Annotated in this window: 59 protein-coding genes, 1 pseudogene, 2 riboswitches and 1 other annotated feature (2 of these 63 only partly in view); of the genes and pseudogenes, 17 read left to right on the top strand and 43 right to left on the bottom strand. The window is 26.5% G+C overall.

From position 1 onward, the window contains the following. From IC173_RS06485 to IC173_RS06475, 3 genes are all read right to left on the bottom strand, one after another. Positions 1-540: the start of a helix-turn-helix domain-containing protein gene (locus tag IC173_RS06485; RefSeq protein WP_227855315.1), read on the bottom strand. The gene continues 1,125 nt to the left of window position 1, outside the view; only the first 540 of its 1,665 coding nucleotides appear in the window; its start codon is at positions 538-540; its stop codon lies off the left edge, out of view. 11 nt (positions 541-551) lie between these two features. After that, on the bottom strand, positions 552-914 hold the full coding sequence (locus IC173_RS06480) for a metal-dependent transcriptional regulator (protein ID WP_227435091.1): 363 nt from the start codon (positions 912-914) through the stop codon (positions 552-554). 472 nt (positions 915-1,386) lie between these two features. Next, the gene (locus IC173_RS06475; RefSeq protein ID WP_227855314.1) at positions 1,387-1,755 is read right to left on the bottom strand and encodes a MerR family transcriptional regulator; all 369 of its coding nucleotides are present in this window, start codon (positions 1,753-1,755) and stop codon (positions 1,387-1,389) included. A gap of 159 nt (positions 1,756-1,914) precedes the next feature. Between IC173_RS06475 and IC173_RS06470 the strand changes: the two genes are divergently transcribed. Beyond that, complete coding sequence (locus IC173_RS06470) at positions 1,915-2,532, top strand: aldolase/citrate lyase family protein (RefSeq protein ID WP_227855313.1); 618 nt, start codon at positions 1,915-1,917, stop codon at positions 2,530-2,532. Positions 2,533-2,724: 192 nt separating this feature from the next. Here the strand turns inward: IC173_RS06470 and IC173_RS06465 are convergent, their stop codons facing one another. The 7 genes from IC173_RS06465 to IC173_RS06440 form a co-directional block, all read right to left on the bottom strand. Next, positions 2,725-3,153, bottom strand: a complete 429-nt coding sequence (locus IC173_RS06465; protein WP_227834316.1) for a flavodoxin — start codon at positions 3,151-3,153, stop codon at positions 2,725-2,727. Positions 3,154-3,377: 224 nt separating this feature from the next. After that, complete coding sequence (locus IC173_RS06460) at positions 3,378-4,316, bottom strand: S8 family peptidase (protein WP_227435084.1); 939 nt, start codon at positions 4,314-4,316, stop codon at positions 3,378-3,380. A 358-nt stretch (positions 4,317-4,674) separates the two neighbouring features. Beyond that, positions 4,675-6,330: a dihydroxy-acid dehydratase gene (gene ilvD / locus IC173_RS06455; RefSeq protein ID WP_227855312.1), complete on the bottom strand. Its 1,656-nt coding sequence runs from the start codon at positions 6,328-6,330 to the stop codon at positions 4,675-4,677. A gap of 156 nt (positions 6,331-6,486) precedes the next feature. Beyond that, positions 6,487-7,140: a TVP38/TMEM64 family protein gene (locus tag IC173_RS06450; RefSeq protein ID WP_227482611.1), complete on the bottom strand. Its 654-nt coding sequence runs from the start codon at positions 7,138-7,140 to the stop codon at positions 6,487-6,489. Positions 7,141-7,891: 751 nt separating this feature from the next. Next, positions 7,892-8,020 carry a hypothetical protein gene (locus IC173_RS20690; protein ID WP_255613320.1) on the bottom strand — a complete coding sequence of 43 codons (129 nt, stop codon included), beginning with the start codon at positions 8,018-8,020 and terminating at the stop codon, positions 7,892-7,894. A gap of 42 nt (positions 8,021-8,062) precedes the next feature. Then, positions 8,063-8,287: a DUF5071 domain-containing protein gene (locus IC173_RS06445; RefSeq protein WP_227845737.1), complete on the bottom strand. Its 225-nt coding sequence runs from the start codon at positions 8,285-8,287 to the stop codon at positions 8,063-8,065. Positions 8,288-8,432: 145 nt separating this feature from the next. Further along, complete coding sequence (locus tag IC173_RS06440; RefSeq protein WP_227830580.1) at positions 8,433-8,732, bottom strand: hypothetical protein; 300 nt, start codon at positions 8,730-8,732, stop codon at positions 8,433-8,435. Between the two features lie 263 nt (positions 8,733-8,995). Here IC173_RS06440 and IC173_RS06435 point away from each other — a divergent pair, with 263 nt between their 5' ends. Further along, a complete protein-coding gene (locus IC173_RS06435; RefSeq protein WP_227855311.1) occupies positions 8,996-9,670 on the top strand; it encodes a VanZ family protein in 675 nt (224 codons plus the stop codon). A gap of 260 nt (positions 9,671-9,930) precedes the next feature. On the opposite strand, the gene IC173_RS06430 is transcribed toward IC173_RS06435, so the two are convergent. Next, positions 9,931-10,188, bottom strand: a complete 258-nt coding sequence (locus IC173_RS06430; protein WP_227435074.1) for a hypothetical protein — start codon at positions 10,186-10,188, stop codon at positions 9,931-9,933. Between the two features lie 637 nt (positions 10,189-10,825). On the opposite strand from IC173_RS06430, the gene IC173_RS06425 reads away from it, so the two are divergent. After that, positions 10,826-11,197 carry a helix-turn-helix domain-containing protein gene (locus tag IC173_RS06425; protein WP_227855310.1) on the top strand — a complete coding sequence of 124 codons (372 nt, stop codon included), beginning with the start codon at positions 10,826-10,828 and terminating at the stop codon, positions 11,195-11,197. On the opposite strand, the gene IC173_RS06420 is transcribed toward IC173_RS06425, so the two are convergent. From IC173_RS06420 to IC173_RS06400, 5 genes are all read right to left on the bottom strand, one after another. After that, positions 11,194-11,334, bottom strand: coding sequence for a hypothetical protein (locus tag IC173_RS06420; RefSeq protein ID WP_227435245.1), 141 nt, complete (start codon positions 11,332-11,334; stop codon positions 11,194-11,196). The genes IC173_RS06425 and IC173_RS06420 overlap by 4 nt on opposite strands. A gap of 660 nt (positions 11,335-11,994) precedes the next feature. Further along, on the bottom strand, positions 11,995-12,465 hold the full coding sequence (locus IC173_RS06415) for a methylated-DNA--[protein]-cysteine S-methyltransferase (protein WP_227435071.1): 471 nt from the start codon (positions 12,463-12,465) through the stop codon (positions 11,995-11,997). Positions 12,466-12,748: 283 nt separating this feature from the next. Beyond that, positions 12,749-15,343, bottom strand: a complete 2,595-nt coding sequence (gene clpB, locus IC173_RS06410) for an ATP-dependent chaperone ClpB (protein ID WP_227435070.1) — start codon at positions 15,341-15,343, stop codon at positions 12,749-12,751. 36 nt (positions 15,344-15,379) lie between these two features. Next, on the bottom strand, positions 15,380-15,976 hold the full coding sequence (locus IC173_RS06405; protein ID WP_227435068.1) for a hypothetical protein: 597 nt from the start codon (positions 15,974-15,976) through the stop codon (positions 15,380-15,382). Positions 15,977-15,992: 16 nt separating this feature from the next. Then, positions 15,993-16,337: a replication/maintenance protein RepL gene (locus IC173_RS06400; protein WP_227435067.1), complete on the bottom strand. Its 345-nt coding sequence runs from the start codon at positions 16,335-16,337 to the stop codon at positions 15,993-15,995. 423 nt (positions 16,338-16,760) lie between these two features. Here IC173_RS06400 and IC173_RS06395 point away from each other — a divergent pair, with 423 nt between their 5' ends. The 4 genes from IC173_RS06395 (at position 16,761) to IC173_RS06380 (ending at position 20,081) form a co-directional block, all read left to right on the top strand. Further along, entirely contained in the window at positions 16,761-17,135 is a 375-nt protein-coding gene (locus IC173_RS06395) for a GntR family transcriptional regulator (protein ID WP_227435065.1), read from the top strand. Beyond that, positions 17,132-17,995, top strand: coding sequence for an ABC transporter ATP-binding protein (locus tag IC173_RS06390; protein ID WP_227435063.1), 864 nt, complete (start codon positions 17,132-17,134; stop codon positions 17,993-17,995). The genes IC173_RS06395 and IC173_RS06390 overlap by 4 nt, the downstream gene beginning before the upstream one ends. Further along, the gene (locus IC173_RS06385) at positions 17,995-18,633 is read left to right on the top strand and encodes an ABC-2 transporter permease (protein WP_227435062.1); all 639 of its coding nucleotides are present in this window, start codon (positions 17,995-17,997) and stop codon (positions 18,631-18,633) included. The genes IC173_RS06390 and IC173_RS06385 overlap by 1 nt, the downstream gene beginning before the upstream one ends. A gap of 230 nt (positions 18,634-18,863) precedes the next feature. After that, positions 18,864-20,081, top strand: a complete 1,218-nt coding sequence (locus IC173_RS06380; RefSeq protein ID WP_227835983.1) for a M20 family metallo-hydrolase — start codon at positions 18,864-18,866, stop codon at positions 20,079-20,081. Between the two features lie 377 nt (positions 20,082-20,458). Here IC173_RS06380 and IC173_RS06375 read toward each other — a convergent pair whose 3' ends face one another. From IC173_RS06375 to IC173_RS06335, 9 genes are all read right to left on the bottom strand, one after another. Continuing rightward, positions 20,459-21,067, bottom strand: coding sequence for a DUF4878 domain-containing protein (locus IC173_RS06375; protein WP_227482605.1), 609 nt, complete (start codon positions 21,065-21,067; stop codon positions 20,459-20,461). Positions 21,068-21,191: 124 nt separating this feature from the next. Then, a complete protein-coding gene (gene argF, locus IC173_RS06370; RefSeq protein ID WP_227435057.1) occupies positions 21,192-22,214 on the bottom strand; it encodes an ornithine carbamoyltransferase in 1,023 nt (340 codons plus the stop codon). A gap of 106 nt (positions 22,215-22,320) precedes the next feature. Continuing rightward, complete coding sequence (locus tag IC173_RS06365; RefSeq protein ID WP_255613184.1) at positions 22,321-23,514, bottom strand: aspartate aminotransferase family protein; 1,194 nt, start codon at positions 23,512-23,514, stop codon at positions 22,321-22,323. 52 nt (positions 23,515-23,566) lie between these two features. Continuing rightward, on the bottom strand, positions 23,567-24,427 hold the full coding sequence (gene argB, locus IC173_RS06360; RefSeq protein WP_227845742.1) for an acetylglutamate kinase: 861 nt from the start codon (positions 24,425-24,427) through the stop codon (positions 23,567-23,569). Between the two features lie 13 nt (positions 24,428-24,440). Then, positions 24,441-25,658, bottom strand: a complete 1,218-nt coding sequence (gene argJ, locus IC173_RS06355; protein WP_227845743.1) for a bifunctional glutamate N-acetyltransferase/amino-acid acetyltransferase ArgJ — start codon at positions 25,656-25,658, stop codon at positions 24,441-24,443. A 41-nt stretch (positions 25,659-25,699) separates the two neighbouring features. Continuing rightward, the gene (argC, locus tag IC173_RS06350) at positions 25,700-26,734 is read right to left on the bottom strand and encodes an N-acetyl-gamma-glutamyl-phosphate reductase (protein WP_227482604.1); all 1,035 of its coding nucleotides are present in this window, start codon (positions 26,732-26,734) and stop codon (positions 25,700-25,702) included. A 262-nt stretch (positions 26,735-26,996) separates the two neighbouring features. After that, positions 26,997-27,210, bottom strand: a binding site (T-box leader). 80 nt (positions 27,211-27,290) lie between these two features. Next, positions 27,291-27,845, bottom strand: coding sequence for a GNAT family N-acetyltransferase (locus IC173_RS06345; protein ID WP_255613319.1), 555 nt, complete (start codon positions 27,843-27,845; stop codon positions 27,291-27,293). A 366-nt stretch (positions 27,846-28,211) separates the two neighbouring features. Further along, positions 28,212-28,613 carry a hypothetical protein gene (locus tag IC173_RS06340; RefSeq protein ID WP_227435051.1) on the bottom strand — a complete coding sequence of 134 codons (402 nt, stop codon included), beginning with the start codon at positions 28,611-28,613 and terminating at the stop codon, positions 28,212-28,214. A gap of 639 nt (positions 28,614-29,252) precedes the next feature. Beyond that, positions 29,253-30,011 (bottom strand): N-acetyltransferase, encoded by a 759-nt coding sequence (locus IC173_RS06335; protein WP_227830586.1) that lies wholly within the window; start codon positions 30,009-30,011, stop codon positions 29,253-29,255. Positions 30,012-30,318: 307 nt separating this feature from the next. Here IC173_RS06335 and IC173_RS06330 point away from each other — a divergent pair, with 307 nt between their 5' ends. After that, the gene (locus tag IC173_RS06330) at positions 30,319-30,798 is read left to right on the top strand and encodes a GNAT family N-acetyltransferase (RefSeq protein ID WP_227435044.1); all 480 of its coding nucleotides are present in this window, start codon (positions 30,319-30,321) and stop codon (positions 30,796-30,798) included. 269 nt (positions 30,799-31,067) lie between these two features. Here the strand turns inward: IC173_RS06330 and IC173_RS06325 are convergent, their stop codons facing one another. Further along, positions 31,068-31,625, bottom strand: coding sequence for a TetR/AcrR family transcriptional regulator (locus tag IC173_RS06325; RefSeq protein ID WP_227435043.1), 558 nt, complete (start codon positions 31,623-31,625; stop codon positions 31,068-31,070). 264 nt (positions 31,626-31,889) lie between these two features. Here IC173_RS06325 and IC173_RS06320 point away from each other — a divergent pair, with 264 nt between their 5' ends. The 3 genes from IC173_RS06320 to IC173_RS06310 all read left to right on the top strand — a co-directional run bounded on the left by IC173_RS06320 (position 31,890) and on the right by IC173_RS06310 (position 33,566). After that, complete coding sequence (locus IC173_RS06320; RefSeq protein ID WP_227435042.1) at positions 31,890-32,588, top strand: alpha/beta hydrolase; 699 nt, start codon at positions 31,890-31,892, stop codon at positions 32,586-32,588. A 290-nt stretch (positions 32,589-32,878) separates the two neighbouring features. After that, positions 32,879-33,346 (top strand): DUF2975 domain-containing protein, encoded by a 468-nt coding sequence (locus IC173_RS06315; RefSeq protein ID WP_227855309.1) that lies wholly within the window; start codon positions 32,879-32,881, stop codon positions 33,344-33,346. Between the two features lie 10 nt (positions 33,347-33,356). Then, entirely contained in the window at positions 33,357-33,566 is a 210-nt protein-coding gene (locus IC173_RS06310) for a helix-turn-helix domain-containing protein (protein ID WP_227482598.1), read from the top strand. A 48-nt stretch (positions 33,567-33,614) separates the two neighbouring features. Here the strand turns inward: IC173_RS06310 and hcp are convergent. Next, a pseudogene (gene hcp, locus IC173_RS06305) lies at positions 33,615-35,273 on the bottom strand (hydroxylamine reductase). Positions 35,274-35,537: 264 nt separating this feature from the next. Next, positions 35,538-35,634: riboswitch (cyclic di-GMP riboswitch) on the top strand. A 149-nt stretch (positions 35,635-35,783) separates the two neighbouring features. Here hcp and IC173_RS06300 point away from each other — a divergent pair. Further along, the gene (locus IC173_RS06300) at positions 35,784-35,984 is read left to right on the top strand and encodes a cold-shock protein (protein ID WP_021384215.1); all 201 of its coding nucleotides are present in this window, start codon (positions 35,784-35,786) and stop codon (positions 35,982-35,984) included. Between the two features lie 185 nt (positions 35,985-36,169). Here the strand turns inward: IC173_RS06300 and IC173_RS06295 are convergent, their stop codons facing one another. The 3 genes from IC173_RS06295 to IC173_RS06285 all read right to left on the bottom strand — a co-directional run bounded on the left by IC173_RS06295 (position 36,170) and on the right by IC173_RS06285 (position 38,761). Next, the gene (locus tag IC173_RS06295) at positions 36,170-37,042 is read right to left on the bottom strand and encodes a MurR/RpiR family transcriptional regulator (RefSeq protein ID WP_227435034.1); all 873 of its coding nucleotides are present in this window, start codon (positions 37,040-37,042) and stop codon (positions 36,170-36,172) included. 378 nt (positions 37,043-37,420) lie between these two features. After that, complete coding sequence (locus tag IC173_RS06290; protein ID WP_227435032.1) at positions 37,421-38,002, bottom strand: tRNA (mnm(5)s(2)U34)-methyltransferase; 582 nt, start codon at positions 38,000-38,002, stop codon at positions 37,421-37,423. Positions 38,003-38,044: 42 nt separating this feature from the next. Beyond that, positions 38,045-38,761 (bottom strand): pseudouridine synthase, encoded by a 717-nt coding sequence (locus tag IC173_RS06285; RefSeq protein ID WP_227435031.1) that lies wholly within the window; start codon positions 38,759-38,761, stop codon positions 38,045-38,047. A gap of 191 nt (positions 38,762-38,952) precedes the next feature. Here IC173_RS06285 and IC173_RS06280 point away from each other — a divergent pair, with 191 nt between their 5' ends. Continuing rightward, a complete protein-coding gene (locus IC173_RS06280) occupies positions 38,953-40,038 on the top strand; it encodes an AI-2E family transporter (RefSeq protein ID WP_413927541.1) in 1,086 nt (361 codons plus the stop codon). A gap of 148 nt (positions 40,039-40,186) precedes the next feature. On the opposite strand, the gene IC173_RS06275 is transcribed toward IC173_RS06280, so the two are convergent. The 7 genes from IC173_RS06275 to IC173_RS06245 all read right to left on the bottom strand — a co-directional run bounded on the left by IC173_RS06275 (position 40,187) and on the right by IC173_RS06245 (position 48,145). Next, positions 40,187-40,852, bottom strand: a complete 666-nt coding sequence (locus tag IC173_RS06275; RefSeq protein WP_227855308.1) for a hypothetical protein — start codon at positions 40,850-40,852, stop codon at positions 40,187-40,189. 204 nt (positions 40,853-41,056) lie between these two features. Continuing rightward, a complete protein-coding gene (gene lysA, locus IC173_RS06270) occupies positions 41,057-42,349 on the bottom strand; it encodes a diaminopimelate decarboxylase (RefSeq protein WP_227482594.1) in 1,293 nt (430 codons plus the stop codon). Between the two features lie 17 nt (positions 42,350-42,366). Then, a complete protein-coding gene (locus tag IC173_RS06265; RefSeq protein WP_227855307.1) occupies positions 42,367-43,560 on the bottom strand; it encodes an aspartate kinase in 1,194 nt (397 codons plus the stop codon). Positions 43,561-43,641: 81 nt separating this feature from the next. Further along, positions 43,642-43,810: riboswitch (Lysine riboswitch) on the bottom strand. Between the two features lie 109 nt (positions 43,811-43,919). Continuing rightward, positions 43,920-44,537, bottom strand: coding sequence for a hypothetical protein (locus IC173_RS06260; RefSeq protein ID WP_227435022.1), 618 nt, complete (start codon positions 44,535-44,537; stop codon positions 43,920-43,922). Between the two features lie 168 nt (positions 44,538-44,705). After that, on the bottom strand, positions 44,706-46,406 hold the full coding sequence (locus IC173_RS06255; RefSeq protein WP_227482592.1) for a hypothetical protein: 1,701 nt from the start codon (positions 46,404-46,406) through the stop codon (positions 44,706-44,708). A gap of 301 nt (positions 46,407-46,707) precedes the next feature. Beyond that, positions 46,708-47,271, bottom strand: coding sequence for a hypothetical protein (locus IC173_RS06250; protein WP_227482591.1), 564 nt, complete (start codon positions 47,269-47,271; stop codon positions 46,708-46,710). A gap of 160 nt (positions 47,272-47,431) precedes the next feature. Continuing rightward, entirely contained in the window at positions 47,432-48,145 is a 714-nt protein-coding gene (locus tag IC173_RS06245) for a DUF2140 domain-containing protein (RefSeq protein WP_227855306.1), read from the bottom strand. A gap of 294 nt (positions 48,146-48,439) precedes the next feature. Here IC173_RS06245 and IC173_RS06240 point away from each other — a divergent pair, with 294 nt between their 5' ends. Then, positions 48,440-50,104, top strand: coding sequence for a glutamine--tRNA ligase/YqeY domain fusion protein (locus IC173_RS06240; RefSeq protein ID WP_227435015.1), 1,665 nt, complete (start codon positions 48,440-48,442; stop codon positions 50,102-50,104). 107 nt (positions 50,105-50,211) lie between these two features. Here the strand turns inward: IC173_RS06240 and IC173_RS06235 are convergent, their stop codons facing one another. The 4 genes from IC173_RS06235 to IC173_RS06220 all read right to left on the bottom strand — a co-directional run bounded on the left by IC173_RS06235 (position 50,212) and on the right by IC173_RS06220 (position 53,800). Then, complete coding sequence (locus IC173_RS06235) at positions 50,212-51,111, bottom strand: YegS/Rv2252/BmrU family lipid kinase (RefSeq protein WP_227435009.1); 900 nt, start codon at positions 51,109-51,111, stop codon at positions 50,212-50,214. A gap of 26 nt (positions 51,112-51,137) precedes the next feature. Further along, positions 51,138-51,776 (bottom strand): lactate utilization protein, encoded by a 639-nt coding sequence (locus IC173_RS06230; RefSeq protein WP_227855305.1) that lies wholly within the window; start codon positions 51,774-51,776, stop codon positions 51,138-51,140. Between the two features lie 351 nt (positions 51,777-52,127). After that, positions 52,128-53,126, bottom strand: coding sequence for a DUF4003 domain-containing protein (locus tag IC173_RS06225; RefSeq protein ID WP_227850997.1), 999 nt, complete (start codon positions 53,124-53,126; stop codon positions 52,128-52,130). Between the two features lie 101 nt (positions 53,127-53,227). After that, the gene (locus IC173_RS06220; RefSeq protein ID WP_227435000.1) at positions 53,228-53,800 is read right to left on the bottom strand and encodes a hypothetical protein; all 573 of its coding nucleotides are present in this window, start codon (positions 53,798-53,800) and stop codon (positions 53,228-53,230) included. 321 nt (positions 53,801-54,121) lie between these two features. Here IC173_RS06220 and IC173_RS06215 point away from each other — a divergent pair, with 321 nt between their 5' ends. Beyond that, complete coding sequence (locus IC173_RS06215; protein ID WP_227434999.1) at positions 54,122-54,385, top strand: hypothetical protein; 264 nt, start codon at positions 54,122-54,124, stop codon at positions 54,383-54,385. A 537-nt stretch (positions 54,386-54,922) separates the two neighbouring features. Here the strand turns inward: IC173_RS06215 and IC173_RS06210 are convergent. Beyond that, a complete protein-coding gene (locus IC173_RS06210; RefSeq protein WP_227434997.1) occupies positions 54,923-55,300 on the bottom strand; it encodes a BlaI/MecI/CopY family transcriptional regulator in 378 nt (125 codons plus the stop codon). A gap of 347 nt (positions 55,301-55,647) precedes the next feature. Here IC173_RS06210 and IC173_RS06205 point away from each other — a divergent pair, with 347 nt between their 5' ends. Together IC173_RS06205 and IC173_RS06200 are read left to right on the top strand one after the other, a co-directional pair. After that, positions 55,648-56,760 carry a tyrosine-type recombinase/integrase gene (locus tag IC173_RS06205; RefSeq protein WP_227482587.1) on the top strand — a complete coding sequence of 371 codons (1,113 nt, stop codon included), beginning with the start codon at positions 55,648-55,650 and terminating at the stop codon, positions 56,758-56,760. Between the two features lie 190 nt (positions 56,761-56,950). Further along, positions 56,951-57,091, top strand: a complete 141-nt coding sequence (locus IC173_RS06200) for a hypothetical protein (RefSeq protein ID WP_227482586.1) — start codon at positions 56,951-56,953, stop codon at positions 57,089-57,091. A gap of 307 nt (positions 57,092-57,398) precedes the next feature. Here IC173_RS06200 and IC173_RS06195 read toward each other — a convergent pair whose 3' ends face one another. Continuing rightward, on the bottom strand, positions 57,399-57,671 hold the end of the coding sequence (locus IC173_RS06195; RefSeq protein ID WP_227434992.1) for an ABC-F family ATP-binding cassette domain-containing protein. Its footprint extends 1,353 nt past the window's final position; the window shows 273 of its 1,626 coding nt (coding positions 1,354-1,626); its start codon lies beyond the right edge, outside the window — the gene reads right to left on this strand; the stop codon is at positions 57,399-57,401.

The following is a 57,671-nucleotide window of genomic DNA, read 5'->3' as shown; positions in this document are numbered from 1 at the left end:
ACAGGTTCTTATATTTTTGCAAGTAACGCAAAATTTAACTTCTCCATTAGTTTCAAATATTTTTTCGTGTTTTGAATCATAAATAGATATTTTAAGCTTCAGTATATTAGATATTTGATTTGCAATATTTTCAATTATATTTATATTAACTAATTCTTGTATATTATTCTCAGAAAACATGATTGGTAATTGTTTTAAACTCGAAAATTTATAGGGAACATAGGCGATTAATATTATCAAATCATTTTTACCAGTATTTATAATTTCATGTTCTGAATATGGTGGGCAATAGATTATTGATGATTTCTTTATATTAATCTTTCTACCATCAATTATTTGTATTCCTTCTCCTTGAATCACGTATAAAAGTTGTTCTTCACTTAAATGAAAATGTTTTTCTTGACAATTTCCTGGAAAAAATTTTACAACTCCAGCACTAAGTCTATTAGATTGTGTTTTTGATGGCTCATGTATCCATGTAACTTCTCCCCAATTAAATTTTTGCACTTCATATTTACTCGACTCACTAAAATACTCCATAAGCTCACCTCTTAGTTTTTGTCTAAATATTTTTTTATTCTTTCAAATGTCTCATTACTTATCACATGCTCTATTCTACATGCATCCTTTTCAGCTATATTGAATGAAACTCCCAATGTATTTATTAGAAATCTAGTAATTAAAATATGTTTTTCATAAATTTCTTCTGCTTTTTTTCTACCATTCTCAGTTAAAATAATTTCACCATCAAGCATCATTATAATAAGACTACTTTCTTTTAAAATCCCTACAGCTCTACTTACACTTGCTTTACTATAATTTAATTCTTTTGCTATATCAATAGACTTTACAACTCCATTTTTCTTCTCCAAAATCAATATTGTCTCTAAATAATTTTCTCTTGATTCATACATTTCTACTTCCCCCAAGCAATAACAATTCAATTCTAATATTTTTATCATACTAATTAAAAAAGTATAACTGTATGTTTTAACATCATAATCTAGATTGTTCATATATAATAAAAAAATACTCACTTTTATACTCATAAGTATTTTTATCACTTACATTAATATATCTTATCATAATTTTCTTTTTTATTACATAGAGAAATATCATATAAAATAAAACCCATTTTAGATTTTGATATATAGTGTAAAAATCATTAAAAACGAGACTTTACATAAATAAATAAATAAATAGACAACATAGTTGAAAAACCTTCATAAAATCAGGTATAAATGACAGGAATACTAATTCATTTTCTACACACTATTTTAATTATTATCAACCCATTAATTCTAAGAAGTTAATATCAAAAACTAGTATCCTTTTTCTATATTTACTTATCCTCAATAGAAATAGTTATAAAAAGAGCACAAAAAATTATTTCTTAACTGCCTTTTTTTCATTTAGATAAGCTACTTTTTCATCTATTTGCTCCATACAATGTTCCAACACATGTATTTTATTTTGAATATTCTGTTTATATTGCTCAAATAGGCAAATTCTTTTATCTATTGTGTCATCTCCCATATCACAGAAATGAAAACATTCATATATATTCTTTATAGATAAACCTGCCATTTTAAGTTCTGTAATAAATATCAAGTGTTCTACATCCTTTTCTGAAAAGTAACGAACACCGCTTGGTTTTCTATTGATAGGAAGTAGTAAACCTTTTTCTTCATAAAAACGGATTGCTGATGGAGAAATTTCAGTTATTTTTGATACCTCAGTCATGGAATATTGCATGTTCTTTACCTCCCTAAACTTTTAAATGAATAATAACATTATAAAAATTCCTTTCATAATAGTCAATCAGTATTCAATAAAAAGTATTGACTTCAAGTTAGGTTGAAGTTGTATAGTTTGAAGTGTAAAAATCAATTTGTAAAAGAAAGGATTATATAAATGGAAAAATATGCAACTATGATTAAAGAAAATTTAAATGCAGGAAAAGTACTTTGTGGGATTGCAGTTTCACTGTCTGATTCAGCTGTAAGTGAATTAGTAGGATTATCTGGATACGATTTTGTATGGATTGAGGGAGAACATGGAGCTTTAGACCATAAAGACATTCAGCAACATATGATAGCAGCACATGCTGGTGGTGCTGCTTCTTTGGTTAGATTGGGAAATAGTGACCCTACTCTTGTTAGAGCTATAATGGATATGGGAACAGATATTATAGGCTTTCCATTTATTAATACAGTACAAGACGCACAAAAAGCAGTATCAGTTACCTATCCACCAAAAGGCATAAGAGGATGCAACCCTCAACGTGCTTCGTATTATGGGCATATGAATTATTTAGACTATATTAAAAATGCAGATAAAGAAACATTGAAAATGATGTTAATTGAACAAAAAGCAGGCTATGACAATCTTGAAAATATAGTACAGGTTGATGGTTATATTTCTTTTACAATAAATGGAGCACATTATTACTCCTTTTCCTTACATTTTTCTACAACACTTATTAAAACTTTCATAAGATTAAATAGCTCAGATTATTCAGTTTATACTTAATAAACATACTGCCAGATAACAAATAAAAAATCGTTATCTGGCAGTACTGAATATATATTGAAGTCAAAATATTAAATATTTTATCTTTTATAAAATATTCATTACATATATCATGCTATTAATATTTTTTAGTGTTATGTATACTAATATTATCATTAGTTTTTAAAAATTAGCTTTTTATAGCATACAAATTTATTCAGCCAACATTTTACCTAATTCAATACAATTAGCCTCTGCCTCTCCATCTGGATCTTCCATTGCTGTGATTCCTTCACCACCTATAATTGTAGCACCAGCATTTTGCATACGTTCTTCCCAATCTCTCATCCATTCACAATTTCCCCAACCATATGAACCAAATAATCCAATCTGTTTACCTGATACCATTGCTTCTAATTCTGATACAAATGGTTCCATATAACCTTCTTCCAATTGTTCTGCTCCCATAGATGGGCAACCTAGTGCAAATTTATTTTCTCCTTTTAAATCGCTTGGTTTCAATAAATTTACATCTAAAACCTCTGCTATTTTACCTTTTGACTTTACACCTTCAGCTACAAAATTTGCCATTTTTTCAGTATTTCCTGTTCCACTCCAATAAACAATATATATTTTATTCATTTTTACCTCCTACGATATTTTTAATCATTCTTTTAGTTAGCTATAGCTAACTAGAATTTAAAAAATAAAAGATTTCTTTATTTGAAATCTCTTTATTTTTTCTAAATATATAATATCATGCACAGTTTTAAAAATCAATACTTATTGATAATATTTCTCATTAAATAATTTTTATCATTTATTTCGTAAATATATAGTCCTTATCTTTCATTAGCAAACAAAGATTATCTTTTAGTATTTCCCTTGTATTTATAAAGATTTAAATATAAGTAACCATTTCCTTGTTCTGTTCTAGGCAAACCAAGTGCTCTTGTACACTTTATCAACTGTGCATACAACTCAGCTTCATCAAAATTTCGTTCAAACTCTTCTCTTGCCCACTCTTTAATCAATGCCATTGAACCTGTTACATAGGGTGCACTCATACTAGTACCACTCATAATAGCAAGTTTATTATCCATATAAGTGGATAAAATATTTCTTCCTGGTGCAACTAAATCTATTGTACTATTTGAATTGCTAAATTTCTCAACTAAATAATTTTCATTTATTGCACCTACTTCTATTACTTCAGGATAACTTGCTGGATAACTATATTCACTTGTACTAGAATCCCCATCTCCATTATTACCAGCTGCACACACTACAGGAATATTATTTTTTACTGCTTGTAAAACAGCATTTTTTAGATTTTTATCATCTTTATTCCCTCCTAGAGACATAGATATAATATCTACCTTGCTACTTACAGCAAAGTTGATAGCATTAATTATACTCTGATATGTCCCAATACCATCTTTATTTAATGCTTTTGCTATTAATAATTTACAATCTGGTGCTACTCCCATAACTTCATTATTATAATTAGATGCTGCTATAATGCCTGCTACATGTGTTCCATGTCCATTAAAATCCTCATATATATTTTTATTTCCATTACTATCATCACTGAAATTTGCACCTCCAATGATTTTTCCTTTTAATAGAGGGTGAGATGTATCACAACCTGTATCTATTATACCAACTACAACATTTTTACCAGTGTAACCCTCTTCCCACATTCCTTTAGCATTCATTTGTTTTATACCATATGGAAATTTATTCTTTGTTCCTCTTAGATTTTCATTTATCTCATATGGAATTAACTTCATTTTTTTATTCATAATGTATCCCCCTAAAAATTTTATTGCATATAAAAAATTATAAACAAGTTAAAGTGATAAACTATAAATTAATAATTTAATTTATAGTTACATGCTTATACTCATCTATTTATATTTATGATATGTTTTTTATTTTTAGGAGTCATATTTTATTGTCTACAAAATAAAATTTATATGTTATATCAAACTAAAGATTTGCTTACATATACAGATTTACTTTTGTAGATAATCTACTTTTTTGTAGGATATAAAATATTTTATACATTTAAAACAATAAAATAGGATATCTTATTTATGGTAAAAACTTTTTAAGATATCCTGTTAGTATTTAATATTCTCTACTTTTTTAATATATTTACTATTTCAAAACTGCCCCTGTATTTGCTGATGTAACCAGCTTAGCATATCTACTTAAATATCCATGCTTTATTTTTGGTTCTAAAGGCTTAAATTTTGATTTTCTATTTTCTATTTCTACTTCACTTACTTTTAGTTCTAATTTTTTATCTGGTATATTTATAGAAATTATATCTCCTTCTTCAACTATTCCTATTAAACCACCTTCCATAGCTTCTGGAGAAATATGCCCTATAGATGCCCCTCTGGTAGCTCCTGAAAAACGCCCATCAGTAAGAAGTGCTACATGCTTATCAAGCCCCATTCCCGCAACTGCTGATGTGGGAGATAACATTTCTTTCATTCCTGGCCCTCCTTTTGGACCTTCATATCTTATAACTATAACATCACCTTTGTTTATTTTTTTGTCAAATATAGCACTAACAGCTTCTTCTTCTGAATTAAAAACTCTTGCTGGACCTTCATGAATCAACATTTCCTCTGCTACTGCTGATTTTTTTACAACTGCTCCATTTACAGCAAGATTACCTCTTAAAATTGATAGGCCACCTTGACTGCTATATGTATTTTCTAATGTATGTATTACTTCTTCATTCTTTATCTCACAATTTTTTATGTTTTCTCCTATAGACTCGCCTGTTACTGTTTTACAATCTAAATTTATTCCTTTTATCTTTGAAAGTTCATTCATTATAGCTGGTATTCCTCCTGCCATATGTAAATCTTCGATATGATGCTTACCACTTGGACTTAATTTTGTTAAACAAGGAGTTTTTTCACTTATTTCATCAAATAAATCTAAATTAAGTTCTATTCCTACTTCATAGGCTATTGCAGGTAAATGAAGCACTGTATTTGTAGAACCAGCCATTGCCATATCTACAGTTATTGCATTTTTAAAAGCGTCTATTGTCAAAATATCTCTAGGCTTTATATTATTCTTAAGAAGTTCCATAACATACATACCTGCATATTTTGCTATTCTTTTTCTTTCTCCTGAATGTGAAGCAGCAGTACCATTATATGGAATACCCATACCTAGTGCCTCTGTTAAACAATTCATACTATTAGCTGTAAAAAGCCCAGAACATGAACCACAACCAGGACAAGAATTCACTGCCAACACTTCTAGTTCTTCTTCACTCATTGTCCCATCCTTACAAGCTCCAACACCTTCCATTGCAGAGTTAAAGTCATATACTTTTCCATTTGCTTTTCCTGGAAGCATAGGACCTCCACTTACAACAACACTTGGTATATTAAGTCTTGCAGCCGCCATTAACATTCCTGGGACTATTTTATCACAATTAGGTATAAGTACTAAAGCATCAAAACCATGTGCCATTGCCATTGCCTCTATAGAATCGGCTATTAATTCTCTTGAAGCAAGTGAATAATTCATTCCAACATGCCCCATAGCTATACCATCACAAACTCCTATAGCTGGAAATTCTAATGGTAATCCACCACTCATTCTCACTCCATTTTTTGCTGCTTCTGCTATTTCATCAAGATGAAGATGACCAGGAATCACTTCATTTTGTGCATTTACTATACCTATTAATGGTCTTTCAATTTCTTCTCTAGTAAGACCCATTCCATACATTAATGCTCTCTTTGGAGCTCCCTCTATTCCTTTTTTTATATCACTTCTCATGTTATTACCTCTTTCTTATATTTTAAAAATTTTCATAATATTATTATAATATATTTTTATATCAATTAATTACAAAAAACCCAAAAAATATTAAAAGATATTAATATAAAAATATTACTATTTTATATTAATATCTTACACAAATAAATTAAATAGTTATTCTCTCTTAGATATGCTAGTTGGAGAAATCTTTTTTGCCAATATTAAAGATGTTATTATTAATAAAAACAACAACACTATAGAAATTATAAAAGAAGGATTAGTGATATCAATAGCTTTATCTCCTATATTTAAGAACACTAATGTTCCTGGTAAAATACCAATAAGTGTTGCAAACATATAGCTACTAAATCTTATATTAGTAAGCCCTGCTCCATAGTTTATCAGATTATATGGAGTAATTGGTATCAATCTTAATACAAATATAATAAAAAATCCTCTCTTCTCATCTGCCTCCATAAAAAGTTTCCATAAAGATGGTGATAATTTATTTTTTAAAAACTTAGTTATGGCATCCTTAGCTAATACCTTTGCCATCATAAACATAATTGCACTATTAACACCTGCACCTATTATCGTATAAAGTGTCCCTTTCCACAATCCAAATGCTAATCCTCCAGCCAATGCTAATACTGGAACTGGAAAAAAAGTAATTGGCAAAATTGAGAAAATCAATATATATACAAAGGGTGCATAGTTTCCATATGATTGCACATATTGACGTATTTGCTCTGCTGTAATACCCCTAAAAAATGCATAATAAATGAGTATAAAAATAACAATGATAAGTGCTGTAACAATTCCTTTCAAATTCCTTTTTATAATAAATATCATCCTTTCTATGTGTATTTATTGTATATCTCTATTATTTATCTTCTTTTTTAAGTTTCAATAAATAACCCTTTATTTATATTCCATCTAAATAACTTCTTCATGACTTTTTAAAATTTCATCAAAGTTAATAATCCTACATCAAAAATTAAAATAAGATTTTTAATATTAATTAATTCAGATTCTATATGATTTAGACTTATTAGATGAAAGTTAATAGTAATCACTTCTTATGATATTATCTCTTTATCAGATTTTCAAGTTTCAATAATATCATTATAATACATTTTTATATTAACTAATTACAAAAAATCTAAAAAATATCAATAAATTACACAATTAAACTAAATAATTATTTTTTATTGTATTCCTTAGAAAATTTTTTTAATAAGATGTAAGATAGTATTATTTATAGAAAATATGAGCTTTATTATTTCATGCATTAATAAATATTGATTTTTTAATAAATAAAAAACATTCCCATTAAGAGAATGTTTTTAGGTATATAAGTATATTAGAAATACACTGCTATTTGTATTCTATCAACAATATTTTTTGAAGAATATAAGTCTAAAATATCTTCATATATTCATATATAAATCCATAAACCTTCATAAAATAATTATTTTCTAAAATCCCATATTTTTAACTGCATATCACATAATAGCATAGTTTTGTAAAGTTGAACTATTATACATATCTTATCTAATAAAGCACACTCCAAAAATACTCATAACCTTAATTGTAATAATTTTCTCGCAACCTCATCTACTTCTGAAATATTTTCCCATTTTGTTGGCTTTTCTGCAATTCTCTTTATAAAAAGTATAATTGGTTCAAGTTTTTTATCTGTGAACATTGGTAATAGACATACGATTATCCAATATTTCCAATCATCATCTTATTCCTCTGGGGTAAGAATATTTATTATCAGTGGAGTAATAATTTCTTGATGTAATACCAATACAGGCAATATATCTTTTGCAACAGGCCAATTGTAATCTTGTATCCATTCTAAAAGCTTAAGGCAAATAGGTTTTATCTCTTCATCAGATAATAATTTTAATTTTTCAATATTACAGTTATCAAACTTATCTTTTGGAAGTAGTTCTTCGACATTTTTCATAATCTATTTCTCCAGTCTAACACACAATAGTTGTCTTATCTTCAAGATAGACAAAAATCGTTTATATTTAGATACTAATATCTACATTTACAAATATAAAACAAATTATAACTTAATATACTTGTATATAAGTACTAATTTTAAGTTAATCAAATATAATATTTGAAACTTTATCCCAGTTAATCGCTCTCGAATTATATTCAGGGTGTGATAATTTTACTACATGAGTTGAATTATTATAATTATAATAAATTGTAGTAGTACCATCAATTTGATTCCTCTTGTATCCTTGATAGGTAGCATTATTTGGCACTTTTTTTTCAATAAAACTATATGCAGATGAAGCATCAAGTATTTTTACTTTATTAGGAAACATTAACATAAAAAAAGTTATAAGAGCAAAAATACATATACATGTAATACTATACCATTTAATCCATTTCATACAATTCCTCCTATTTTACCAATATATACTATTATTATTTCCATATATTTATAATATTTATACATATGATAAAATTTTTAAATACTTACATATTAAGTGTAGAAGATTCAATTTTCTAAGTCTTATAAGGATACATAGTTTATTTTTATAAGTTAATAAATTTTTAAGGTTTTATTAAAGAAAAGTTTATTTTTAAAGATTACAATAAAGATAGTATTTATAAGGTCAAAAATATAAATTTTGGAGGGAGATAAATTAAAATTATGTGTACACTTTATCCGTTATTTTGTGCAATATTACCTTGTTTAATATACCAAATAATTGTTATAAGAAGAGTAAATTTAAAAGAAAAAAGGAATTTAGTAACACATCTAATATGGGTCTATGTTTTTTTGTTTTATATTTACTTAGCACTTAGCAAAGCAGGTATTGGAAGTATATGGGATATAGGTAGATATGGTGAAATTATTAGACTAGATGAAATAAATTTAATTCCATTTAGTTCAAGTGGTGCTTTAACCTACATTCTAAATATCATCATGTTTATGCCTTTAGGATTTTTACTTCCTTTGATTTGGAAAAGATTTAGAAATTTTATTAGCATATTATGTACTGGACTAAGCTTTTCATTGGCAATTGAGATTTGTCAATTATTTAATCATAGAACCACAGATATTGATGATTTGATGATGAATACTCTAGGTGCTATTTTGGGATACTTCATATGGATATGTATAGATAATTTATTTAATTATATAAGTAAAAAGACTATCTTTGCACATCGATATGAACAGATTCTTCAAGATGAAATTGCTGTTGAAGCTGATGATGATACAAATAGAAAAACTATTAACCTCCCTAAAAATGAAGCTATTATGTACTTAATATTAGCTATTTTAGGAGAATTTCTATTGTATAATTTTTATATCACTTATTAGATAATTTAATGTATCTATTAGCTTTACATTTTATCTTAATATTTATGTACAAATAAAATACCCATTCTTACTACCTTAAGAACAGGGTATTTTATTCTTTAATATATTTAACAATAACTTTTTATCTTATTGATAATACCTATTTTCACTTTTCTGCTTGATTATAGCAAAAACAATATTTAAAATAAATTTTAATTATAATCACTTTCAACAAAATTATTAGAATAATTTTCAAATCTGAATAGCCTAATATAATAACCTTACTTAATTGGCATTTGAAATATTCGATTTACATTACATCTAACTTTATTAGCAGTTATATAATCATATTCAGTGCCATTCTCAATAAAATTTTGTATCTTATCTAATACTTGTATTGCTCTCTCTTTACTTTCATAACATCCTATCTTCCTAGTATTATACATATCTTCAAATGTTACATATATTTGATTATCATTTATTTCAATTTTACTAACTTTCATTAAATTAGTTTTATCCTGGCTTCTAATTATTATCATTTCAAATTCTCCAATATATTTAATTTATTTTTAAGTCATTTCCTTGTTATATACTATTTTGACATAATTAAAACTTTTACCATTACATATTTATATACCATCTTTCTCTTTTGAGAGTTTCTTTAATCCTAAAAGCCTTGCTAATTAGTTCTCTTTTTTATTTCCATAATAAATCATTTGTTGATTATTCCAACATCATTATACAATCTATTTCACTTAGTAAAACTTATCCTTACCACCCTTTCTATGTCGATTTATACATTTGGTAATTGTATTAATAAAAATTTTTATTCAAATCATTTGTATATTAAATCATTTATATCAAAACTCAATATTTTACAACATATATATCTCTTTTCTATAAACTTATTTTTATATTTTCTTCAAATAAATGTATTATAGGATTTGTTTTTAATAATTTCATTATTTTTTTATAGCATCATTTTTAATTTTGATTTGTTTCCATTCAACATATCACCTCTCCATAAATTACCATTTGTATAATTTATATTATATATATACAAACGGTAATTATCAATCTTTTTTCTTATCTTTTTTCTTTTTTTATATATTTTTGGTAATTTTATTTTACTTTTCAGCAAAATAACTTATAATTTCGGTAAGGAGTGATGTACATATGGAAAGTTTAGGAGATAGAATAGCAAAGCTAAGAAAAGAGTTGAATATAAATCAAAAGGAACTTGCTACTAACGTTGGTATAACTGAAGCTAGTTTATCACGTTATGAAAATAATCTGCGAGAACCTAAAAGTGAAATAATAGTAAGATTAGCAAAATCACTGAAGACATCTACAGATTATTTATTAGGTATAAATGAAAATACAAAAATAAATAGAGAAGACAAATTAATAATAGAAAGTTTATCAGTTAGTGAAAAAACAAAGCAGCTTTTAGAAAAGATATATTCACTTGAAGAAGAAGATAGAGAGGCTATAGAAAAAATGATTGATAATGCTTATATAAAGAGATTTTTAAAAGAAGAGAATTAGTTCTCTTCTTTTACTTTTTCCAATATTTCTAATAACAGTTCATAAAAATCAATATCTACACTCAATAAAAAATCTAATTTAATTCCTGTGTCTTTAATTTTTTCCTTTCTTATAATAGTAGTATTTGATTTTTCCACATACACCATCCCCCAGCGAACCTATGTTCTTAATTTTATTCAAAGATTCCCAACAAATTTTTAATAAAAATTATGTAATTATGATTTTTTCATTTCATAAAATATTTTTCTCTTATCCAAAATTTTCTTGGATAATTATCTTAACTATATAATAATACTTTTATTCTACAGATGCAATAAAAAACTCGTAATTATAACAATAAAATCTATTATTGTAGAATTTTGTATATTTTTTATGTTTTTATATATTTTTCAAGATAATTTTTATTATAAAACTTTGTATAAATATATAAATTTTTATGTTTATTTAATCTACTTTTTAGTCCTTGATAAAGTATAAAAAATACTGATAATTATAGTTTACTAACTATCATTATCAGTATTTTTTTACCATTTATAAACATAATTAAAATCCACTTTCTAAAGAGGCTATATTTACCTGACTACACTTCAAATTTTTCTCACAAAATACTATTTATCTTTTATTTATGTTATTCACTTTATATTTGTGTAGTAAAATTTATTTAGCTTGAAACTATTTTTATTATTGAGAGTTTAAGTTTTCATGACTTAATTATTGGAACCTAATTATTAATGAAAATAAAGTTAATTTTCATTATAAGTATTATCTTTTCAATATGTACTTACTATATAATTCTATTATTTATTTTCACTTTCCAGTTTTAATAAATAATCCTTTGTTTTTATTCCTCCCAAATAACCTCTTAAACTTCCATTAGAACCAATAAGCCTATGGCAAGGTATAAAAATAGAAATAGGATTTTTACTATTGGCTAACCCCACTGCTCTATATGATTTAGGTCTATTGATTGTATTCGCTAATTCTAGATAAGTTCTTGTTTCTCCATATGGAATTTTACAAAGTTCACTCCACACTTGTTTACTAAACTCACTTCCTGATGGATGTAATGGTAAATCAAATTTTTTTCTATCACCATTTAGATATTCACTTAGTTGTTTATTTGCATCTTTTATAATTTTAGTCTCTTTAACGGTATATTTTTCACAAGATAATTCTTGTATCCCAAAGAATAAATCTGTAATGTAATTATTTTCTTCTGATATTCCTATTTTCCCAATTTTAGTTTCATAGTAAAATATATTTTTCATTGAGCACTATATCCTTCCATATTTATTTTTATCTTCAGTTATGATTAATAGTTTTACTTATTTATATCATATATTTTATCAACTTTTAATAAAAAAACTTTACTCTGTTTAAAAATATTTGTTTTATATAAAATCAATTAATACCCTATATTATATAAATAATAAAACTAATTATATCTTCCTTATTAAAATCATAAATATATAAATTAATTAACATTAATGAACAAGAAAGTCAGTAGAGCATGATGTATCAAACCATACATTTTGCTCTACTGACTTTTTATTACTTAACTAAAACTTCAATATTTTCATCTTGCCCATCTATAACTATAGTACATCCATTATATATATCTCCAGCAATAAGTTTTCTTGCAATTATAGTTTCTAATGTATTTCCTATATATCTCTTAAGAGGTCTTGCACCATACACAGGGTCATAACCTTCTCTCACCATTACATCTTTAGCTGAATCTGTAACCTCAATAGAAATATCTTTTTCTTTTAATCTATTTTTTAAATCTTCCATAAATATGTCTATAATTTTCTTGATATTATCTTGGTCTAAAGGTTTAAACATTATAATATCATCTACTCTATTTAGAAATTCAGGTTTAAATCTATGCTTCATCTCATTCATTACAAGACTGTTAGTGGTATCTGTTATATTTCCACCTGCTTCTAATAAATAATTACTTCCTATATTAGAGGTCATTATTATAAGAGTATTTTTGAAGTCTACAGTCTTACCTTTATTATCAGTAAGTCTACCATCATCTAATATTTGTAAAAACATATTAAATACATCTTCATGTGCTTTTTCTATCTCATCAAATAATATTACAGAATAAGGTGCACGTCTAACTGCTTCTGTAAGTTGTCCGCCCTCTTCATATCCTACATATCCTGGAGGAGGTCCTACTAATCTTGATACAGCATGTTTTTCCATATATTCAGACATGTCAATTCTAATTATATTGTCTTCACTATCAAATAAATTTCTAGCAAGAGTTTTTGCAAGTTCAGTTTTTCCAACTCCTGTAGGCCCTAAGAATATAAATGAACCAATTGGTTTTCTTTCATCTTTTAGGCCAGCTCTTGCACGTATTACTGCATTTGAAACTGCTGTAACAGCTTCATTCTGTCCAATAACTCTCTCATGAAGTTCATCTTCTAGCTTAAGTAGCTTTTCTCTTTCACCTTCGACTAATTTAGTTACTGGTATACCTGTCCACTTTGATACAATATTAGATATTTCTTCTTCTGTAACTTCTTCTTTTAAAAGTGAGTTTTCAGAACCATCATTCATACTTTCTTCATATTTCTTTATTTGCTCTTCTAATTTAGGTATTTCACCATATTTAACCTCTGCTGCTTTGTTAAAATCGTATTCTCTTTCGTACTTTTCAGCTTTTCCTTTAGCTTCATCTAATTGAGATTTTAAATTTTTGATATCTAGTATTTGACTCTTCTCTTTTTCATATTTAGCAGTCATTTCATCATTTTTAGATTTTAACTCTGCTATTTCCTTTTGAATATCTTCTAATCTTGTCTTACTCTTATCATCATTTTCTTTAAGCAAAGCTTCTCTCTCAGTTTCTAGTGTAAATAATTTTCTTCTAACCACATCTAATTCTGTTGGCAATGAATCTATTTCACTACGAATCATAGCTCCAGCTTCATCTATTAAATCTATTGCTTTATCTGGTAAAAATCTATCTTGTATATATCTATGAGAAAGTTTTGCTGCTGCTACAATAGCATTATCATGAATTCTTACTCCATGATGTATCTCAAATCTTTCTTTAAGTCCTCTAAGTATAGATATTGTATCTTCAACAGTAGGTTCTTCTGCAATTACAGGTTGGAAACGTCTTTCAAGGGCTTTATCTTTTTCTATATATTTTCTGTACTCATCAAAAGTAGTTGCACCAATACAATTTAACTCTCCTCTTGCAAGCATAGGCTTAATCAGGTTACCTGCATCCATTGAGCCTTCTGTTTTACCAGCTCCAACTATAGTATGAATCTCATCTATAAATAGAATGATTTTTCCATCAGAACTTTGAACTTCTTTTAAGACAGCCTTTAATCTTTCTTCAAATTCTCCTCTATATTTTGCACCAGCAATCAATGCGCCCATATCAAGAGAAAATACTATTTTATCTTTTAATCCTTCTGGTACATCTCCTCTTACTATTCTCTCTGCTAAGCCTTCAACTATCGCAGTTTTACCTACACCTGGTTCACCAATTAATACAGGGTTATTTTTTGTTCTTCTTGATAAAATTCTTATAATTCTTCTTATTTCTTCATCTCTTCCAATTACAGGATCTAATTTATTTTTTTTAGCTAAATCTACTAAATTTGTTCCATATCTAGCAAGTGCATCATATGTTCCTTCTGGGTCTTGTGTTTCTACCCTTTGACTACCTCTAACTTGTGATAAAACATTTAAAAAATCATTTTTATTTATATTATATTGTTTCAATATTTTACCAACAACTGATTTTGATTCTGTTTCCATCATTGCAAGCATAACATGTTCAACACTTATATATGAATCTTTAAATTCTTTAGAAATACTTTCTGCTTTTATAAGTACTTCATTTATTTTTCTAGTAGCTGACACTCCTTGTGAATCTGCTCCTTCTCCATATACTTTTGGAAGTTTATCCATTTCAAAGTTTACAGTATTTCTTAAAGAATCTATTGATATATTCATCTTTTCTACTATATTTGGTATTAATCCATCTTCTTGATTAATAAGTGCTGAAAAAAGATGAATTACATCTACTTGTTGGTTATGATTTTTTACTGCTTCATTATAAGCCTCATTTAAACTTTTTTGAACTCTTAAAGTCATTTTTTCTACGTCCATATAAATCCCTCCATTTTAATATTATATCCAAATAAATTAAATTCTCTCATTTATGATTATTGATTTTCTAAGCTCTAAAAGACTATCAAGCAAACTTTCATTTTTTTGTATGTCAAAACTTAATGTCAGATTAAAGGTTCCATCTGAATTAAAAAAATCAAACACTTCTTTTGATTTTGCTCTTAGATATAAATCTTCATCTATAAGTCTTTTTTCACCTATTAACAAATATTGGCACTTATCTATAAAACTCTTTCTAAAATCAATAGTATATAGATTTTCTAAAAGATTATATTGGTAAATTGCAATATTATTAAACACTTTTAATAAATTTGAATTTACAAAATTGTAAATTTGATTATCGTTATACAGTGATATTTGTTCATATATATACTCTCTAAATAAAGGATGAATGTTTTGTTTAAGTTTCAAAGTAACTTCAGCTGGTATTTCAAAATACAACTTCCAGTATTCAGAATTATTTTTTTCTAATATAAATGCTACTCTGTTTAAACTAGTGGGGCTAATCTCTTTTAATGTACATTCAAAATTATAATATCTCAAACTAGTTTCTTCATTTTCAAATACATAATCAAACCACTGTAGAACATTTCTATCAAGTTTTAAACTCATATAAAAACCTTCTTCCTTATTTACTAACCTTATTAGGTCTTTTTATCTGATTATATTCTTCTAGTAAACTTTCTTTATCAGCTTTATTTCCTTTATATGCTATATGTGGATTTATCATATACTCACCATTTTTTACTTTCTGTAAAAAATCTAATTTTTTTAGTTCTGTAAACAATGAAGACAAGGAAGTCTTTGGATATTCAAATTCGCAAGATAATTCATGTAGTGTTTTCCTAATCTTATTATTTTTATCCATAGAATTTATCAATTTTATTGGAATTAAATCTCTTTTAGTATACATTCCTTCTGCCACTTTGATATAATTTTTAAAGCAAACATTCATATATTTACTTTTGTTCATAACCAAATTTCTACTTTCTGTGTATTCTTGATTTAAATCTTTTTTTAATGCCTTATCTAAATTAAATATCTCTTCTCACTCTCCTTATCTCTAATTGATAATATAAATATATTACAAAAAAATATGTATGTCAAAAACAAAAATAGCAAAATTTTATCTATAAGCTAAACTTTTATTTATCTATAAGCTAAACTTTATTGTTTTTTAAAATCAGTATTTTCAATTTATTGGTAAGATTTTTGAATAATATTTGTAAATTTTTTTTAAAAATTTTAATATGCTCAGTAAAATAATCTTTTCTACAGAGTAAAACCACTAAACACATAATATTTCCAATTATTTTTTTGTAAGTTTACTTGACATAGTATATATATATTTATATAATGTATATATACTATATATACAATTTAAGGAGGTGTTTAATTGAATATAGTTATTAGTAATTCAAGTGGCAAGCCAATATACGAACAAATTACTACACAAATTAAAAGTATGATTATAAGTGGAGAGTTGCCAGAAGGTACTGCTCTTCCAAGTATGAGATTATTAGCAAAAGAACTTAGAATAAGTGTAATTACTACAAAACGAGCATATAGTGATTTAGAACATGATGGATTTATTGAAACAGTTACTGGTAAAGGTAGTTTCGTATCTGGCAAAAATATGGATTTTGTTAAAGAAGAACAACTTCGTTTAATCGAAGAATACCTACAAAAAGCAGTTGATACAGCTCAAAGTAGTGGCATTACATATAATGAGTTACAAGATATTTTACTTTTATTATATAAGGGAGAATGATAATTATGGACGCAATAACTATAAAAAACCTAAACAAAGTTTACAAAAATTTTGCATTACAAGATGTATCTTTTTCAGTACCAAAAGGCTCTATAATGGGATTTGTAGGTGAAAATGGTGCAGGAAAAACTACTACACTAAAATCAATTTTAAATTTAATATCTTATGATAGTGGAAATATTGAAATCTTTGGCCTTGATAACATAAAAAATGAAAAAGAAATCAAAGAACAAATTGGTGTCGTATTTGAAGGAAGCAACTTTCATGAGAATTTAAATACAAATAATATCTCAAAAATTATGAGCCATATCTATAAAAACTGGGATGATAGACTATTTAAAGAATATTTAAAACAACTAAGAGTTCCAAATAATAAACTAATTAAAGAATTTTCAAAAGGTAATAAAATGAAACTTAGTATTGCTGTAGCTTTATCTCATAAACCAAAGTTATTAATATTAGATGAAGCAACTAGTTCACTTGACCCTATTGTAAGAGAAGAAATATTGGATATATTCTTAGATTTTATACAAGATGAAGAACATTCTATTATTTTATCTTCACATATTACAAGTGATTTAGACAAAATAGCAGATTATATTACATTTATACATAAGGGGAAAATTGTATTTAGCGAAAGCAAAGATGAATTAATCGATACTATGGGTATCTTAAAATGTAATTCTAATGATTTTGCTAAACTTACAAATGAAGATTATTTATATTATCGTAAAAGCCAGTTTGGATATGAAGTACTACTTAAAGATAAGTATAAATTTATTACAAAACATCCAAACCTTATAGTTGATAATACATCAATTGAAGAAATTATGTTATTTTATGTGAGAGGTGATAAATAATGAAGGGACTAATTTTAAAGGACTTACTTAATTTAAAAAGCAATATAAAATTTCTAATTTTATTTATGATTGTATTTGGATATATCTCTTCTGTTGGAGATGGAAATAACAGTAGTTTTATAGGTGTTATTATAGTTTTATGTACAACAATGATTGTTTCAACATTTTCATATGATGATTTAAATAAATGGGATAGCTATGTACTTACAATGCCTATCAAACGTGACACTATTGTATTAAGTAAATATTTAACTATGTTAATATTTAGCTTTATAGGTGTATTTTTTTCACTTATTATTAGCATTGTTAATGGATATTTTAAAAATACACTTGTTTTAGATGATACTTTAGTTATTACAGGATTAATTTTATCAATTTCAGTATGTTTTGCTAGCCTTATTTTACCACTTATTTATAAATTTGGTACAGAAAAAGCTCGTTTATTAATGATTGCATGCTTTTTACTTCCTACTGCTGCAATATTAGGATTTAAAAGTCTTTTGGAAAGATTTAATTCAAGTATTTCTATTGAAATTATACTTAATACTTTAGTTTATTCTCTTCCATTTATTGCGATTTTATTATTTGTAATTTCATATTTTATTTCTACAAAAATTTATTGTAAAAAAGAAGTGTAAAAGATATTAACACTAGTTTTATATTTAAGTGGTTTTATAAAAGATTTTATAAAAATACTATCAGGGTAAAATTTGATAGTATTTTTGTTTTTTATGAATTTATTTCTACTAGGATTTTTGTTTTTTTATTATTTATTTATTCAGTAACATCCTATTATTTTCTAAATATACTGATATAATATAATTATCTGATAAATTTAGTTGACAATTATATTTTTAGGAGGGTACACATGTTAGGACAAAGATGTATGGATTATTTACAAACATTAGGAAAAATAAGTTCAACAACAACAGGTCTTACAAGACTTATATTAACTGATGAGCATAAAAAATCGATTGAATTAATAAGTTCTTGGATGAAAAATTTGAATCTTGATATTGAAATTGACGATATTGGAAATATTATAGGTACATATAAATCTAATTTCTTAAACGCACCTACATTAGTAGTTGCATCTCATCAAGATAGTGTAAAATGTGGAGGTATATTTGATGGAATGCTAGGAATAATTGTTCCTCTAATTGGACTTGAAGAAGCTATAAATAATAATAAGTCTTATCCATTTAATATTAAATTAGTTGCATTTGCTGAGGAAGAAGGAACAAGATTTGAAACATCTCTAATGGGAAGTAAAGTTTTTGCTGGTACTTTTAAAGAGGAACTACTCAAATCTGTTGATGAAAATGGAATTACGCTTGAAGAAGCTGTGACAAAATTTGGATTTGATACTAAAAATTTAATAAATTTACACCCTAGAAAAGATATTGATGCTTATTTAGAATTCCATATCGAACAGGGACCTGTCTTAGAAAACAATGCTCTTCCTGCTGGTATTGTTTCAAGTATTACAGGATTTAAGAGTTTTAAAATATCAGTAAATGGCAAATCTGGCCATGCTGGAACACTCCCAATGGATATGCGATTTGATGCTGGATGTTGTGCTTGTGAATGTGTATTATCAATTGAAAATATAGCTAAGATAACGCCTGATTTAGTTGCTACAGTTGGAAAGATGAATTTCTATCCATCATCATCAAATGTAGTTCCTGAAAGGGTTGATTTTACTCTTGACGTCCGCTCATGTTCACAAGAAACTCTTGATACTTCAGTAATAAAAATATTTGATGAAATAACTCGCATATGTCAAAATAGAAAACTTAATTATACAAGTGAACTCTCTTTTGAAAATGTTCCTGTACCATGTTCTGATAAAATGACAAAAGTTATAGAAAAAAGTTTTGTGGATTTAAATCTCAACCCATTTTATATTTATAGTGGCGCTGGTCATGATGCTCAAGAAATGGATAATATAACTGATATAGGCATGGTATTTATAAGATGTACTGAAGGCATAAGTCATAATCCTAATGAAAATGTTACTGTGAATGATTTAGATATTGCAGTAAAAATATTTTTAAAAATACTAGATAATCTTAATCTAAAATAATTTTACAATAATACTCTTCATTCTGATGTATAAAAAAAGAAAATAAACATGAAAAAGGTAGCAACTAACTCTAATTGCTACCTTCTAATTCTATTTATATAAAAGTTGATTTCTCATCAATAATATCACATCTATCATTTCCATTAGATATATGTCTTACTTATAATTATACATTCTATTCGTAATTATCTCATTTTAAATAATATATATTATACAGTAAATATTTTTCTAATAATGACAATAAATATTCAAATTATTTTTAATATCTCCATTGATTTTTATCTATTTACCTTAAAAATATAAAGGATACCAAAGCTGATATCCCTTATAAATGTTATATATTCATTTTTTATTATAGTTCCAATTTAATATTCAACTTAACTCATAGAGTTAGAAAATTCCTCTCCTGCTGTAACAAGATTAGATAATAATACATCAGCCAGTGCATCATTAGCTGAACTTATTATCCATTTATTATCTTTCTTAGTACATTCAAACTCTACAGTTTTTGTTACAAAAGTTTCTTCAACACTTTTTTGCTTTTCTTTCATAATTGACACTAACATTTCAGTTGTTTTCTCATCTGTTAAATCTTGACCTGAAAAACTCATGCCAAGCATCTTTGTAAATGCTTCAGCCACTATTTCTTTAAGTAATGGTGTTGAATCTACAAACTTACACTCTACTTGAATTTTTGCATTATTATCTTTAATCTCACTGTCTTTTATTGTGTATGTTATTTTAGATGCATTATGTTTTAGATAATCTAAAACATACTGTGTACTTGGGTCTTCTGTTTCTAATTCTTTTAGTATATCCTTATATTTTTCATCATTATTTTCCATAACTTTGTTCATACCTTCAAAGTCAAATTTCTTTGCACTACTAAAAAAATTATTGATTGTATCTTCTGGTTTTGCACTTGAACATGCTGTCAAAGATATTGCTAATAAAAAAGTTGTTAAAAGTAATATGATTTTTTTCATATCTCAAATCCTCCCTCTTAATTTGTTGATACATAAATTATTTTAACATATAATGAGGATTTTTAATAATATATTTAGAATATTTATGACTTTTATCAAAACATAAATCTAGATTAAAAAATATTTATATTAAATTATTATTCATATTTACATCAGTCATAGTAGAAACCATAACAGCCTTTATAGTATGCATTCTATTTTCTGCCTCTTCAAATACTTTTGAATACTTGGAATTAAATACCTCGTCAGTAACCTCTAATTCTGATAATCCAAACTTTTCATAAATTTCTTGACCAACTTTAGTTTCTAAATCATGAAAAGCTGGAAGACAATGTAAAAATATAACATTTTCATTTTCAGTTTTCTTTATCATATCCATATTCACTTGATAATCTTTAAGTTGATTTATTCTCGCTTCATATTGTTCTTCTTCTCCCATAGAAACCCATACATCTGTATATATAACATCAGCACCCTTTACATCATCAATATTTTCAGTTAACAATATATCTCCTTTAGACTTTTTAGCTATTTCTTTCATATCTTCAACTAACTTTTCATTTGGCCAAAGTTCTTTAGGAGCAAGCGCTACAAAATGAATTCCCATTTTAGCACATCCTATCATCAATGAGTTACCCATATTATTTCTAGCATCCCCAACATAAACAAATTTAACTTTATTTAAATCTTTATCTACATTTTCAATTACTGTTAGAAAATCTGCAAGTATTTGAGTTGGGTGATATTCATCTGTAAGGCCATTCCAAACAGGTACTCCAGAGTATTTTGCTAAACTTTCAACTGTTTCCTGTTTAAATCCTCTAAATTCTATACCATCATAAAATCTTCCTAAAACTTTTGCTGTATCGGATACAGATTCTTTTTTACCCATATGGCAGTCATTGGGTCCTAGATAAGTTACATGAGCACCTTCATCATGAGCAGCCACCTCAAACGAACATCTAGTTCTTGTTGATGTCTTCTCAAACAATAATGCTATATTTTTACCTTGCAATAAATCTCCTTTTATACCAACCTTCTTCTTAGTTTTTAAATAACTAGATAAAGTTAATAAATATCTAATTTCCTCTTTTGTAAAATCCTTTAATGTTAAAAAACTCTTTCCTTTTAAACTTATATTATTCATATTGATTTTCCCCTTTTTGTAAATTTATTTAAATGCTATAAAATTTTTAGTTTCATATATTTTTATCTACTCTAATTCTCACCCTAACAATGAATCTTTTAATAACTTAATTATCTTCTAGTAATATATCTTTTAAAATTTCAAGAGCTTCATTTATCTCCTTGTAGCTAATAGTTAAAGGTGGTAAAAATCTAAGTACATTCTTTCCAGCAGTCAAAATAAGTAATCCTTTTTTTCTAGCTTTTTCTTCTATAGTGCTAGATTCAATAGTAGTTTCGATTCCTATCATCAAGCCCATACCTTTTGTCTTTACTACGATTGTACTATTAAAATTTTCAATAGATTTTCTTATATAATCTCCTTTTTCTAACACATCTTCATAAAATCCTTCTTTAGATATTTCATCTAACACAACAGAAGTTGCCACCATAGCTAATAAATTCCCTCCAAATGTTGTACCTTGGTCTCCTTTTCCTAAAACTTTTGAAAATTTTTCATTTACTAATACTCCTCCTATTGGTATCCCTGCGCCTAAACCTTTTGCAATTGTAACAATATCTGGTTTTACATCAAAATATTCATATCCAAAAAGTTTCCCCGTTCTTGCTATGCCACATTGAACTTCATCAAATATTACTGCTATGTCTTTTTCTTTACATATTTTTACAAGTTCTAAAATATAATCTTTTTCAAGAACATTAACTCCACCTTCACCTTGAACTGCTTCAAGAATTACTGCACAAACAGTTGAATCAATATTATTTTTAAAATCTTCAATATCGTTTTTTTCTACATATTTAAATCCTTCGGGAAGTGGATAAAAATATTTATGGTACTTATCCATACCAGTTGCCATCAAAGACATCATTGTTCTACCATGAAAAGAATCCTTTAAACTTATGATTGTCCCTCTTCCTTCACCATATTTATCACTACTGTACTTTCTTGCTATTTTAAAAGCAGTTTCATTTGCTTCTGTTCCAGAGTTACAAAAATATACTTTATCCAATCCACTTATATTAATTATTTTTTCTCCTACAGACAATACTGGACCATTGAAATATAAGTTTGATGTATGTAATAATTTGTCCACTTGCTCCTTTAAAGCAGTTTTTAAATTATTATTACTATATCCAAGAGAAGACACTCCGTATCCGCTTGTAAAATCTATATATTTATTGCCTTTAGTATCAAAAAAGCAACTACCTTCGCCATAATCTATAATAAAATCAGGTTGGCTATATGTATTTATGAAATATTCCTCCCATTTTGAAACTATATTATTGTTATTTATCTTCATTTTTATCATCCTCACTTAAGTTTATAATCTTTTTTATATTTAACTTATTTTCTTATTCATTTTCTTTTCTTATTAATGTGCCTATTCCACTATCAGTAAATAACTCTGTTATTATAGAATGAGGAACTCTTCCATCTAAAATATGAACTCTATTTACCCCATTATTCAAAGCGTCTACACATCCATGTATCTTAGGTATCATGCCACCAGTAATTATACCTTCATCAAATAGCTTATCAACATCATCTAGTATAACTTCTGTTATCAATGACTTTTCTTCATCTGGATCTCTTAAAAGACCTGGCACATCAGTAAGAAGTATCAGCTTATCTGCATTTAATTCTTTAGCTATAGCTGATGCTGCTGTATCTCCATTTATATTATAGGTCTCACCATCTTCTCCTACTCCAATAGTTGCAATTACTGAAATATAGCCTGATTTCAAGCAAGATTCTATAAGTTCAACATTTACTTTCTTTATTTCTCCAACAAATCCTAGTTCATAATTTTTATATGGGTCACATAAAATCATATTATTATCTATCCCACAAAGCCCTACTGCTTTTCCGCCTTTTGTATGTATCTTGTTTACTAAGTCTTTATTTACCTTTCCAGCTAAGACCATTTTTACAATTTCCATAGTTTCTTCATCTGTATATCTAAGCCCATTTACAAATTTACTTTCTATATCTACTTTAGCAAGCATTTTATTGATTTCTGCTCCTCCACCATGTACTAAAACTATATTTATTCCAACATAACTCATAAGTACAAGGTCTTCCATAACAGACTCTTTTAAACCATCTTTTTTCATTGCACTTCCACCATACTTAACTACAATAGTTTTGCCTTGATGCTTTTCTATATATGGTAAAGCTTCTATCAGTGTATTTGCTTTTTCTATATCAATCATTAAGCATTTCCTCCTAGTTTCTATAACTTCCATTTATTCTTACATAATCATAACTTAAATCACATCCCCATGCATTTCCTCTAGCATTTCCCATGTTCAAATCTACTAATATACTTATTTCATCATCTTCAAGAATTTTTTTCGCTTTTTCTTCATTAAAATCCAACCCATTTCCCTGTTTACATACTTCTATATATCCTTTCATGCTTTCAAAAATAATATCTACTTTTTCCATATCTATTTCTTCACCCGCATATCCTAAAGCACACAATATTCTTCCCCAATTTGCATCAGCTCCAAATACAGCTGTCTTTACCAAGGAAGAAGATATAACTGTTTTTGCTAACTTTACTGCATGTTCTTCACTTAGTGCTCCATTTATATAGCATTCAATTAATTTTGTACATCCTTCTCCATCTTTAGCAACAAGTTTAGCAAGTTCTATACAAACATATGTAAGCGCACTTAAAAATACTTGATAATGTTCATCTTTTTTATCCATTCTCTCATTTTTCGCTTTTCCATTTGCCAAAATCATTACCATATCATTAGTACTTGTATCTCCATCTACACTAACTCTATTAAAACTTTTATCAACTGCACTTTTTAGAGCTTCTTTTAAGAGAACGCTATCGATATTTGCATCTGTCGTTATAAATCCCAATGTTGTTGCCATATTAGGATGTATCATTCCTGAACCTTTTGCCATACCTCCAATAGTTATTTTTTTATCTCCATACATTATTGCTACTGCTATTTCTTTCTTTATAATGTCAGTTGTCATAATCGCTTCTCTTGCTCCAATATGACCTTGTTTACTGAGATTACTTACTAACTCATCCATATTTTTTTCTATTAAATCTATATTTAGTGGTTTTCCTATAACACCAGTAGATGCAACCAAAACATCATCTTCTTTAATATTTAATTTTTCACTAGTAAATTTAGCCATTTTATATGCGTTTATAAGACCTTCTTTTCCATTAAATGTGTTAGCATTAGCACTATTGACTATAATCGCTTGTGCTTTTCCATTTTTAATATGCTCCTGTGTTACATAAACTGGATTTCCTTTAACTTTATTTTGAGTAACTACTGCTGCTGCATCACATAAAATATCTGAATAAACTAAAGCTAAGTCCCTCTTTTCTTTATTTTTTCTTAAGCCACAGTGAATTCCTGAAGCAACAAACCCTTCTGGAACTGTAACTCCACCTTTTATAATCTCCATTTTTATCCTCCTAATTATATGAGTTTAGTATTTTTCTATTCCTAAAATGCTGGTGCAATATGCTTTAAGCCTGTAGTCTCCTCAATTCCAAACATTATATTCATATTTTGTACGGCTTGCCCTGCTGCCCCTTTAATCATGTTGTCTATAGTTGAACAGATTATTAATGTATCTTTATTTTCATGTACTGATATTACACATTTATTTGAATATACAACATTTTTTAAAGAGGTTATCTTATCTAATGGGAGTATTTCTACAAATTCTTTATATTCATAATAATCAGTTAATTTTTTATGTATATCACCTATAGATACATTATCTTCTTTTATGCAGTATATAGTTGATAGTATCCCTCTATTTACTGGAATTAGATTTGGTGTAAAAACTACATCTACATCTTCTTTATACGCTTCACTTAGATTTTGTTCTATTTCTGGAGTATGTCTATGTTTTCCTATTTTATATGCAGTTATATTCTCATTAACTTCTGTAAAATGACTACTTGTTGATAACTCTCTACCAGCTCCTGTAAGACCTGATTTAGAGTCAATTATTATATTATTATTTTTTATTAATTTAGAACTTAATAATGGCATCAATGGTAAAGAAATACTAGTAGGATAACATCCTGGATTTGCAACTATATCAGCACTTTTTATATCTTCTTGATATATCTCACTTAATCCATATACAGCTTTTTTGTGTAAAATTGTATCTATAAAAGATACTCCATACCATTTACTATATATTTTTTCATCTTTTATTCTGAAATCAGCACCTAAATCTATGACTTTCTTTTTAGATTCAATTGCTTTTATTGCAAACTTTTCACTTACACCATGTGGAAGAGCAGTAAATACAACATCACACATATCAATTACTTTTTCGTTTTCTATACATGTCATACTGTTTTCATAACCTATACTTGGGTATATATCAACTATGTTTTTGCCAATGTATGAATTTGAACCTATAGCTGTAACTTCTACTCCTTCATGATTTATTAGTAATCTTAGTAATTCTACACCAACATATCCAGTTGCTCCAATAATTCCAGCTTTTATTTTGCTCATTTTATTTCCTCCGCTTTATAATTATTTTAAAAATATTTCGAATTATTTTTTTAAATTAATATTATTATTTAATAATCATTTGATAATATATAACTTTAAAACTATCTAACTAACAATAAAAAGCCCCTTAGCATTATAATGCTAAGAGGCGAATTTCCGCGGTACCACTCTTATTGGTAAAATTACAATTATAATAATTCTTATGAATTAAAAAGTATTTGCAAATGTATATTTAAAATTAAAAAAGCCTCTTGGTCAAAGACCAAGAGACGAATATACACCCGCGTTACCACTCTAATTGATAAGATAATCTTACCCACTCTAATCTCTTAAGGCGAGACTCACCAATTACCATACTACTAATTCTGGTAACTTCCTCCAAAGCTCTATTCACAATAAAATTCATTACTAGGCTTCCACCATCCCTAGCTCTCTATCAAATCCTTTTATGCTACTTTCTTTTTCATAGGATTTCAATTTCTTTTCTTGTTGTTTTATATAATAATTTATTTTTAGTAGTTTGTCAATATTATTTATAAATTTTTGGAAATTTTTTCTAGGTTGTTAATTTCCACCATTTTGTATCCGAGTTACGATATAACTTAAAACCACATCTTAATAAAACATTTTGTGAATCTGTATTGTAAGCATCAGTTTCAGCTATCACAGAAGAAACATTTGGTTGACTTAATCCCCAGCTACATATCTTTTTAATAGCTTCTGTCATATATCCTTGTTTTTTATAATCCTCACCTAATCCATAACCAATCTCAATTTCACCATAAGAATTTGGCACATCTTTAAAATCGGCTAATCCTATAATTGTACGGTTTTCATTTAACATAATAAACCAAAATGTATAAAACAATATATTTTTTTCATCTTTTTTAGCAATATTTAATTGTCCTTTTACAATATCATAAAAAAAACCAGTCATTGGTTCTGCACAATAAATGAATTCTAATTCCTTTTCTAATTCTGAATTATTGGAAGTCCAAAGTTCAAGTTGACGAAGTGATAGTGGAATTAGAGTTAATCTTTCTGTTTTTAATATCATTTTTTCTCCTTTTAAGAGAAAGACTAAAATTGTTATCAAAGAATTCTTAATCATACACAACAATAGTCTTTCTGCTGATTTTCTTTTTAATCTGATAAAAGCTCATCTATCACATGAAATTTCATTTATTAGTTCTATTAGTTCTATATTTTCTAACAGGCTATAAAGTATATTAGTATCATAAATTTTACTACTCAATATCTTTTTTTATTTCTACAACATCCTCAATTTTACAATTGTAATTATTGAAAATAAAATTGATGGAAATTAACTGATAAAAGTATCATTATTAATTCAACACAGTTGAACAACAAGTGAGAATACATATAGATTTGTGTAAATATATATACATTCTAGCTTGATACTATATATGTGATAATTAGTTGCATAATATCGAGAATGATCTATATTTTTATAAGTTTAAGAATTATTTTTTAGAGAGTGTATTCCATTTATTAATACTTTAGAATCTATTTTTAAATATCTAGAATACATCCAAACAATTGGACTACGAAGCCTACCTCTAGAGCAAACAATTATTATCTTTTTACTATTGTTATCGCTAATAGATAGAAGCCTATCTTTTATTTTTTTACGATTTTTTATTAAACCATATAAGACAACAATTCCTGCGATGGGTTTATTCCTGTGCAGGAAGTCATATTCTTTTTCATTAATAACAGAGATATTATGTTCTAATTTGGCTATACTACCATATTCTATCGATGTACGTACATCAACAGTTACTTCATCAACGATTTCACTATGTTTTATTAGATATTGTGGACATAATTTTTTCATGTATACATCTAAAGTCTGCATAAGTATCTCTCCTTAACTCTTTGCATAATATATTAATTTATTATACTATAAGCAAGTTCACCTTTACAGTTGTTTATTAATATAAATTTATAATTATTATAAAAATATCTTAAATATATCATAGGATTTATATGAAGCTTTTACAATTTAGTGTTAAAATCACACTCCTTTAGGTTGAATGGATAGCACAAATAGTATATAAAAAACATTGATACATACACATATAATGTTAATATAAGTATATGGAGAATAAATATAGAAGAACTCAAACAACAGCAAAGGATACTACTATTAATGAAAAGCTTACAATAGATTTAAAATTACTTCCTTTCTTTTGAAATTTTTAAATAAATGAAATTATTCCTTCCCATGTAAGAAAGTGACAAAACTAATTATTAAAAGTTAATTACAGTCAAACATATCTAAAAACAATACACAACCATCTTGTTGCAATGTTTAGTTATTCTGTAAAATATTATAATTTGACTAGTGAATAAATATACTAGCAATAGCAGAACATTTATGACATGAAAAAATTGAAACAACATGGAATGTATATTCTCATTTATGTCCAAACAAACACCTAAAAATTGCACAAAAACTAGAAGATTTAAATTTATATCTTATTTTAATTAAGTTTTAAAAACCTTTACTATCTAAAAATTTTTCAATTTTTTTCTCAGAAAGTATCTCATTAGTTATAAATTCTCCATTGAAAAAAAGACTATATGTAGTAAATGGTGCAGGAGCATTTTGTGCTTCTTTTGCTGTTTCAAATTTTATAAGATTTGCTTCAACACCTCTAGCATTCGCAATTTTTTTTAAAATAGGAGCATATTTTGCAGTATGTGGACACTGATTACTGTAATATAAAACTATCCCATTCTCCTTTGATTTACTTTGTTTTACACAATCTTTAAAGCATGGAATAGGTGCATTATCAGTAAATGGAAAATACAATAACTCATAACTTGGTTCTGATGTATCTGCCAGATAAAATCCTTTATATTTTAAATACTTAGAATCAGATAAAAATGGTAGCTTTTTTTCAGATGAAAGTACAACTAACCCATATTTTCCTTTTGACTTTGCATCATCAATGCATTTTTGTAGTAATAAATTAGAGTATCCTTGTCCTTTAAATTTTCCAGATACCCAGAAACAATTAATATACATATAATTATCTGCAGTAATAGGGCACCATGCATTTTCTGCTGGTATATATTCTATAAAAACTTTACCTCTTTCATCTAATCTTTTAAATACAAGACCTTTGTCAAAATTACTTTTCATCCAATATTTTTTAGAAGAAACACAGTTTTCTCCCTTTTTTTCAGTAATTGCACAACATACATGTTCATTATCAATATTGTTTGAATTTATATCTATAATCTGCATATTACCTCTCCTTCTCTCTTTACAAAATAGTTTTCATATATATACTATATCTTTAATTGTACTATTATATATATGACACTTATATGTCATATATATTTTCATTTTATATTAAATTATTTTAAATTTATCATTATTATTAAATTATATGTAAAATTAAATAAATTTTTATGTTCTAACTATATTATATATGGATTGTTTTATTAATCACCTTTAAATTCAAATTTAATAAAACAATTTATATTGAAATAAATATATTTAAGGTATATAATTATAAGAAAAATTTTTAATAATAGAGGTGTTGTTTATAATGTGTGAAAAGTACCTAATAAGAGAATTAAAAGAACCTGATATTAGAAGTGCATTAAATTTAATTTGGAATGTATTTGAAGAATTTGAGTCTCCAGATTATTGTGCTGAAGGAATTAAGTCATTCCATGAATTTATAGAATATAACTCTATTATTGAAAAAGTCAAAGAAAAATCTATTTTCTTTTGGGGCTGTTTTGATTGTGAAAAGTTAATTGGGGTTTTAGCTATCAGAGACCTAAATCATATATGTATGTTATTTGTAGATAAAAATTATCACAAATGTGGTGTTGCAAAAAAATTAATGGCTATAGGTGTAAAGTATTGTACTGAAAACAGAGATGATTTAACTGAAGTAACTGTAAATTCATCCCCTTATGCTGTTGAAGTTTACCATAAATTAGGATTTAAAAATACTAATGCTGAACAGATTGTCAATGGTATACGTTTTACTCCAATGAAACTATCAATATCAAATTAATTTAACAAAGAACTATATCAAAAGCAAATCCACTTAAAGTTTTTAAAGTTGATTTGCTTTTAGATTAAATTTTTAAAGTACACTATTTTTCTTTAAGTTTTAAGTAATATACTTTGAAAGAATCTTCTAGCAAAGACATTAATATTTATTTTTTTACTTCTTATTTTCTAATCCAATCTATTAATTAAATCAACTATATTATAATTTATTGATATATATGTAATGTTGATTATTAATTCTATCATTTACATTAATATTTAGCGATATATTTAGTCATACTTTTTATGAATACCTAATAGTACAGTATCAACAGTGTCAGATAGACTTTTTATGGCTTCTTCTGAATCTAAAAGAGCTTTTCCAAGTTGCAAAGTTGAATATCCATGAATCACACTCATCAACAAATTTAATACTTCATCTATATTCTTTGTTCTTAAATTACAAGAAAGAATAAGTTTTTCTAATAGCGATTTATATTCTTCAAATATCTCTGATGTTTCTTTGTTCCCATGCCAAATAGCCCATTGAATTGTTTCATAAACCCCAGGATGAGCAATTATAAAATTAAAATATGCAATACTTACAGACTTTATAGCTGTATCTCCAGAATCACCAATAGCAACTTTCTCCATCTGTTTATTCATTTTCCTCATACCATTATGAGCAACCTCTCTCAACAAATCATCTAAGCTTTCTATATGATTATATAAAGAAGGTGTACGTATACTTAGTTTTTCTGCAACAACTTTTAAAGAAAGCTTGTTAAGCCCATCTTTATCAGCTATATCAGATGCTACCTGTATTACTATATCTCTACTAACACGCATGATTATACCTCTCTCAACTAAAATTAATTACTTTATTAGTTTAACTAATCTAATTAGCTTCGTCAACAATTAAGACTTATAAAAAACTTTATATTGAGTGCAATGTTGACAATTTAATTTTAGTTTAATATAATACTAACTATATTAGTATTATAACTAATTAAATTAGTATTATAGATAATTAAATTAGAATATTACAGTATAATTTTATAGTTTAATAGATATATCAATAGATACTATATATTAAACTGAAGGGAGATTTTTATGGAAAAGAAATATTTTCAAATTCATGGAATTCCTTCAATTCTTTGGGGAAATCCTTCAAACAAATTGTATATTTATATACACGGACAATGTGGTTATAAAGAAGAAGCCGAAATTTTTGCTAATATCGCTGTTAATCATGGATGGCAGGTTTTAAGCATTGATTTACCTAAACATGGAGAACGTAAAGAAGAAAACATTTCGTTTGACCCATGGAATGTTGTTCCAGAGTTATTAGCTATAATGAAATATGCAAAATCTAATTGGAATCAAATTGCATTATATGCAAATAGTATTGGTGCATGGTTTAGTATGTTAAGTTTTGAAAATGAGAATCTGGAAGAGTGTGTTTTTGTATCTCCAATTCTCGATATGCAACAACTTATTTCTAATATGATGCTTTGGGCAAATGTATCAGAAGAACAACTTAAACATGAACTAATTATTCCAACTTCATTTGGTCATACACTTTCATGGGAATATCTGCAATATGTCAAAAAACATCCTATTACTAAATGGAACACTACAACAAGAATACTATATGGTAAACATGACGAACTTACAGAACTAAGTGTGGTAGAGAAATTTACACGCCATTTTAATTGTAATTTAACAGTTATAGCAAACGGGGAGCATTGGTTTAATACACCAGAGCAATTAAAAGTATTAAATAAATGGACAAATACTTTATTTGAGTGAAGATAATTTCATTATTACTATTTATCTCTAAATTAGAATAATTATTCTATCAATTCACTTTACCTTAATATCATTAAAATAAGCGATAATAAAGTTAAAATTATTCCAACTAGCATAATATTATTCAATATTTTATAACCTATATTCTTTTTCATATAAACTTATCACCTTAATATTCTTATTTATATATACAATAATGTTTTTATATTTTAATCAATAATTTATTATTGAAAAGCAATAATTTATATATTATAATCAATAATATAACCTATATTAAGGAGATGGTATTTATGAGTACAAGATTTTTTAGAAATATTCTAACAGTGTTTTTGTACATTATGTTAGTAAGTATGGCTGCAACAGGTATAATATTCTTATGTATGATACCTATATCTTTGTATAATTTTAGCTTTGAAAAATTGATTATTACAATTGTTAGAATTGTTTATTTTTCTGACTATTATATAGTTATTTTATTCCTAACTTTTATAATTAATAGCACTAAATACTCACCTTTTATACTTGAAAATGTTAAGAGATTTAAAATAATGGGATATTGCTTATTGATAAATACTATAATTGAATGTATCAATGGTTATAGTGTAAATGCTGGTCCTATAAAAATATTTGTAGATGATAGTGGAAATATTTCACCACTTATGGTCATCTCTTTTATCTTTTCACTAATGTGTTTTGTAATTGCTGAAACATTTAATAAAGCTATAAAAATAAAAGAAGATAACGATTTAACGATATAGAGGTGATATTATGGCAATTATAGTTAATCTAGATGTAATGATGGCAAAAAGAAAAATATCACTTAAAGATTTGGCTGAAAAAATAGATATTACAAATGCTAATTTATCAATTTTAAAGACTGGTAAAGCAAAAGCTGTTAGATTCACCACTCTAAATGAAATTTGTAAAGCTTTAGACTGCCAACCAGGTGATATACTTGAATATGTAGAAGATGATTAAGAAAAGAGTGTCTAAAACACTCTTTTTGATTATCACCTATAGCTTTTATTATTTTAGTGGAACATTTAGACATGTTGCCAAATCTTTTTCAGGTGTACTAATAGGTATTAAATTAAATGTATCAACTAAGTATTGTAGTACATTTGGACTTATAAAGGCTGGTAAACTTGGCCCTAAATAAATATTTTTTATATCTAGTGATAATAATGCTAATAAATCTGCCACAGCTTTTTGCTCATACCATGATAATATTATTGAGAGAGGAAGACTATTCACATCTGTATCAAATGCATCAGCTAAAGCTAAGGCTATTCTTACTGCTGAATAAGCATCATTACATTGACCAACATCTAACAACCTAGGAAACCCCGCTACTTCACCAAAGTTTAATTTATTAAATCTATACTTTCCACATGCAAGTGTAAGAATTATACAATCTTTAGGAACTTGTTTAGCAAACTCAGTATAATAGTTTCTTCCAGGTCTTGCTCCATCGCATCCTCCAATAAGGAAGAAATGTCTTATATTTCCAGATTTAACTGCATCTACTATTGCTGGTGCATTACTTAATGTAGCATTATGTCCAAATCCTACTAATATTTCATATGGTTCTTCACTTTCTTCAAACCCACCAAGTTCTAGTGCTTTATTTATTATTTCACTAAAATCTTTTTCTCCATTTTCACTTTTACCTATATATTTTACACCATCCTATCCGACGACACTAGTTGTAAAAATTCTATCTTTATAAGAATCTCTTGGTTTCATTAAGCAATTTGTTGTCATCAGTATACATCCTGGTATAGAATCAAATTCCTTCTGTTGATCTTGCCATGCTCCTCCAAAGTTCCCTACTAAATGAGTATATTTATTTAATTCTGGATATCCATGACAAGGAATCATTTCTCCATGAGTATATATATTTATCCCTTTTCCTTCTGTTTGTTTAAGTAACATTTCCAAATCTTTTAAATCATGTCCTGAAACTATTATAAAAGGTCCTTTTTTTATTTTTACATTTACCTTATGAGGTTCTGGATTTTTATAAATGGTAGTATTAGCTTCATCTAGTTTTTGCATTACAGCAACACTCATATCACCCGTCTTAAGAGTTAATGTTATTAAGTTTTCTAAAGAAATATCATCATCTGTAATTGCTGATAATGCTCTAAAATAAAATTCATCTACCTGATTATTATAATATCCAAGCTCTCTAGCCTGATGCCCATAAGCACTTATTCCTTTTAATCCATAAAGTATTGTCATTCTTAGTGAACGTATATCAGGGTTTAAACTTTCATCAAACATTATTCCAGCTCTTTTAGCATCTTCTATCATTTGACTTCTTGTTTCACTTAAATTATATTCAGCATACTCATTGTTTACAATAGGTTCTTTAATTTTTTCTCTTAATCTCTGCTTTATTTCTTGTGATTTTCTTAGCATATTTTCATGTACATCACCATCAAAATTTACATTTGTTAAAGTCGTAAATAAACTATTTTCTACAAAAGAAACTATATCTTTATCTATTTTTTCTCCATTATCTAACAAAACTTTAGCATAACAACTTATACCTTTTAATTGATAGATTAATAAGTCTTGAAGTGCTGCTATTTCTGGAGTTTTACCACAAACCCCTATTTTTGTACATCCTTTTCCACCAACAGTTTGCTCGCATTGATAACAGAACATTGAATTTTCCATATATTTATACCTCCTCTTTACCTTGTTACATAGTTTACCCATATATGTTATATATTATAAAAATAGTAAATTAAAATTGCATCTTCAAATGTACATACTATGATAAGTATTCTCTATAATGAAAGTAAGTAAATTTAAAGGTACTCCTAAATTATTTTAGATATGATTTAAAAATTTAAGTAAACTATTTTTAAATTTATTTGATTTTAAAACAAGAATGTTGAATAATAACTCATTCTAATGTATTATTGTAGTTGTAGAATAAAACTAAATCGGCAAAACTAGAGAAATTTAGTGACGCAAAGCTATAGGGACTAAGACTTATAAATTAAATTATGAGTTATGTCAGACAGTCTTAAAAATATATTTTTAAGACTAATAATAACCAAAAATGTTAACTAAAAAATATAATTGAATAGACATTCCTATTAATCTATGATATAATAATATTTGTGGTAATACACAATTAAATCAAGTATATCTTGATATAGGTTAATAGGAGTATTTTTAATGAATAATGGAATAGTGAAATGGTTTAATAATGAAAAAGGATTTGGGTTTATATCAATAGAAGGCGGAGATGATGTATTTGCTCATTTCTCAGCTATACAAACTTCAGGATTTAAATCATTAGAAGAAGGTCAACAAGTAAGCTTTGATATAGTTAAAGGCGCTAGAGGTCCTCAAGCAGAAAATATAACTATATTATAATATATAGATTTTTCGGGAAAGACTCTTTTGAGAGTCTTTTTTTATTGATAATTTAAGCAAAATTTTATTTAAATAAAAAAACTGACTGTCAGTTAAATGTCAGTCAGTTTTTTATAGTATTTTTACTCAAAAACTGATGGATTTGAGATTTTTAATAATTAATCATACTTATTAATATATAAACTTTACTCGTATACAGAATATCTCTTCCAGATTTGCTCTAAGTCATCGAAGTGCTGTTTAATATCTTCTTTTTCTTTCATACCAACAGAGATTGCAAGAGCATTTGAAATACTAAGTGCTGGAACTAGTGAATCTACAAATGAAGCCATATTACTCTTAACCAAAAGAGTATTGTCTGCAAGTGCTGCTACTGGTGCAAATAAACTATCTGTTAATGAAATTACATGTGCTCCTTTTTCCTTAGCATAATTGACAATTTGATAAGATTTTTTTGAATAACGTGGGAAACTAATTGCAACTATAACATCTTCTTCGTTTATTCTTACAATCTGTTCAAATGCATCTCCCATATCCATTCTAATTATATGGACATTATCAAGTATTATATCTAAGTAAAAACCTAGGTATTGAGCTACTACAAAAGAACTTCTCATACCAAGTATATATATTTTTCTTGCCTTTAAAAGTTTATTAGAAGCTTCCTTAAATGCTTTTTCATCAATTTCTTCTAATGTTGATCTTATATTATCTATATCACTCTTTAAAACTTTGTTCAATATTGCAAAATCATCAGAATAATCATGTGCCATTTCAACTCTTTGTACTGTAGTTAATTTATTTTTTATGAGTTCTTGAAGTGCAGCTTGTAATTTTGGATACCCACTATAGCCTAGAGCATTTGCAAACCTTACAACAGTAGATTCACTCACTCCTACAGTTTCACCTAATTTGCATGCAGTCATGAATGCAACTTTATCATAATTATTCAAAATATATTGTGCTATAAGTTTTTGCCCCTTACTTAACCTCGTGTATTGAGATTGTATATTTGATATCAAATGTTTACTATCTTTCATTTCATTTGTTTCTTCCATTTTTTTCTCCTTTTAGTTATATAAACTATTTTCTTTTTATCACTACTAATATTTTTTCTAAAAATTTTATTATTTTAGTTTTTATCTCAGCTTCTTAAACTCATAAAATTCTAACTTTTCTGTACCTTATACTTCACATAGTATTTTCGATTAAATTTATTATACCATCTTTCCTTGCATTTTTTAAGATTTATTCAATATTTCTTTTAAAATTTTCAATTTTTACTCATTTAAAAGTTAAATATTTTATTTTGCATATTTAAGTACATTACTTACTTCAAAAGTAAATTATCATATACTTATTATTTAAAGTGTTTTTAAAAGGTTACAATATATATATTAACTCTTAATAGAATCTTGTCAAGTTTTTTTTAGTGTTTATTGTGATTTTTTCTTTTCAATTAAAATCAATTGTGGTGGGTTATTGACTTGATTTAAAAATTTAGATTCTAAAACATTAAATTCATCTTGATTTAAATTATTTACAAAATTATATATACTATCTTTTTCTTCTTGCCCTCCATCATGTCCTGTATATATAGCAATACTTATTATTCCATTTTCTTTTAATATTTCTAAGCTAGACTTTATAGCTTTTAAAGTTGTATCTGGTTTAGTTATAATTAGATGTTTTGCTCTTGGAAGATATCCTAAATTAAATAAAACACATGAAACTTCTTCTTTTACATATTTATCGATATTTTCATGACCATCAAGTATTAATTTTACTCTATCTATATATCCTTCTTTTTCTAATTTTTTTCTTGTAGATTTTAGAGCTTCTTCTTGTATATCAAAAGCATATACAAAGCCTTTTTCTCCAACCTTTTCAGCCAAATACTTTGTATCATAACCATTTCCCATGGTAGCATCTATTGTTACATCACCTTTATTAATAATATTTTCTAAATAAAATTTATTTATATCTGTAATTTTAGTTAAATGTTTTGCATATGCCATAATATTATTTCTCCCTACTATTAACTTCATTTCATTTTCATGTTATTTTATTGATTTTAAATATTTTATTTCATCTTCTGTTAAGTATCTATATTCACCAACTTTTATATCTTTTAATACTATTTTCCCTACAGAAATTCTTCTTAAGTTTAAAACTGGATGATTTATAGCCTTACACATTTTTCTTACTTGTCTATTTCTTCCTTCATGTATAGTTATTTCGCATACTGAATAATTCTTTTCTTTATTTTCCTTAGTTACTCTGATTTTAGCAGGTGCTGTTGTATAATCTTCTATTTTTAGTCCTTTTTCAAAATTTTTTATTTCATCCTTATTTATAATTCCTTTTACACTTGCCACATAAGTTTTATTAATTTCATGTTTTGGATGAGTAAGTTTATATGTTAAATCTCCATCATTAGTAAGTATCAAAAGCCCACTTGTTTCATAATCTAACCTCCCTATTGGATATACTCTTTCCTTTACATCTTTTAATATATCTATTACACTTGCTCTATTAAACTGATCTTTTACAGTAGTTATATAACCTTCTGGCTTATTCAATACTATATAGACATAATTTTCGCTTGGCTTTACTGCTTTATTATCAAATTCTACTATATCTTTTTCTTCATCAATATTAAAAGATAGCTCTTTTATTATATTTCCATTTACCTTTATTCTTCCTTCAAGAATGATTTCTTCTGCTTTTCTTCTAGATGCAATTCCACAAGAAGCTATATATTTATTAATTCTCATACATAATCCTTTCTTATCTTAAATTATATGTTATTTAATATTTTTATCAACATTAATTTTGTTACATTATTATACTATACTAGACCTTAATTAAAAACAAGCCAAAAAATTATTTAATTTTCCTAAATAATTGTAATTTCTTTTCACATACTATTAATATGTAATAGCTGATTAAACACTATTTTAAGGAAGTGATTATTATTTCAAAAGAAAATGTAAAATATTATTTAATAGTCGTGTTTATTGGAATTTTATTTTTTAAGTTTATTAATACTCCAGCAGATTTTATATCTAGCATTGAAGGATTATTAAGTTTTTTTAGTCCATTTTTACTAGCTATTTTACTCGCTTTGCTTTTAAATCCTCTTGTAATGCTTTTTGAAATAAAATTTAAAACACATAGGCTTTTATCCATTTTTTTATCTTATATATTGATAGGTATTATTTTAGCTTTTGGTATTAGATTACTAATTCCTTCAATAGCCAATACATTAAATAGATTAATAAATGAAATGCCTATCTACAGTGATTATATAGATAATTTTATAGAAAAAAATATGTCAAACATAGATTTTTTAAAAGCTCTAATTCCTCATATACAACACAGCTTAGATAATGCATTAAAAGAGGCTAGTAATTTTATTAGTAGAATTCCTAAAAACTTTTTAATCTATACACTTAGCATATCATCTATGCTATTTAGTATGGTAATGGGCTTTATATTATCTATATATATTATATATGATAAGGAAAAAATTGCATTAGGATTTAAAAGATTGCTATATTCTTCTACTGCTAGAAACAAAGCTGATGACATTATAGAATTTTTTAGAACTACTCATGATATTTTTTATGATTATTTAATTGGTAGAATTTTAGACTCTCTCATTATTGGTATAATTGCATTTATAGGATTTCAATTTATCATTCGAATAGAAAATGCTTTATTTTTAGCTTCAATAATATTTTTAGCAAACATAATACCTTATCTAGGGCCATTTATTGGAGCTATACCTCCAGTAGCTATGACAATTTTATACAGCCCACAAAAAACCATATGGGTTATCGTATTTATATTTATATTACAACAACTAGATGGAAATTTCATAGAGCCAAAGGTTATGGGCAATCAAGTTGGAATAGGAGCTATATGGATAATTTCTGCGATTTTAATAGGACAGTCTCTTTTTGGCTTTATAGGTGTTTTTCTTTCAGTACCTGTAGCTGCTGTTGTAAAAACTTCTATTGACAAATATATTGACAAGAGATTGCAATAAGCTTTATCTTTTATAATTTTAAAAATTAATTATTATCTATTACATTACTATAAAAAAATGAAATTAACTCTTGGCAAAGAATATATGCTAAAAGTTAATTTCATTTTCTGATACAAAGTCTTAATTGTTTATATGTAATACTTTACATTTACTGATTATTTGAGTTCTGAGAATTTCCACTACTATCTGACCCTCCACTATTTTCTGATGAAGGTGGAGTTGGTGTCGGTGTTGGATTGCTCGTATTTGGTTTTTCTTGATCTTGAGAAGAATCATTGTTAGTTACATCTTTGTTATTGTTTGAAGTTGTATTTTTGTTTTTGGAATTAGATTTATTATTTTTACTCTTTTCACTATAGGAAGATTTCTTTGCTTCTGATTCCACTCTATACCTATCTTCTCCAGCTGTGTCTTTTGCCTTTTTCTTTCGTTCTTCCTCTGCTTCATTCTGTTCTTTTTCTAATTTAGTCAATTCCTCTTTCTTTTTAGATGCTTCATTTTTAATAACAGATGAGCCGTTTTTAATTTTCTCTATAAGCTTAAGCTCTTTAATTGCATCCGTATAATTTGTAGCTTTTTCAAATTCATCCACATTTAGCATTCTCATAGATTGCATATACATAGCTCTTGCATTTTCATTAGCGCTATCTTCTTCTAGTGCAGAGGATAATGCTTCCATAGCTTTTTTATAGTCATGTTTCTCTAAATATATTTTTCCTTGCTCAGTTGAACTTATTTCATCTTTTTTATTAAATGAACATCCTACAAGAAATATAGATAATATCGATATCAATAAAATTACTCTTCCTCTCATTAAATCCCTCCTTGTCATATACTTTAAATTTTATCATAATCAGGAAGTTTTTAAAATATTTTATATTTATTACAGGAAAATTGTTAATAAAACAGAAAATAAGTAGATATGACTTGAATAACTATAACAAACTAAAAATTAGTTTAAATCTATAGATATATTGTCTAATCTACTTATTTTAAAAATTAATATTTAATTCTTCTTCTATACTTCTAAAGATAATAAGTCTTCATAACTTTGTCTTTTACAAATTATCTTGTCATCTCCATCAAATACTGACACTACTGCTGCTCTTGGTATTTTATTATAATTTGAAGACATTGAATATCCATATGCACCTGTTGATGTTGTTATAAGTACATCTCCACTTTTTATATCCATTATATCTATATCTCCAATTAATATATCTCCACTTTCACAACATTTACCAGCTATTGTTACATGGTTCATAGTTTCATGGTTAATCTTATTTACAATACTGCATTCATAATTAGCTTGATATAGTGAAGGTCTTACATTGTCTGTCATACCTCCATCTACACTTACATAAACTCTAACATCTTTTATATCTTTTATTGAACCTACTGTATACAATGTACTTCCTGCATTTGCAACTATTGATCTTCCTGGTTCTATTACCAATGTAGGTACTTCTATTCCAAGTTCTTTACAAGAATTTTCTGCTTTAGTGATTATAGTTTCACAGAATTCTCTTATAGTTTTAGGTTTATCACCTTTACTATAATAAACACCTACACCTCCGCCTAAGTCAATTTCTGTCAGCTGTATATTAAATTTTTCTTTTATTTCTTTTACTAAGTTCATCATTATATCTACTGTATCTATGTATGGTTCTACATCAAATATTTGCGAACCGATATGAGCATGAAGACCTACCAATTTAATATTTGTATAATCATTCAATTTTTCTATTGCTCTAAACAAATCTCCATTTACTAAAGCAAAACCAAATTTAGAATCTATTTGACCTGTTTTTATATAATCGTGTGTGTGAGCTTCTATACCAGGTGTTATTCTAAAATATATTTCTTGAGTTTTCTCCTTCTCTTCACATAATTTTTCAATTAAATCTAACTCATAGAAATTATCTACTACAAACTTACCTACTCCCAAATCTAATCCCATATTTATTTCTTCTTCAGTTTTATTGTTTCCATGAAAGAAAACTTTTTCCATAGGAAAATTTGATTTATAAGCTGTATATAGTTCCCCTCCTGAAACTACATCCAAACACATCTCTTCTTCATTTATAAGATTACACATATAAAGAGGTAAAAATGCCTTACCTGCATAAGCAACTTTATTTTTTCCATCTTTAGCCTTAAAATATTTTATATATTCTCTACAGTTTTGTCTTACTAAGTCTTCGTCAAATACATATAATGGAGTTTGATATTTTTTACTAAGCTCTAGACAGCTTACACCTCCAATATATAATTCATTGTCTTTTACAGTCATAGTTCCATGAAGTTTCATAATATCCTCCCTAAGTTTTATATATTAAATACTTCTGCTATTTTCTCAATAGCTACTTGTTTATCATCAGAATTTATGGCACAAGTTATACGAATTTCTGATGTAGTTATAAGTTTTACCATTATACCATTTTCATTAAATATCTTAAATACTTTAGCAGCAACTCCAGAAGTATTTTTCATACCAAGACCTACTAAAGAGAATTTAGTGATGTTATTATCAATTACTACATGTTCTTCATTTGTATATTTAGACACTATCTTTTTGCACTCTCCTAATTCTTCTTTTGGAACTGTAAATGACACACTTATTTTATCTAAAATAGGTGCAGTTTGACTTATCATATCCACACTTATTCCCATAGTTGCTATATCTTCAAATAAACTAGATATATTTTCTACTTTAAAATCTTTTATTGTTATAGAACTATCATCATCACTAGTAGCTAATCCTGTTATTACTTTATCCTCTAATTTCATGTCTTTTCCCCCTCTTATATATGTTCCTTTTACTGTACCACATGTACGTCCAACATAAATTTCAACACCATATTTTTGTGCAAGTTCTATACTTCTTGAATGCATTACTTGTGCTCCTAAACTTGCTAATTCAAGCATCTCTTCATATTCAATCTCATCAAGTTTATTTGCCTTTGCATATTTTCTTGGGTCTGTAAAATAAATTCCATCAACATCTGTATATATCTCACATTTGCCATTTAATTTAACTGCAAGAGCTACAGCAGATGTGTCTGAACCACCTCTTCCAAGAGTAGTTACATCACCATCTTCATTGATTCCTTGAAATCCAGTTACTATTACAACATTCCCTTCATCTAAACTATTCTTTATTCTATTTACATTTATATCATCAATTTGAGATTTTCCATGAAGTCCGCTTGTTTTTATATTTAATTGATAAGCATTATAGCTTATGGCTTTACAACCAAGTGCATTTAATGCTATTGATAATAAAGATGCTGAAATCATTTCTCCAGTAGACATTAAAGCATCTAACTCTCTTTTACTAGGTTCATTACTCAATTCTTTTGCCAAGTTTATATATTCATCTGTTGATTTTCCCATAGCAGATACAACTATTACCATTTGTGGATTTTCTTTTCTTCTTTCTATTATATTTTCTGCAATCGACTTTATTTTGTCAGTATCTGCAACTGAACTTCCTCCATATTTTTGGACAATTATACTCATGCTTTTTCCCCCTCAAGCTAAATTTTGATAAATAAAAACGCCCAAAGGTATACTTTGGACGTGTGAACTTCATAGACCAAGTAACCTTGTAGCTCACCACTTTAAAAGTGACAGCCTTATGCATATTCTGCATAAGTCCAGAAAACCTGTTTGTCAACAACTTTTCTTCGGCTATAGACCCTTTCATCAATCATCAACACTTACCAGCTACTATTGATTACTCTTGAATATAGCTACCTCTACCCTAGGCTCATTATTATTAATTAATTTATTAATATAGTTTTATCATATTCTATATAATATTGCAACAATTTTTTTACAAAATGTGGCAAATCAAAAACTTTATTTTCTAAAATATCTTATATACAATTAAATAGTTTATTTAATCCTAAATCTATAAAATTTATACTATATTCATTATCTTCTTTCTCTAAGTCATTTAATTCAGATAAATTATCTGGTGTAACCACCAAAATATTTGGTACTCTAAAAAATGGAATTGTAGATTTATCTATTTTTCTAGAGAGATTCTCATATTTAGAAACATCTATTTCATTATTTAAATCAACATCTACTAAAACCTGCTTTATATTGCCAAATTGATCTGTATATTCAATAAATAAATCATATTTAACATCATCTACACTAACATTTCGATAAAATCTTTTTACATCACAACCTGCAGTATTAATTCTAACAACTAGTTCTGACCCTACTAGAGCCTTTATTAAATCATCTCCCTTAAAAAGCTTACTACCATTCAAATAGTAAACATATGAGAGGTCCTTATAGTTACGATAATCCACATCACATGGATATTTTTTTAGTGTATACTCACTACACATTTTTCTCAATGTTTTTTTGAAATTTTTTTTATTGTATCTTTTTTGGTCTCCATAAATCTTTCTAAATTGAGCTTCTGTAACACATCTAACCCTGCTAATTAAAAGCAATATCTCTTTTTCCATATTCGTCATAGTACATTCTCCTTGAAGTATTATTTGCAAAGTTGTACTAATATTATATTAAATTTATGACATTAAATTTACAAAGAATTAAAATAAAATAGCTAGTTTTTATAGAATTTATTTCTATAAAAACTAGCTATTAATGCACTAAACACTATCTACAGTTTTTTTACTAAGTTACACATTGCTTTGACTTTCAGAATCTTGTGAATTTGTATCTTCATTAGTTCCTGTCTCTTGTTTTGCTTTTTTATCATCAAAATTTGCAATATTTAAGTTATCAAATTCTGACATTTCAATTACACCAGACTCTTCTTTTGAATATGATATTTTAACTTTGTCTCCAACTTGAGTCAATGGTAATTCGCTAGATACTTTTGAGGTAGCTTTAAATATTATCTCTTTATTAGAATCTAAAGTTACATAGTAATTAGTATTTCCTCCTCGCACATCAGGACTTATTCTAGTTACTACACCTTCTATAACTTCATCTTTCATATCATTATCAAGCTTTAAGTCATTGCCTTTAGATTCTAATGAATCTTTATAATTTCTTAAAGCTTCATTTTTATCTTCCCCTAGACCAAGTACATTATAATCTTCAACAGATACAAAGGCTACTCTCTTTACAAGACCAGCTTTATCTTTTAAAGATGATACATATGTTGGCTGACCTAATATATTGTACATAACAGGGAATGTAGCTTCATAATTCTTTTCTTGAACATTACCTTCAGCTGATTTCATCGCAGCTGTCTCAGTTGCTCCTGGCTGCTTATACAGTTTAGCTTCTTTAGTTCTAGAGTCAACAAGCATAAATCCAATTGTAGATTCATCTCCACCAGACGATGTTATACCTGTATACCAATATGACCTATTGTCATTTCCATAGACTAGCGATGTCCCTTCTGTTGGCACTAGTACTCCCTTTTCTGATATAACAGAATTTAAAAATCCATTGACATAAACACCCCAGTCTTGAATTTGGTCTGTTACAAATTTTTGTGGTTGTATTCTATCTACCCATTTAGGTGTATTTTTAACATTATAGACATTTATTTTTCCAGTTTCTGCATCAACGGTAGCTATGCCTGTGGCATTTGCTCCTCCATAACCAATTTTATGTTCATATAAACTTACAACCCAATAAGGTCTTCCTTCATCATTTATTTCAAGAGTAAAATCTGTCATACCAACATTTACAATACCATGTATGTATAAATGTCTTTGTAAATCTTGATGTAAATAAGCTTCTGGTTGATATACTATCTTTATTGGTTTTCCATCTATTTCTTGAACTAGTTGAACATCTTGAGGATTACTTGCTGATACCTTTACATATCCACTTGTACCACTTAAAGATGTAACCCATTTAATTATATCTCTATGCACAAGAGGTGCTACCCAGTACAACTCTCCATCTACATTTTGTATATGAAACTTTCCTAATTTTGATACACTACCTATAGCTGGAACTTCTCCAAGTTTTTTATCACCTAATTTCATTGCCATGTCTTCATCTACAAGACGAATGTCATTTACACTGACAGGACTCATATCATCAGTAAATTTACTCTCAGTCACCTTTCCTAATAAGTCTTTATAGGCTTTTGCATGAAGTACAGGTGTAGAGGCTATAAAGGGTACAACTACAACATATACAAGTAAAGCTATTGCTATTGAAAAATTATATTTAGCAAGTTTAGATGTTCTTTCATTTCTATCTAGCATCATATCTAATATTCCTGCTACAACAAAAAATATTATTCCTACTGAAAATAAAGATGTGAAGTCCAGTCTAAGTACAGGTAATTTAATAAATGCATAAATTGCTACAATTATGAGTGAAACTCCATATGTTTTAAGATATCGTTTCATTTAATACTCCTCTCTATAAAATATTATTATTACTATTATATCCATATATTTACAAAAAATAAATATTTATCATATTTATTATGTATTAAGATATCTTTATACTTTTGTACCACTGTTTATTTATATTTGATATATATCTCAAAAAAATATTATAATCATGTAAATAACTATAGAAAATCAAAAACTGAAGAAAGTGTTCTAACTAAGATTTACGAATTCTTAATCCTCTCGAAGTTAAACTACCATCTTCAGCCTAATTATTTAGCAATATTTTTATATGATAAATTTTAAAATAAATTTTTTATATGTTTGCCATTTTGGATACATAAGAATGCTGTTTAGAATTATATTCTGACAATAAACCTTCATACTCTAAAGTTAAACCATTTAAATTATAGAAATCATTTGGTGTTACTTCAAATGCTTCTTTATTCAAAATATCTATTTCACTTTTTTCTAACATATCAGCAACAAAGTTTGAACATACGTATTTATATTCAACTTTTCTGTGAATATTCATAGACAAATATATCAATGCCATTATATCATAATAGTAATCTTCTCTATAATCACTAATTAATTTTATATTTTTAAATAGATTTTCATATTGTGAATTACATACTTCTAATGAATATACTCTACATACAGTATTTTTTCTTATAGCATATAAGCCTTGATTTATATTTTCTTCAACAAAGCCTCCAATAAATGGATTTCTTGGATTTAATCTCCCAAAAGAATACATTGGCTTTAAATTTTCATTTAATGATATTGACACATGTGTATACAGTTTTTTACTTATATTTCTTATTAAATAAGATAATACAGTTCCTGTATATGTTGTTACAATATAAATTTTATTCATCATTTCCCCCCAATCTAGTAATTAAATAATATTATACACTTACAACTTAATGTCATAAAATATTCTAACATAATAAAGGCTATTTTACAAATTTTGATTTTAAAGTGCTTTAATATTATATAAAATATAATAAAAATATAAATATAAATTTTCTATATTTTTAACCAACAGATGTTTTCTTTAAATTAATCAAATGATTTAGTATATCCTGAGCTTTTCCAGAATCCTTTAGATAACCTAATGCTCCATTTATTTGTGATTTTAAATCTATTTCTACTTCCATATCCAAATCAACATTTCCTTTTTTTATAGATATATTTTTAAGTGTTAGTGGATAAAGATAACTTTTTTCTAAAGTAATTTTATTTCCATTAACCTCAAATGGAACCTTTTTATTGTAATTACTTAGTATTTTTTCTAGCATTTTATCACTTATTTTAAATTTTCCAATCTTTACATTTTCAAGACTTACAACCAAATCTTCATTTTTTAAAGTGGGTTTTAGTTCAAGCTCATATTGGCTATTGATTAGACCAAAGACCTTATATGGACCTGCCACTTTTATTTTTCCATCCTTCATCTCAACAAAATTATTTTCAAATTCTTTAATTCCATGTTTATTCATTAATGTATATATTAGGTTTCTAAACTCTTCTTCGGAAACAGATACTTTTCCAACCATTCTAAGTGGATTTTTTACTATTTCCATAGAATTTATATATGAACCTTTTGATAAATACTCTTCGTCTATGATTTTATTATTTTGTGAACTAACATCATATCTCTCTTTTGGTGTTAATGTGTATACAACAATACCTGTTAACACTAAAATAATAACAATTAAGCTTAATATAATCTTTGCAATCCTTCCCATAATCGTCTCCTTTACAAATCTGTCAACAGATTTAAAATAAATTTAGATAACTAACTTCACATAATATTCTTAACAATATACATATTATAATACAGTCTTTTAAAGATTAATTCAACTAATCTGCTTTTTTGTAAATAAACTGTAAAAAAACATGTTTTTAGTATAAAAGTTAATATTTTGCATAATACTCTTAATTACACCTTTATTTTTTTCTAATCTTGGATTAAAATTAATATTATGCAATACAGTGTAGTGTTCTGTATTATAAGCAAATTAAATAGGAGGTATGGAAATATGTCAAATGAAACGAACTCATCTAACTTTATAAAAAATATTATTATAAATGACCTAGAAACAGGAAAACATGACAGTATAATAACTCGTTTTCCACCTGAACCAAACGGATATTTACATATTGGTCATGCAAAAAGTATATGTCTTAACTTTGGACTAGCTAAAGAATTTAATGGAAAGGCCAATTTAAGATTTGATGATACAAATCCATTAAAAGAAGATGTTGAATATGTAGAATCCATAAAAGAAGATGTTAAGTGGTTAGGATTTGATTGGAATGAATTAAATTTTGCATCTAACTACTTTGATGAAATGTACAAAAGAGCTTTAATCCTAATAAAAAAAGGTAAAGCTTATGTGTGTGAATTAACACAGGATGAAATGAGGGAGTATCGTGGTACTCTTACTGAACCTGGTAAAGAAAGCCCTTATAGAAATAGAACTATTGAAGAAAACCTAGATTTATTTGAAAGAATGAAAAATGGTGAATTTAAAGATGGAGAAAAAACATTAAGAGCTAAAATAGATATGTCTTCTCCAAATATAAACCTTAGAGACCCAATTATATACAGAATAGCTCATTCAACACATCATAATACAGGAGATAAATGGTGTATATATCCTATGTATGCTTTTGCCCATCCAATTGAAGATGCAATTGAAGGAATAACTCACTCTATATGTACTTTGGAGTTTGAAGACCAAAGACCTCTTTATGACTGGTTTGTCAGAGAATGTGAAATGGAAAATGTACCTAGACAAATAGAATTTGCTAGACTTAACATAAACAATACTGTTATGAGTAAAAGAAAATTAAAACAACTTGTAGACGAAGGAATTGTTGATGGTTGGGATGACCCTCGTGTTCCTACTATATCTGGAATTAGACGTAAGGGATATACTGCTGAAGCTTTACGTAATTTTTGTAGTGAAATAGGAGTATCGAAAGTTAACTCTACAGTAGACAGTCAAATGCTTGATTATTTCCTAAGAGAAAACTTACAGCCAAAGGCTCCACTTGCTATGGGAGTTTTAAGACCTTTAAAGCTAGTTATAACCAACTACCCAGAAGATAAGGTTGAAATGCTTGAAATAGAAAACAATGCTAAAGATGAATCTCAAGGTAAAAGATTAGTTCCTTTTTCTAGAGAATTATATATAGAACAAGATGATTTTATGGAAGAACCTATTAAAAAATATTTCAGATTTTTCCCAGGAAATGAAGTTCGTTTAAAAGGAGCTTATTTCGTAAAATGTACGGATGTAATTAAGGATGAAAATGGAAATGTAGTTGAAATACATGGTACTTATGACCCTGAAACTAAGAGTGGTTCTGGATTTACAGGTCGTAAAGTAAAATCTACAATACATTGGGTTGATGCTAAATCAGCTATACCATGTGAATTTAGATTGTTTGAGCCATTGATTCTTGATGATTTACCTGAAAATGAAGGAAAGCATTTCTTAGAACAGATAAATCCTAATTCATTAGAAATATTACAAGGTTTCGTTGAGCCTACACAAGTAAAAGATGCTAAACCTTTTGATAAATTCCAATTTGTTAGAAATGGGTTCTTTAGTATAGATAATAAATATACAACTAAGGAAAAACTTGTGTTCAATAGAATAGTTCCTTTAAAAAGCTCTTTTAAACCTGCTAAATAATTGTTATAACTAAAAAATGAAGACTTAAGATATAAATTACTTCTACTATAAATAAATTTAGTTAGAAGTAATTTTTTATTTTAGTCTTCATCATTTATTTTAAATAATTAACTTTTTCCACTACAGATTCCCATAACCTCTATTCCATCTTTTATACATTCTATATTGAGAGGAAAATCTGGACCTTTTTCCCCATCAATGTCTGTTATAAGAGAATCTTTACATTCTATATCTACTTTTTTAGTTTTAAAATACAATATTTCATTTCCATTATATTGATCTAAGTAATCACCTCTAAGCACACTTATCAAAACTGGTATTGATTTTGGAATTGGCATTCCTTTAAAAATAATTACATCTAAATATCCATCATCTATTTCAGCTTTATATGCTAAATTTATATTTCCTGCTGTTTTTCCATTAAAAATCAGCATAAGATACATATCTCCATCATAATTCATCTCTTTGGAATATACTTTTATCTTAAACTTCCTCATATACAATGCTTCTTCTATTCCCTTTATATAATAAGAAATTCTTCCAAACGAATTCTTTAAGTCTGTGCTTATTCTTTGTGATACATCAGTAAACATACCTGCACTTGCGACATTTATAAAGTATTTATTATTTACCTTCCCTATGTCTATTTTCTTTGGCTTTGAATTTATGATTTCCTTTATAGCTTCTTTTATATCAAATGGAATTTGAAGAGCATTTGAAAAATCATTTGCAGTTCCTGTAGGTAAAATTCCGATTGGAATCTTTATATCTAACTCTTTCATTGAATTTACAACTAAATCTATAGTTCCATCGCCACCTGCTATTAGTATATGGTCATAGGAACTATCTACTTCTTTAAATGCATTATTTACAGGCTCTTTAATATTCAATCTATAGGGTATCAATAAATAATTTTGTTTTTGATATAATTCTATAATAGTATCTAAATTTGATAATATTTTTTTTTCACCTGAATTAGGATTGTATATAAGTTTTACTTTTTTCATTATTTCTCCTTACTTATTTTATTCTTTTAATATCCAAAGTCCTCGTTTAAGAAAATTACATGTATTCTTTCTGGTGCTAATTGTCTTTTTATAAGTGTATAGCTACAGCAAATTCTTCCTGGACTTGAACAATCTATACATATGCCAGTAGTCTTACATCCAGTATTTGTATTCAGTCTCTTGCAATTTGCTGGAGCGACTATTGTTTTAGTTCTTTTTATAGCTTCATCTACATCTTTAACTATTTTATTTACACCTGCTACAACTATTACTTTGTCTGGTCCATATATCATAGCAGCTACTCTATTTCCATTTCCATCTAAATTATAGAGCTCTCCATTTTCTGTTATTGCATTAGTACTTGTAAAATAAGCATCTGCACAAAATGATTTTCTGTATATTTCTTTCATTTCTTCTGGTTTAATATCTTTTGCATATCTATCAAGAAAATCATATTTTTCTCTTATAAAGTCAATAACTCCTGTCTCAAATAAAGTCATAGAGCCACCACAACCTACTAAAGAACCTACTTCTACTATTTCTTCAATTTTTTTAAGAAGCTCTTCTTTATTATTTACTAGATACCCTTTCATGTTATTACTTTCTAGAGATTTTATTGTTTTTTCTATTCTTTTTTCTTTAAGCCAATTTAGATTTTGATCCATCTCAACTTCCCCCTTATTTTCAATATGTATTAGTTTGTTATAAATTTTATTTTCTTTATAGTTTTATTTTAGTACATCTAAGAAAAAATACAATATAAAACTTTAAATAAATTTTCCATAAATTTTTTTATAAGACTAACTCATAATTTATAATTAAAAAGGAAAGTAGATGTATTTTTCTACTTTCCCTATATTGTATGTAGTATTATATATTTTCTGAAATCTATATATTAATTATATGCTTTATTTTATTAAATATCACAATTAATTTAAGTGTAATATCATATTCTTTTTTAAACATATAAATTGTATTATTAAGTTTATTATATCCAATTTTAATAAATAATGTCACTAATTTGATGAAGAAGATGCTATAGCTGCACTTGTAGCTGCCATTACACAAGCAACTTGAATAGCAATAATAATATTTAAAAATATATTATTAGCTATAGAATCTATATTATTTTCTTTTTGTATTGAATCTGCATAAATAGAAGCCACAACAGCAGAACTAATCATTACTCTATTGCTTTTTCCTAAAGACCAATTCCCAAAACCTTTTTCTTCTTTAAGCCTATTTGAAACATTTTTTATATTTTCTATTATTTCATTTTCTTTATAATCTAATAACGAAATTGCTCCTATTATTGGATACCCATAATAATTTAACTTACAATCATTCTCTTTAAATGCTTTTTTAAGTTCAATAGTTTTTTTGCATTTACCCATTGTTCTATCTTCGCTAAATAAAAGAATTTGAGATAGCGCTTGTAAGTCATTTCCTTTATAAAAACCATTTTTATTTAGAAATTCATAGCATTTTTCTATGTATTCTAAATCTTCTTCTAAATTTTTTGAATGAATTGCAATAAGTGCTATATTACAATAGTCATCACTAGATGTTAAAAATGGATGTTTTTTCTTCATATATTCGTATACTGTTTTCATTTTTGATATACATGTAATATAATCCATTTTATCTCTATTTTCATAGACTATTGATGCTGTAAGTGGTAAATATGTATCTCCCCAAAACTTTTCATTTTTAAGATTTTTATATATCTCTAAAATCATCTTAAAACTACTTTCTGGATTTGATTCAAATGAAAGTAGTGTTGCAATATAAAATATGTTATATCCTCTAAAGTTAGAGAATAATCCAGTATTTTTTTTAATAAGCTCTATTCGCTCTTCTACTAATCTAGGGCTTATCCTCTTGTTCTTAAGCGTAAATGCAAGTGCACAACTATGTTGAATTAATCCCATTTGCCAAGAACCTTTAACTTCATTTAATGCTTTATAATTTTCCATTAATAAGTTTATTTTCCCATTTATAAAAGTTTGTTCCATATTGCCCTCCCAGTAATATACATTGTTGTATTAATTAACTTAATATCTATTATATATGTAATAAATATTGCAATCAATACATATTACTTGAAGAAGAACTATTATTCCATAATGATGTATCCTTTTTTATAGTGCCTTCCCATATTATTAACCCTGTCATAATACTCTGATTCACTTTCGTTACTCCATTTGGGTACAAATACATCTATCGCATTAGAATTACTAAAATACTTACTAGACCCCCTATCCATAACGGTTTTTACTTTACCATCTACAATAATCTTAGTTCCAAAACTTAAGTGATTGTTTGCCACAAAACCATCTTCTAAATCATCTCCTGTAGCAGTTATAGCTCCATATCCATTTTCTTGGTTAAGGCTGGTATAATAACTCACTTCAAATGTTATAGGAATTAAATCCTTTATTTTGATTCCTAGCTGGTTTTCTAGTCTCTCTTTTTGCACTTTCAATTTATACTCATCACTGCTTTTATAGTCTTCCATACCTTGATTATATTTAGAATTAAAGTTTTTACCTGAAGTTACTATAGTATCTATATTTACTATAGATTCTTTACAATGCTCTGCATCTATTTTTGTTTCTCCATTTACCAATAATGGAGTTAAACATACACTACATACAACACATGTAATCAATGCTTCTTTAAGCTTCATAAATTCCCCCCTTATTATTTTGATATATTAGCATATTTAATATTATATGTCTACATTTAGATTTAAATGCCATACTCATTTGCTTTAAGAAGTTGTCTTATACTTAATTCACCCTAAACCTTTATAAATCCTTCATCTTAGAATCATATAGTATAAGGGTTTTATGACTAAATATTTTTTTTATTAATCTTTTTAATAGCTCAAAACTACTTCTATTTAATTTTTCTATTTTTAAGAATTTAAGAATTAAAATTCTATAATTTTAAAACATATTGATTTTATTTTTTTGAAATGCTATAATTTTTTTAAGAGGTGATTAATATGATAAAAAATACAAAACAAATTACAGTTGAAGTTAATGAAATTTTATTACAAGAAGTATACAAAATGACTAATAATGAAAATACAGATTTATCAAACTTTATAAACGAATCAATCATAAATTATATTCTTGAAAATAGAAAAGATGACATTGAAAATAAAGATTTAGAAGAAGTAATTAATTTCTATAAAAAAGAGAATATAGAAAATCCTAAAAGTGCAGCAAGAGCTATTGCTGAAGCAAAAACTCATACATTATACTAAACAAATAAAAAGTTCCTAAAAATTAGGAACTTTTCTTTTTATTTTAATGGCTATTAATATCTATTTTAGTAATATTTATTTTATACTTATAAATACTCATTTAAACAACAAGATAATCTAATACATTGTCATTTAATATACCTAAAAAATAATCAATTTGTATAAATAATAAAAAAATTTTAGTTTTCTATTTTAATAATCGATATTTAGCTAAGCTCCGATTAACTATAAGTCTAATATAAAATTAAATATCAATAAATTTGATTTTATATTAGACTTATAGTATTAAAATGCATTAGAAAACTAGGGATACTTAATAAATAAATCTATGTATTTTACAGTTTACTTCACTTTTAATTCATTTTACTAATTATTGTAAAAACTATTTATTTTATGATAATTAAATTCATCTTAAAAATAACTAATAAGCCTTAGTTTTTATATACTATTAAATGCTTAAATGTTCATACATTTAAACATACAATTACTACAAAAAATATATGTTTAAAGTTATTCTTGCTATTGATCTCAAACAAACTATTCATCTTTCTTAATGTCTTTTACCCATTTTTCAACAGAATTTAATTCCTCCTCATTTACCCCCTTTTTGAACAATGCTTTCATAAAGCTTTCAATAGAACTTCCATGCATATTATCTAGAAAAGTTTTTGTTTCAAAATGTAAATATTCAGCTTCTCCAATAATAACTGTATAATGTGTATGTCTATCTATCTTTTTAGCATCCAAGAACTTCTTATTTACTAATCTTGATAAAAGTGTTAGTGTTGTAGTTTGCTTCCAATCATATAGTTTTTCCATAGCTTCAATGACATCTTTTGATGTTACTGTAAAATCTGATCCCCAAATAAATTTCATGACCTTTAATTCCGCTGGTGGTATTTTAGTAATAGTCATATGATTTTACACTCCTCTCAAACTTATACATAATTAAATACTATATTAATAAACTTTCCCAGTCAAAGGTTTTATTCAAAATATACAATTCAAATTTATTAATATAAAAAACTTATATTTTCAGTACCAATCAAACATAAAAAACCCAAAAGTAAATAATAAATTTTATTTATATATATAAGTATAACAGATTATTAAATTAAAATTCTAATATTTAAGATAATATACTCATTTTATAATCAATAAATATCAATATTTGAAATAGCCATAAATTTATTTCAAAAACTATTTTTGAGTTTATCCATATGTTATAATAAATGTATAAAATTTTGATTGGTGGGTTATATATGAATGCATTTATTAGAAAACGAAACAAGAATTATGTAGTTTATCTTGAATTTACAGATGAAGATACTGGAAAAAGAAAACAAAAGAACATGGGTATTTTTGATAAAAAAAGAGATGCGAGCAAAAGGTTAAATGAAGTAAAGGAAAGTCTGTATAAAGATGGCTTTTTAATTCCAAACGAAATCACTGTCTCAGAATTTCTATTAGATTTTTTAAAAAAGTACAGTGAAAATATATCATTAGCTACATACAACAATTATGTTAGTATTTGTAAGAATTATATTAATCCCTCTATTGGTAAATATAAAATACAGGATTTACATCCAATTCATATACAGAACTACATTGATAAACTATCTCATAAATTGAATCCTCAATCAATTAAGATTCATATAAATATATTGAAACTTGCAATAAAAAGAGCATATAGACTCAAATTAGTAAAAGAAAATATTATGGATAATATAGAAGCTCCAAGATATAAAAAATTTAAAAATGAAATTTATGACAAAGAACAAATGATAAAATTGTTGAAATTGTCAAAAAATACATATATGGAATTACCTATTAATTTAGCAGTTGGTTTAGGTCTTAGAATTTCAGAAGTTTTAGGTTTGACTTGGGATAATATTGATTTTGAAGAGAATACAATAACTGTAAATAAGATAACAGCTCGAATTAATGGCTCTGTAATTCTTAAAGAACCAAAGACTGAAAGCTCTATTAGAAAAATATCTGCTCCAAAGGAATTAATCTTTTTACTAAAGGAATATAAGATAAAACAAAATAAAAACTTATTAAAGTCTTCTATTAGAAATAGTCATGACTTGTTATTTTTCAATAAAAAATGTGAACCTATTGCTGAAGATGTTATGAGTAAAAAATTCAAAAGATTTTTAGAAAAGAATGACTTGCCACACATTAGATTTCATGATTTAAGACATTCACATGTTACTTTACTTATAAATTCTAAGGTACCTATAAAAGTTATCTCAGAAAGAGTTGGTCATTCAAATATAAATACAACCTTAAATGTTTATTCCCATGTTCTAAAAGAAATGGATAAAGAAGCATCTGACAAAATTTCTGAGAACTTATTTAATGCCAACTAATATTACATTTTTTAATTATAACTACTCTAGCCTTTATCATCTATAAAATTAATTTTTACTACTAATAAAATTAAAGTTAAATTAATATTCAAATTTAATTTTATAATAGAAGAGTTAAAATATATTTATTACAAAATAGTTTTAGCGTTATAAACTTAATTTATTTTCTCAAGATGTTGATGAAATTTTTATGGAAGCACGTAACACAACAGTTAAAATCATTTGTAGCTTAGGTGGTATTGTTACTAGTAAAGCAGAAGATTTTTATGATGAAAAAGTAACGCCTATAACCTTACAAAAAATACATTATCATAAAAGAGAATGTCTATAGACTTATGAAATTATATTATATAACTTCTTCTTATTATGTCTCCAAACATTATTGTAATTTGACACAATGTAAACAATCAATTTTGATTTGGAGACATGTACTTTTTATAATAAAAATCCATACATCTTTCTATCCGTAGTTCTGTTTGAGTTATCTCTACAACCCTATTTACTACAATATATATACTAAATAAAAAACCTCCTAATACTTGATTAAATACCTACATACTTCTATGGCGTATTCTCAAACATTAAAAGGTTTTTATTCTAATAATTATAATTATTAAAAATAATATTTAAACTAACAATTATTTATCTTTCCCATACATTTTAGCTAATTGGTCTTGTATCTCTTTACTTTCTAAATACTCATCAAAATCCATCTTTCTATCCATTATTCCATTTGGAGTTATCTCTATAATTCTATTTGCTATAGTAGATATAAACTCATGGTCATGAGAAGTAAATAAAAGCACCCCAGGGAATTTTTCAAGTCCTTTGTTAACAGAAGTTATACTTTCTAAGTCTAAGTGGTTAGTAGGGTCATCTAGCACAAGTACATTTGCATTTGAAAGCATTAG

Source organism: Clostridioides sp. ES-S-0048-02 (assembly GCF_020658495.1).
GTDB lineage: Bacteria > Bacillota > Clostridia > Peptostreptococcales > Peptostreptococcaceae > Clostridioides.
The sequence above is the reverse complement of the archived record's forward strand: the minus strand, read 5'-3'. Positions and strand labels throughout refer to the sequence as shown.

Excerpts from the sequence above, each read along its gene's own strand:
- IC173_RS06480 (WP_227435091.1), bottom strand. The coding sequence starts at position 914 with ATGTATGAATCAAGAGAAAATTATTTAGAGACAATATTGATTTTGGAG.
- IC173_RS06475 (WP_227855314.1), bottom strand. The coding sequence starts at position 1,755 with ATGCAATATTCCATGACTGAGGTATCAAAAATAACTGAAATTTCTCCA.
- IC173_RS06470 (WP_227855313.1), top strand. The coding sequence starts at position 1,915 with ATGGAAAAATATGCAACTATGATTAAAGAAAATTTAAATGCAGGAAAA.
- IC173_RS06465 (WP_227834316.1), bottom strand. The coding sequence starts at position 3,153 with ATGAATAAAATATATATTGTTTATTGGAGTGGAACAGGAAATACTGAA.
- IC173_RS06460 (WP_227435084.1), bottom strand. The coding sequence starts at position 4,316 with ATGAATAAAAAAATGAAGTTAATTCCATATGAGATAAATGAAAATCTA.
- ilvD (WP_227855312.1), bottom strand. The coding sequence starts at position 6,330 with ATGAGAAGTGATATAAAAAAAGGAATAGAGGGAGCTCCAAAGAGAGCA.
- IC173_RS20690 (WP_255613320.1), bottom strand. The coding sequence starts at position 8,020 with ATGTTCACAGATAAAAAACTTGAACCAATTATACTTTTTATAAAGAGA.
- IC173_RS06445 (WP_227845737.1), bottom strand. The coding sequence starts at position 8,287 with ATGAAAAATGTCGAAGAACTACTTCCAAAAGATAAGTTTGATAACTGT.
- IC173_RS06440 (WP_227830580.1), bottom strand. The coding sequence starts at position 8,732 with ATGAAATGGATTAAATGGTATAGTATTACATGTATATGTATTTTTGCT.
- IC173_RS06435 (WP_227855311.1), top strand. The coding sequence starts at position 8,996 with ATGTGTACACTTTATCCGTTATTTTGTGCAATATTACCTTGTTTAATA.
- IC173_RS06430 (WP_227435074.1), bottom strand. The coding sequence starts at position 10,188 with ATGATAATAATTAGAAGCCAGGATAAAACTAATTTAATGAAAGTTAGT.
- IC173_RS06425 (WP_227855310.1), top strand. The coding sequence starts at position 10,826 with ATGGAAAGTTTAGGAGATAGAATAGCAAAGCTAAGAAAAGAGTTGAAT.
- IC173_RS06415 (WP_227435071.1), bottom strand. The coding sequence starts at position 12,465 with ATGAAAAATATATTTTACTATGAAACTAAAATTGGGAAAATAGGAATA.
- clpB (WP_227435070.1), bottom strand. The coding sequence starts at position 15,343 with ATGGACGTAGAAAAAATGACTTTAAGAGTTCAAAAAAGTTTAAATGAG.
- IC173_RS06405 (WP_227435068.1), bottom strand. The coding sequence starts at position 15,976 with ATGAGTTTAAAACTTGATAGAAATGTTCTACAGTGGTTTGATTATGTA.
- IC173_RS06400 (WP_227435067.1), bottom strand. The coding sequence starts at position 16,337 with ATGAACAAAAGTAAATATATGAATGTTTGCTTTAAAAATTATATCAAA.
- IC173_RS06390 (WP_227435063.1), top strand. The coding sequence starts at position 17,132 with ATGATAATTATGGACGCAATAACTATAAAAAACCTAAACAAAGTTTAC.
- IC173_RS06385 (WP_227435062.1), top strand. The coding sequence starts at position 17,995 with ATGAAGGGACTAATTTTAAAGGACTTACTTAATTTAAAAAGCAATATA.
- IC173_RS06380 (WP_227835983.1), top strand. The coding sequence starts at position 18,864 with ATGTTAGGACAAAGATGTATGGATTATTTACAAACATTAGGAAAAATA.
- IC173_RS06375 (WP_227482605.1), bottom strand. The coding sequence starts at position 21,067 with ATGAAAAAAATCATATTACTTTTAACAACTTTTTTATTAGCAATATCT.
- argF (WP_227435057.1), bottom strand. The coding sequence starts at position 22,214 with ATGAATAATATAAGTTTAAAAGGAAAGAGTTTTTTAACATTAAAGGAT.
- IC173_RS06365 (WP_255613184.1), bottom strand. The coding sequence starts at position 23,514 with ATGAAGATAAATAACAATAATATAGTTTCAAAATGGGAGGAATATTTC.
- argB (WP_227845742.1), bottom strand. The coding sequence starts at position 24,427 with ATGATTGATATAGAAAAAGCAAATACACTGATAGAAGCTTTACCATAT.
- argJ (WP_227845743.1), bottom strand. The coding sequence starts at position 25,658 with ATGGAGATTATAAAAGGTGGAGTTACAGTTCCAGAAGGGTTTGTTGCT.
- argC (WP_227482604.1), bottom strand. The coding sequence starts at position 26,734 with ATGAGCAAAATAAAAGCTGGAATTATTGGAGCAACTGGATATGTTGGT.
- IC173_RS06345 (WP_255613319.1), bottom strand. The coding sequence starts at position 27,845 with ATGATTAAGAATTCTTTGATAACAATTTTAGTCTTTCTCTTAAAAGGA.
- IC173_RS06340 (WP_227435051.1), bottom strand. The coding sequence starts at position 28,613 with ATGCAGACTTTAGATGTATACATGAAAAAATTATGTCCACAATATCTA.
- IC173_RS06335 (WP_227830586.1), bottom strand. The coding sequence starts at position 30,011 with ATGCAGATTATAGATATAAATTCAAACAATATTGATAATGAACATGTA.
- IC173_RS06330 (WP_227435044.1), top strand. The coding sequence starts at position 30,319 with ATGTGTGAAAAGTACCTAATAAGAGAATTAAAAGAACCTGATATTAGA.
- IC173_RS06325 (WP_227435043.1), bottom strand. The coding sequence starts at position 31,625 with ATGCGTGTTAGTAGAGATATAGTAATACAGGTAGCATCTGATATAGCT.
- IC173_RS06320 (WP_227435042.1), top strand. The coding sequence starts at position 31,890 with ATGGAAAAGAAATATTTTCAAATTCATGGAATTCCTTCAATTCTTTGG.
- IC173_RS06315 (WP_227855309.1), top strand. The coding sequence starts at position 32,879 with ATGAGTACAAGATTTTTTAGAAATATTCTAACAGTGTTTTTGTACATT.
- IC173_RS06310 (WP_227482598.1), top strand. The coding sequence starts at position 33,357 with ATGGCAATTATAGTTAATCTAGATGTAATGATGGCAAAAAGAAAAATA.
- IC173_RS06300 (WP_021384215.1), top strand. The coding sequence starts at position 35,784 with ATGAATAATGGAATAGTGAAATGGTTTAATAATGAAAAAGGATTTGGG.
- IC173_RS06295 (WP_227435034.1), bottom strand. The coding sequence starts at position 37,042 with ATGGAAGAAACAAATGAAATGAAAGATAGTAAACATTTGATATCAAAT.
- IC173_RS06290 (WP_227435032.1), bottom strand. The coding sequence starts at position 38,002 with ATGGCATATGCAAAACATTTAACTAAAATTACAGATATAAATAAATTT.
- IC173_RS06285 (WP_227435031.1), bottom strand. The coding sequence starts at position 38,761 with ATGAGAATTAATAAATATATAGCTTCTTGTGGAATTGCATCTAGAAGA.
- IC173_RS06275 (WP_227855308.1), bottom strand. The coding sequence starts at position 40,852 with ATGAGAGGAAGAGTAATTTTATTGATATCGATATTATCTATATTTCTT.
- lysA (WP_227482594.1), bottom strand. The coding sequence starts at position 42,349 with ATGAAACTTCATGGAACTATGACTGTAAAAGACAATGAATTATATATT.
- IC173_RS06265 (WP_227855307.1), bottom strand. The coding sequence starts at position 43,560 with ATGAGTATAATTGTCCAAAAATATGGAGGAAGTTCAGTTGCAGATACT.
- IC173_RS06260 (WP_227435022.1), bottom strand. The coding sequence starts at position 44,537 with ATGACGAATATGGAAAAAGAGATATTGCTTTTAATTAGCAGGGTTAGA.
- IC173_RS06255 (WP_227482592.1), bottom strand. The coding sequence starts at position 46,406 with ATGAAACGATATCTTAAAACATATGGAGTTTCACTCATAATTGTAGCA.
- IC173_RS06250 (WP_227482591.1), bottom strand. The coding sequence starts at position 47,271 with ATGAATAAAATTTATATTGTAACAACATATACAGGAACTGTATTATCT.
- IC173_RS06245 (WP_227855306.1), bottom strand. The coding sequence starts at position 48,145 with ATGGGAAGGATTGCAAAGATTATATTAAGCTTAATTGTTATTATTTTA.
- IC173_RS06240 (WP_227435015.1), top strand. The coding sequence starts at position 48,440 with ATGTCAAATGAAACGAACTCATCTAACTTTATAAAAAATATTATTATA.
- IC173_RS06235 (WP_227435009.1), bottom strand. The coding sequence starts at position 51,111 with ATGAAAAAAGTAAAACTTATATACAATCCTAATTCAGGTGAAAAAAAA.
- IC173_RS06230 (WP_227855305.1), bottom strand. The coding sequence starts at position 51,776 with ATGGATCAAAATCTAAATTGGCTTAAAGAAAAAAGAATAGAAAAAACA.
- IC173_RS06225 (WP_227850997.1), bottom strand. The coding sequence starts at position 53,126 with ATGGAACAAACTTTTATAAATGGGAAAATAAACTTATTAATGGAAAAT.
- IC173_RS06220 (WP_227435000.1), bottom strand. The coding sequence starts at position 53,800 with ATGAAGCTTAAAGAAGCATTGATTACATGTGTTGTATGTAGTGTATGT.
- IC173_RS06215 (WP_227434999.1), top strand. The coding sequence starts at position 54,122 with ATGATAAAAAATACAAAACAAATTACAGTTGAAGTTAATGAAATTTTA.
- IC173_RS06210 (WP_227434997.1), bottom strand. The coding sequence starts at position 55,300 with ATGACTATTACTAAAATACCACCAGCGGAATTAAAGGTCATGAAATTT.
- IC173_RS06205 (WP_227482587.1), top strand. The coding sequence starts at position 55,648 with ATGAATGCATTTATTAGAAAACGAAACAAGAATTATGTAGTTTATCTT.
- IC173_RS06200 (WP_227482586.1), top strand. The coding sequence starts at position 56,951 with ATGGAAGCACGTAACACAACAGTTAAAATCATTTGTAGCTTAGGTGGT.